A 57,671-nucleotide genomic window follows, 5' to 3' on the forward strand; every position below is an offset into this window, starting at 1 on the left:
ACCGGGCTCCAGCTCCAACTCTTCAGCCGGCTCGCGGCCGACCGGCGGCCCAGCCCGTCGCGTTCGGCTGTCAGCTTCCCGCTGTCGACCAGGCGCCTCACGGTGCCGGCGCTGACGCCGAGCAAGGCGGCAGCGTCCCCGATCCGGTAGGCGTGCATACGCCGAGAATACTGCCGCAGATGCGAGGCAAAAGTCTCCTGTCGCTTCGCATGAGCCGAAGCCTCCTTCCATCGGCTTCGCATATGCGTTTGTACATGACGGAGGTGCGGGTACGGTCATCCGGAAGGTGGTATCCCGCACGACGTGCTCAGGGTGAACCCGGCGCGGGCCGCGCCCCGCCCCGCCTGCCGCCGGAGGCGATGCAGACCGCCTCGTCGGCGGCGACGGTCAGGGTTGTGCGGTGGGCCGCGAGCGCGGACTCGGGGCGGCCTGTCGTGGCGGTGGGAGCGGGTGCCCACGCGTGCCGTGGGGCGGTGATGTGGAGGGGCTGTGTGAGGCGGACGACGCCTGATCTCCGTGTACAGACTGCGTGTTAGCCTGCCCGCGATCGTGATCGAATGCATAGGGGGAGGCACGGTGGGCTCGGACGGTTACCAGGTCAAGGCAGGTATGACCGGCCAGGCCCGGCAACTCGACGACGCCGGCACGGACATGGACACCATCAGCTCGGCCGTCAAGTCCCGCACGAGTTACTCGTACGGTGACGTCGGCGGCCATGACGCCGCGTCGGCGCTGAACGCGTTCGTCAAGGCCTGGGAAGCGGAGGCCAAGACACTGGCGTCGGCGTTGCACGAGCTGGGTGGCAAGGTGGAGTTGGCCAAGAAGACCTACCACCGCACCGACGGCCTGGTGAAGACGCACGCGGACAGCGTCCCCGTCGGCGGCACCAGCGGCCTCACCGACACGTCGACGCAGGGCGGCCGCACCTCAGCCCTGTCGAGCTACTGAGGAACGGGCCGGTGTCCTTCTTCTCCTCCCCCCTCGATTCCCCTTCCTTCCGGCTCACCTGGCTCGCCGGGCTGTCCAAGGAGATGCTCGCCGCCGGGAGCAAGAACGAGCTGCTCGATCTGATCGACAATGCCCTCTCGGTGCCCGAACCGGGCGGTGACCAGGGCCTGCTGGAGGGACTGGCACAGCTCTACCGCGGCCGGCTCGACCAGGTCGGCAGCGTCTTCGACCAGGTCGACCGGGTGGGCCGCAAGGGACTTACGCAGGTGTGGGTCGGCGACACGAGCGTCCTCGCCTCGGACGTGGTGAACGCCGCCGGGCGGTCCGTGACCCAGATGGGCGAGGCGTTCCGGGAGTGCGCGTCGGTACTGCTGACGCTGTCCGACGCGATCGGCGCCGCACAGCGCAAGGACGAGCAGGGCCGCGGACAACTGCTGGAGCAGAAGAAGATGCTCGGCGGCAAGGACGGTTTCCTCGACGACCTGCACGAGAACGACGAGGAGGAGTGGGACCGCAAGAACGCCGCCCACTTCGGCTCCTCGGCGGTCGACCTGATGCACGCCGCCGTCTCCGACGCGCAGGAGGCCACCCGCGTCGCGGCCCGGGACCTGAACAAGTGGGCCGCCGAGGCACGGGCCGGGAAGATGGAGACGAGCGAACTCACCGCCGTCGACAAGCTGATGCTCGCCGACACCGGCGTCGCGGGCGCCGACGCCGAGCTGAACGAGATCCTCTCGGCCGGCGAGCTGGCGCGCGCGTCGACGCGCATGGACCTGCTGAGCCTCGACGACGAGACGGCCATGGAGCGGATGCTGGCGAAGTCGGACAGCCCCCAGGAGCGGGCCTACCTGATGAAGGCCCTGGCCGCCGGCCACAGTGTCGCCGAGATCGGGACGTTCCAGAACAAGATCCACGGCAAGGACCCCGCCTGGCTGCGCCGGCACCTCACTCCCGTGGTCACCGCCGAGGACAGCATGAACGACGAGGGCCTGGCACCGAACGGCTCCAACAACAACAAGGATGACGTGACGTTCGACGGCCAGCGCTGGATCCAGGGAGGCGACGGCTCCGAGGGCACCTGTGTGGCCTCGTCCACCGTCACGTCCCGGGCCATGGTCGACCCCGTGTACGCACTCGACCTCACCGGCGGCCCCGACGGACAGCAGGACGACCCCGAGGCCTTCAAACAGCGCCTGGTGGCCGAACAGCACCGGCTGCACACCGAAGGCGACGGCGGCAAGAACTGGGGCGGCATGGGGCCCGAGGGGCAGGAACGGATCAACGACAGCACCGTCGGCAGTGCCACCGGCACCGACTACCAGCGCCAGGACCTGAACAGCGCCGCCGACCGCAGGGCGGTCCTCACCGACGTCGAGAAGTCGGTGGCGCAGGGACGGCCGGTGCCGGTCGACGTCTCGGGCAAGGAGGGCGCCCACGCGATGACCATCATCGCCCAGGAGGGTGACAAGCTCCAGGTGTACAACCCCTGGGGCACGACCACCTGGGTCAGCGAGGACGACTTCATCAACGGCCACATGGGCAAGGCTTCCAAGAGTGATCTCTCCGATGCGTACAGCGTCTACCTTCCGCGGTAGCAGGGGCGGGGCCGCGATCGCGGCGGCCGCGCTCCTCGCTCTCGCCACGGGCTGCGGCCCGGGCACCGACGAACCGGCAGGCGGCTCCACGAACACCGCGAACACCCCCCCGAGCACCGCGAGCCGTCCCACGAGCACCGCGAGCCGCCCGACGAGCCACCCGGTGAAGGACACCAGCATCACGGCCGAGCCGGGGGAGCGTTTCACGCTCACCGTCGACCAGAACGCCTCCACCCGCGAGTACTGGTACCTGGTCGACCCCAAGCCCGACAGCTCGGTACTGGTCAGCCGCGGCCAGGACTACACGTCGGACTCCGGCGACGAACCGGTGGCCGGTGCCGGCGGCCGGCTCACCTTCACATTCCAGGCCGAGGGCAAGGGAACCACCCGGTTCACGCTGCTGCACTGCACTTTCACCACCTGCCCGGACAGCACCTCCACCCTGCCCCCAGGGACGACCGGACCCTCCACCGGTCCGGCCACGGGGGCGGCCACCCCCTCCAAGGCCCCCGAGCGCATCACGTACACCGTCACCGTCCACTGAGCCGCAGCGGACCAGCCGGACAAGACGAAGACGAGACACCCGAGGCCCCGCCATGAACGACGACGCCCCGTACCCGCCGGACCGCACCGACGACGAGCTGGCCCGGCTCGACATCGCCGTCCTGCTGCGCTACGGCCTCACCGCCGAACCCGGACCCCGGCGCACCGCCCTGTTCGGCGACGGCGCCGCGGCCGCGGCCGTCATCCTCGACCGCCTCGGCACCGAGCCGCGCTCGGTCGCCTTCCTCGCCGACACCGTGCGCGCCGGCGGACTCGCCCGCGCCGCGGAGCTGCCCGAGCCCCTGCCCCGCCGGGAGGCGGCCGTCCTGGTGCGGGAGTGGCTGCGGGCCGGCACCGAACTCGTCGGCGGGATCGCAGCCGACGACACCGCGGCCGGCTGGCTGCGCGCCGTCGCGACCATCATCGAACGGAAGCGGCTGGCCCGGGCGCGGGGCCGGGGCGCGTGATCCGAGCAGCCGGTCGTCGAGGCCGCCCGGGCGCCGTCAGTACACGTCGCGGAGGTAGCGCTTCTCCGCGGACAGACGCCTGACGTAGGCGGTGGCCTCGTCGGTGTCCATGTCGCCGTGCGTGGCGATGACCTCCTTGAGTACCCGGTCGACGTCCTTGGCCATGCGTCCCGCGTCGCCGCAGACGTAGAAGTGGGCACCGTCCTGCAGCCACTGCCACAGGCGGGCCCCGCTCTCGCGCATGCGGTCCTGCACGTAGATCTTGTTGCGCTGGTCGCGGGAGAAGGCGAGGTCGAGGCGGTCGAGGTGGCCGGACGCCTGGTACGCCTCGAGGTCCTGCCGGTAGTAGAAGTCGGTGGACCGGCGCTGCTCGCCGAAGAAGAGCCAGTTGCGGCCGGTGTGGCCGCGGGCCCGGCGGTCCTCGAGGAAGCCGAGGAAGGGGGCGATGCCGGTCCCGGGACCGACCATGATCATGGGGGTGGCGGGGTCGGCGGGTGGCCGGAAGTGGGGGGAGCGCTGCACGAAGACCTGGACGGGGCCGTCGTCGGCGCAGTCGGCGAGGTACGTCGAGCACACGCCCTTGCGGTCCCGGCCGAGGTCGTTGGTGTAGCGGACGACGGAGACGGTGAGCCGGACCTCGCCGGGGTGGGCGAGCGGGCTGGAGGATATGGAGTACAGGCGGGGCTGGAGGCGCTTGAGGACGCCCGTCCAGTCCCCGGCGGAGGCGCGGACGGGGAACTCGGCGATCAGGTCGGCGGCCTGGCGGCCCCAGCTCCACCGCGCCAGCGCGTCCTTGTTGTCCGGGCGCAGCAGCCGCTTCAGGTCGTGGCTGCCGGTTCGCTCCGTCACGAACTTGAGCAGGTCGCCGGTGATGCGGGCGATGTCCAGGCGGGTGCGCAGCGCTTCCTTGAGGGGAAGGGGCGCCCCGTCGCCGAGGTCGACGATCTCGTCGGGGTCCGACCCGGTCGAGGCGAGCCATTCGGCGACGAGACCGGCGCTGTTGACCGGCCATACGCCGAGCGCGTCGCCGGCGTCGTAGGCGAGTTCGCCGCCGCGCGTGTCGAAGGAGAACTGACGCACCTCTTTCCCGGAACCGGGCAGGTTCAGCAGCCTGCTGCCGATGAGCAGGGTGGCGAACGGTGACGCCTTGGTGCAACCGGCCGGCGCGGGCGCGGCCGGCGGGCCGGCGGGGGACGGTGTGGTCGCGGGGACGGCTTCTTCCGGGGTGGCGGTCGTGACCGCTCCGGCGGGGACAGGCTGCCGGCCGTCGGCTGCGGCAAGCGCGGTGACCACTTGGCCGAGCCACTGCTCGGCGGTCTCCTCGAAGTCGGGTTCGCAGTCGGCGCGGGGCACGAGACGGGTGGCCCCGAGCGTGTGGAGGCGTTCGTCGAGCCGGCGGCCGTGGCCGCAGAAGTCGTCGTAGTCGGAGTCGCCGAAGGCGAGGACCGCGTAGCGGAGTCCCTCCAGCCGTGGGGCGTCCGGAGCGGACAGTGCCTGCCAGAAGCCGGCGCCGTTGTCGGGTGGGTCGCCGTCGCCGAAGGTGCTGGTGACGAGGAGTACATCGGCTTGCGGACCGAGCCGGGCCGGAGCCGCGTCGGCCATGGGCAGCAGTTCGGGGGTGCGGCCCGCCCGGCCGAGGTGATCGGTGGCCTTGGCGGCGAACTCCTCGGCGTTGCCGGTCTGCGAGGCCCACAGGACGACCAGACGGCGGGTCGGTACGGCCGTGCCGGCGGCCGGCGCTCCGGTCGGTGCGGGCACGGGGGGCGGTGCGGTGGGCGCGGCGGGTGCGGCGGTGCGGGAGAACATGCCGGCGAGGACACCGTCGACCCACAGGGCGTTCCCGGGGGTGAAGGGCGCGTCGGGGGGCAGGACCGGGACGCATCCGTCGGGCGGGGCGGCGGCGAGGCCGGAGAGGTAGCCGGAGAGGTACCGGCGCTCCGGTTCGCCGAGGGGCGCGGGCGCGAGGCCGCTGATGCCGAACAGTGTGGCGAGCGCGCTGACGGGGGAGTCCGCCGGTGTTGTCGCCGCGGTGGCCGGCACGGGCACCGGGGCCGGGGGCGCGGGTGTGGTCTCCGGCCGGGTGCCCGGACGGGCCGCCGGGACGGGTGCGTCGGTCCTGGCGAGGGTGACGGCGCAGAATTTGAACTCGGGCTGGAAGGAGAGCGGGTCGGTGGCGTCGCTGGTGACCGCGTTGATGCTGAGGTACTCGCCGAACAGGTCGTTCCAGTGGAAGGGGGCGAAGCAGGTGCCGGGCCTGACCCGGTCGGTGACCAGGGCGGGCAGTACGGCGCGCCCGCGCCGGGAGGCGACCTCCAGGTGGTCACCCTCGACGACGCCGAGGCGTTCGGCGTCCTCGGGGTGGACCTCCACGAACGCGCCGGGGTTGAGCTTGGCGAGCCTGGCCACCTTGCCGGTCTTGGTCATGGTGTGCCACTGGTGCGGGAGGCGGCCGGTGTTGAGCACGAACGGGTAGTCGTCGTCGGGGAGTTCGGCGGCCGGCAGGTGCGGACGGGCGAAGAACCGGGCCCGTCCGCCGGCGGTGGGGAAGGCCAGGCGGGGGCGGGTGCCGTCCTCGCGTTCCAGGAGGGTCTGGCTGACGCCGTCGTTGAGGTAGCGGATGGGGCTGCGGTCCGGGCTGTCGGCGGTGGGTGCCGGCCACTGGACGGGTGTGGTGCGGAGCCGCTCGTAGGTCACGCCGCGCAGGTCCCAGCCGGTCTTGGGGTTCCACGCCTGCTTGAGTTCTTCGAACACCTCCTCGGCACAGGCGTAGGTGAAGCCGTCGGTGAAGCCCATCGCGCATGCCACGCGGGCGATCAGCTGCCAGTCGGGCAGTGCCTGTCCGGGCGGGTCGACGACGCCCTGTACGAGGGTGAGGTTCCGCTCGGAGTTGACCATGACGCCGTCGGACTCCGCCCACAGCGTCGCGGGCAGGATGACATCGGCGTACGCGTTGGTCTCGGTGTCGGCGAACACGTCCTGCGTGATGACGAGTTCGGCGGCCTCCAGTCCGGCGATGACCGTCTTGCGGTTGGCGACCGAGGCGACCGGGTTGGTGCAGATGATCCAGCACGCCTTGATGGCGCCGGCGGCCATCTGCTCGAACATCTCGACCGTGCCGCGCCCGACCTCGGTGCGCAGGGAGCCCTGCGGGATGTCCCACAGGTTCTCGATGAACGTGCGCTCTGTGCCGACCAGTACGGAGCGCTGGCCGGGCAGGCCGGGGCCCATGTAGCCCATCTCGCGGCCGCCCATGGCGTTGGGCTGGCCGGTCAGCGAGAAGGGGCCGGATCCCGGGCGGCAGATGGCCCCGGTGGCGAGGTGCAGGTTGATCAGGGCGTTGGTGTTCCAGGTGCCGTGCGTGGACTGGTTCAGGCCCATGGTCCAGCAGCTCATCCACGCACCGGCCTCGCCGATCCACTGCGCGGCCTGCCGGATGTCGGCCTCCGGGATGCCGGTGGTCTCCGCGACCTTTTCGGGCGTGTAGTCCGCGAGGAAGGAGGGCATCTCCTCCCAGCCCTCGGTGAACTCGGCGATGAACTCCTCGTCGGTGTGGCCGTCCGCGACCAGCAGGTGCAGGAGGCCGTTCAGCAGGGCGAGGTCCGTGCCGGGCTTGATCTGCAGGAAGAGGTCGGCCTTGTCGGCGGTGGCGTTGCGGCGCGGATCGACGACGATCAGCTTGGCGCCCGCCGACTTGACGCGGTCCCTCATGCGCAGGAAGAGGATGGGGTGGCAGTCGGCCATGTTGGCGCCGATGACGAAGAACGCGTCCGCGTGGTCGAAGTCCTGGTAGGAACCGGGCGGGCCGTCGGCGCCGAGCGACAGCTTGTAGCCGGTGCCGGCGGAGGCCATGCACAGCCGTGAGTTCGACTCGATCTGGTTGGTGCGCACGAAGCCCTTGGCCAGTTTGTTCGCCAGGTACTGAGCTTCCAGGGACATCTGCCCGGAGACGTAGAAGGACAGCGCGTCCGGCCCGTGTTCGTCCAGGATCGCGCTCAGCCTGCCCGCGACCGCCGCCACGGCCTCGTCCACGTCCGTCTCGACCGGCTCGGCGCCCCGCTCGGCACGCACCAGGGCCGTGTGCACACGTCCGGGTGCGGCCATCATGTCCGCGCTGGTCGCTCCCTTGGTGCACAGCCGGCCGGAGTTGCTGGGATGCGCCTTGTCCCCGGATGCCTTCACGGCACGCCGGCGGCCGTCGGCGGGGTCGCGTGCCACGTCCAGCACGATCCCGCAGCCGACTCCGCAGTACGAGCAGACCGTGCGGACGCTGCCGTCCTTCGCGCCAGATGCCACCGAACCCCCGCCTCGCGGTGTGTGCCTTCCCGGGCCGGAACCGTCCTGTCGGCGGCGCAAGCCCCATGACCAGCACCGTAGGAAGATCGAATTTCCAGCCCGTCACACCTCGGGCGCGTGGGGGGTTACGCCCCCCGCACACGCGGCGGCGGAGCTGTGTGAGGCGAGTGGAGACGGGGGGCCAACCGCACGATCGACGGCGTGAGCCTGGCCGCGTTCGCGACGACTGGCCCGCCTGCGGTCGCCCACCGGACTCGTTCGGCGCGCGGACACCGGAGGGGACGGCGTTGTCGATCACAGCGGAGATCGTCGCCGTCATGCGCGGCGCCTCCGGTGTGTCGCTCGGAGGAGCCCACACACCGGTCCACCACCACGGTCCGAGCAGCCCCGCACGAAGGATCGGCGACGTCGCCCAGTACTCTCGTGCCCTCGCGACCCAGGCGTCCGAGTGGCTGGTGGGCCATCAGTCCCTTTGCGCGAGCGAGCAGGTCGGCCCTGGCGTGCAAGCGCAGAGGAACCGTGCGCCAGGCCAGCGCGACACACGAACGAGGAGCGATCACCGTGGGAACCATGGTCTCGGTCAGGGGCTGGCTGGAGTGCGACGACGGCCAGCTGGCCCGGATCAAGGAGATCGTGGAAGCGGACGATCCGGAGCGCACCTACAGCGGGGGCTGGGCCTTCCCCGCCCGGCAGTACAACAACGTCAGGTGGGCCTTCTACGGGGGCGACATCCGCGCGGTGTCCCTCGCCTGGTTCGAGGAGAGGTTGCGTCAGATCGCCCGGATCCCGGCGTCCTGCCAGGACGACGAGTACGACGAGAGGCCCCGCGGGCTGTTCCTCGTCAGCCACGACGTCGACGGCATGAGCGAGTGGAGGGTCTGCGACGGCGGCCTGATGATCGGCGTCCCGGACGGGGATTACCACTACCTCGACGCCTAGCGTCGGTGCCGGCGGTGACGCCGGAGGCCGGCACCGGGTCGGTGTGAGCCCCCGAACACCTGACCCCGCGGGGCGCCTGCGGCCGGTCGGTCCTAGTTCTGGCTCTGGAGCCTGGCGGACGCCCATGGCCGAGGCGCTGTCCACGGCGGCCGGCGACGCGGCTCGGGCCGGCCGCACCGGTTGCCGCCGGGCAGCCCCGCGACGACAACCGGGCCTGCGGGCCGTACCGGCCCGGTGCTGCCCCGCGGCTCATTGCCGAACCGCCGGCGCTACGGGACGTGGTTCGTGCCCGGCCCGCCACCATCCGGGTGCCACATCCTTCGGTGTCCCAACCCGCCGACGACGATTCACCTGCCGTCGATCTCGGAATCGCCCACCAGCCGAGCGCGTCGTCGTCCGCCCGCACGTCCCGGCTCGGCGCGACCGGGCGCGAGCACCGGGCCGGTCTCACCGAGGACTGCTGAGCAGGAAGGGGAACCGCCATTCGGGTGGGCACTCTTCCTGGGGTGCCCGTGACAGAAGCACACGCACTCTCCATGGAGAAAAACTGCCGTGGCGGCAGTAGACATTCCGCCGCTGCAGGGTTAGCGTTGTCTCCGTACCCAGAAGTCGAAGTGGGCACAGCAGGCACGGACTGCTGTGCAGGCAGACGAGAAGGACACGGCCCCGGCGGGGCTGTGAGCAGCACCTGCGGTATCCGCGAAATCGAAAGGTAAGGAGCAGAGCGCCATCAGGATCGCCCGGGCGAGGAAGCAGTCCGCCCGGGTACCGCAAGACCCCGGATTGGAAGGTGGTCCCCGGTCACGCATTCGCGATCCCCGCAACCCCGCCCTCCCAGGCGGCACCTGCGGAAAAACAAGGCCGGCGCAGCGCGCCGGTAGATGGTGTTGAAAGCTCGGGGCCCGGGTGCCGTACAGGCATCCGGGCCCCCCGACGCGTCCCCGAAAGAAGAGGTCTATGCCGCCTGCCGGTTCCCGTCCCGTCGGCCCCCTCGACGATGACGACTACCCCGCCTACACCATGGGCCGGGCCGCCGAGATGCTCGGCACCACCCCTGCCTTCCTCCGTGCCCTGGGTGAACACCGCCTGATCACCCCGCTGCGCTCCGATGGCGGCCATCGCCGCTACTCCCGGTACCAGTTGCGCGTCGCCGCCCGCGCCCGCGAACTCGTCGACCAGGGCACCGCGATAGAGGCCGCCTGCCGCATCGTCATCCTCGAAGACCAGCTCGAAGAGGCGCAGCGCATCAACGAGCAACTACGCGCCGAGGGCGGCAGGCCTCAGCCGAAGACATCAGCCTGAACTGGACCCCCGAACGAGCGAACCGATGCACTGCCGGCGCACGAAGCCGCTGAGGGACCGCCCGCCGTTCCGCAGCTCAGGCGGGGTCACCGCGTCAACCGGACTCCGCCGGAGGAGAAAACCGTGAGCGGGCGTGATGCAGGGAGTGGGTGACGAGGGGGCGAACCCGGGGAAGAAGGAGCGGCAACCGATAGGAGGTTGCCATGAGTGGCGGGGATCTGGAACTGGGGCAGCTTCTGGCCGCCGCTGAGGCGGCACCGCCCGGGGAGTCCGTCGAGGTACTTGCGAACGACCTGAGCAAGCGCTTCGGGGCGGAGCGTGTGTCATTCCTGTTCGTCGACCTCGTGGGTCGGCGGTTGCTGCGCCTGACCACACAGGCCGAGGACGACATGGGGGTCGCTGCCGAACGGATCGACCTGGGGGGCAGCGTCTACGACGCGGTCCTGCGCAGCCAGCGCCAGCTCGTGGAAACGGACGGCCAGGGCGGGCGGCGCGTGATCTCGCCGGTGACCAATCGCGGCGACTGCATCGGTCTGCTGGAGGCTACGCTGCAGAACGCCGACGACACCGTGCTCGAGCAGATCGAGGACGCGGCGCACGCGCTGGCCTACATCATCGTCACGGACCGCCGCTTCACCGACCTGTACCACGCGGGCCGGCGCACCACCCGGACCAGCCTGGCCGCCGAGATCCAGCACCAACTGCTTCCCTCGGCCTCCTGCTGCGAGGCTCCCCAGTTCACCCTCGCGGCAGGGCTGGTGCCGGCCGACGACATCGGCGGCGACACCTACGACTACACGCTCGATCGCGACACACTGCACCTGTCCATCACCGACGCCATGGGCCACGACACCAACTCCGCGCTGCTGGCCACGCTCCTGGTCGGCGCCATGCGCGGCGCCCGCCGCAGCGGCTGTGACGCACTCCAGCAGGCGCAACACGCCCACGACGCCCTGCTGGCCCACAACCGCGGCCTGGCCACTGGCCAATTGCTCTGCATCGGCCTCACAACGGGGACCTGCGAACTGGTCAACGCCGGGCATCCCCGGCCTCTGCGCCTGCGCAAAGGCGCCACCGAAGTCGAAGAGGTCCAGCTCGCAGTCAACCTCCCCTTCGGCGTGGCAGCCCCCACCTCCTACCGTGTCCAGGAACTCCAGCTTCTCCCCGGCGACCGTCTGGTCCTGCTCACCGACGGCATGCAGGAACGCGGCGCCGAAGCCGTCGACCTGGCATCCCTCGTGTGGGGCACCCGCACCTCCCACCCCAGGGAAGCCGTGCGCAGCCTGACCACCGCGGTGCTGGACGCCTGTCGGGGAAACCTGAGGGACGACGCCACTGTCCTCATCCTGGACTGGCACGGGCCCCGGCGCGAAGACGGTCAGGGCCCGGTCCGCTGAGGAGAACCCGTATTCCAACGCCACCCGAGGGAACACCTCGCTCACCCTCTCAGGGACGGTCCGAGCCAGGACCGAACTTCTCGCGGGAGGTCGGCGGGCTACCCCGGGGGTGGAAGGTCCCGAATTCCGTGAGTACTGGGGCCTGCGGGAATTCGGAATTGGGACCGGGTCGAAAGTCGATTGGGCCGATCCCGCTCGGTGCCGTACAGTTCACCGTACCGACGCGGGGTGGAGCAGCTCGGTAGCTCGCTGGGCTCATAACCCAGAGGTCGCAGGTTCAAATCCTGTCCCCGCTACGCAGACGTGAAGGCCCGGTGCCCACCGGGCCTTCACTGCGTGTGGGCCGATTCGGACCTGGCTCTCGCCGAACAGGGCACCGCGGTCGCGGAAGGCGTCAACGCACTGTGCCGACGCAACGCTGTCGGAGCTGACGGATCTGCCGGACGAAGGGGAGTCCCGTCCTGCCGCCGTCGCCGGAGCCGTCACCCACCCCGGTGCGCAGGCCCTGATCCGTTTCCTTCGGCAGCCAGAGTCGCCCGCATCCGCTGCTCCTCGCGAGCAGAGCCGACGTCCCGTTCCAGGGGTGTGCGGCTCACGGCTGTGGCGAGATCTTCCAAGGCCCGTTTTTGCAGTTCCGCTTCGCGCCGCACGGCCGGGCTCCCCTTGCCGGCGGTGTCCTCCCACGCGTGGAGGGCTTCCTCCACGCGCCCCCAGTCCGGGTTCCTGTGCTCGCGCACGGCGACCGCTGCCTTCGAGGTGTCCGTCTCCAGGGCCTCGGCGTATCGCTCCGCCTCGGGGACGAAACGGCTGTCGGCCCGCGGGACGTGGCCCTCCATGAGCATCGCCGCCCGGCCGAACCCCTTGAGCGCCTCCTGCGCCTCCTGCGCCTCGCGCGACGTCAGCCCCCTGGGGCGGACCGGTTCCCGCCGTGCCCGGTCGTATGCCTCCTGCCAGGCGGCACGTGCCTCCCTGCTCTCCAGCAGTGCCCGGCGCATGTCGGCGTGATGCTCCCGGGTCGGTTCGGCGTGGTTGCGGAGCACCGCGGCCGCGTAGCGGCCGTTGGCGGCGAGCCAGTCCGCGAGCCGGCCCGGCAGCCGGGGGGTCTCCCAGGCGGGGAACACCACGTACGCCAGCATGGCCAGGGCCCCGCCGAGCAGGGTGAGCGCCACCCGCTCCGGGACTGTCTGCTCCCATGCCTGGCCGCCCATGCCGAGCAGGAAGACGACGTACGCGGCGGTGAAGCACTGGGAGTAGGCGTAGCCGGTACGGTTCAGCGTGTACGACAGGCCCGCCGAGACCACGGCCAGCGCGCCGGACACAGGGGCGTCCGGGCCCAGGGCCTGCACCGTGCCGGTGGCGAGCGCGACCCCAGCCAGGGTCCCGGCGAGACGGCCCACCGCACGCGCGTACGTCCGGTGGAAGTCCGGCCGCATCACCATCACCGAGGCGATGGGCGCCCAATAGCCGTGGCCCAGGGGCAGCCGGGCGGCGATCAGATAGCCGAGCGTGGCCACCGCCGCCAGGCGGGCGGCGTGCCGGAACACGGGCGAGTCCCGGCGGAACTCACGGCGGACCGCCCGGACGACGACCGGGACCAGCCGGAGCATGGTCGGGCGCATCAGGAACTCGGCGCGGGCGGGGCCGGGCAGCGTGGGCGTCCTCCCGGGGGCGCAGCCGCTCCCGGCGATCTCCAGTGCCTCGCCGAGCAGTTCCACGAGCCGCTCGGCGGCTTGCCGCGCGGGGCCGTCCAGCACCTCGTGCTCCTCGTCGACGCGCAGGACGTCCGTGGTTTCGGGCCGCACCTCGGCGGGAGTGCCGCGTCGGATCGAACGGGCGGCCGCATCCAGGACGTCGGCGGCCGCGTCGAGCAACTCTCGCGCGCGGTCCCGCCCGGGACCCTCCGCCGGGGCGCCCACGTCCGGGTCGGCGAGCGCCGCGACCACCGGCCGAATGCGCTCGGCGAGTCCCCGGGGGCCGTGCAGAACGGGGGGACGGGTGCGGGCCTGTGACGGCGTCACGGCAGCCGCGTCCCGGGCCGTCATCAACGGCTCCGGATCGAACGGGGCGGCCGGGTCGTGCCGCAACCGGCGGGCGTAGTCCGCCACGGCGGCCAGGGCGTCGGCGAGCGCGTCGCGATGCGCTCCCCAACGCCGGATCGGGAACAGCAAGATGAGCACGGCCTGCGTCACGCCCCCGAGTGCGATGACCCCGGCGTGCTCCAGGGCGCCCCCGACGCTCGTGGGCAAGGTGATGGTCACCAGCATGCTGCCCACGGTCGTCGCTGCGACGATCCCAGCGGTCGATCCGACGGCCCACGCCATACCCGCGGCAAAGGCCCACACGGCCAGCAGCGGAAGAAACGTCACGAGTCGCCCCGCCGCCAGGTAGCCCACGAGGGTGCTGAGCGCCAGACCCGCGCCCGCGCCGAGCGCGACCACCTTGCGCGGACGCCAGCTGCGCTGGAAGGTGGCCCCGCCCGCGGAGTAGGCGCCGAGGGCGGCGGACGCGGCATACGCGGGGGAGACCAGCCACAGCGCCGGCCCGATGACGATCGCCACACCAGCGGCCGTGCGCAGCGCGAGCAGGGGCTCCAGCCGCGTCTCCTCGATCGTGAGCCCAGATCGCACGACTTCCCCGAAGGCCCTCAGCCACGTCACGGGTGTCCGCCTGGCCGGAATGCCCCGCCGCGTTGCGTCGGCCTGGTCGAGGTGCGGCAACCGTCGGGCAAGGAAGCCTCCCACACGGCCCGCTGGCCGGCGGCCGCAGCCGCTGGAGGTGGTGCTGCCACCGTGGACACCGCTGAGCGTCCGCCGTCCTTCCTCCAGGCCGGAGCGCGGGCGATCGTTGTCGGTTCAGGTCCGGCCGCAGCGCGGCGACCTCCTCCCAGCCCCGTCCGGGGGCAGTTCGCCACCCGTCCCCCGGACCGGTCCGGGAGGAAACAAGGGGCACGGCGGCCCCGGGTCTCTTACCGCTTGTGGCCGTTGCCGTGTCCGTCGGGATGCAGGACGACCTTGGTCCAGCCCTCGTCACGGGCGTCGAAGTGCTCGTAGGCGGTGGGGGCCTCGTCCAGGCTGAGTTCGTGCGAGACGACGAAACTCGGCTCCGCCTTCCCGCCGGCGATCAGATCCCGCAGCGCCCGGTTGTACTTCTTCACCGGCGCCTGCCCGGTGCCCATGCGCTGGCCCTTGAACCACATCATGCCGAAGTCGATCGGGACCTTGCCCTGGGCCTCCAGCTCGCCCTGGGCCTCCTGGCCGCCGGGGTCCTGGGGCAGGAACACGCCCACCACGCCGATGTCGCCGGTGAACCTCACCGAGTCGATCAGGCCGTTGAGCGTGAGACTGGCGTCCTCGTGTCCCTGGGGGTCGTGTGCCTGGTAGCCGACGCACTCGCAGCCGTTGTCGGCGCCCAGACCGAGGGTGGCCTCCTTGACGACCTCCGCCGGGTTCTGCTCGGCGGTGTTGATCGGGATGGCCCCGATCTCCTCCGCCTTGCGCAGCCGGTCGGGCTGGTGGTCGGCCGTCCAGACGCGGCCTGCGCCCTTGAGGAGGGCGGAGTAGGTCGCCATCAGCCCGACAGGGCCGGCCCCGAAGACGATGGTCTGGTCGCCCGGTTTGACGTGGGCCATCTCGGTGGCGTGATAGCCGGTGGGGAAGATGTCGGCGAGCATCACGTAGTCGGTCTGCCGCTCGGCGGCGTCCTCGCCCAGACGCAGCGCGTTGAAGTCGCCGTAGGGCACGCGCAGCAGTTCCGCCTGGCCGCCCTGGTAGGGGCCCATGTCGGCGAACCCGTAGGCGGCTCCCGCAAGAGCCGGTTCCGGCTGCATGGTCAGGCAGTAGTTGGTCAGGCCCTGCTCGCACTGCTTGCAGAATCCGCAGGCGATGTTGAACGGCAGGACCACGTACTCGCCGACCTGGACCTTGCGGACGGCCGAGCCGACCTCCACCACCTGGCCCATGTTCTCGTGTCCCAGGGTGCGGCCGGACTCGAACGAGGTGCGGCCCTCGTACATGTGCAGGTCCGAACCGCAGATGTTGGTAGTGGTGATCTTGACGATGATGTCGCAGGGGTGTTCGATCTTCGCGTCCGGTACGTCCTTCACGGTGACCGTCCGCGGTCCTTCGTATACCGCTGCCTTCATGGTGACTTCCCCTGACGTCGCGGCGTGGCGGTGATGGAGAGGCGCGAAGAGCCTGACTCTAAGTGCTACGACGGGGTCCACGTGCTACGACGGGGTCCACGGCTCCGGCACGCCTCCGCGGGCCGTTCCACCTGGATCGGGTGGAGCGGTCGTCGTGCCGCCGGCCCGCGAGGCGGAGCTTCGGCGCTCCGGCGGCGTTGCGTCCGGGTCCCCGTCGGTCCCCGAGACGAAACAACCCCGCACTGACCGATCAGCGGAATCTCCGAACCCGGCCGACCACCGACCGACGGCACATCTCCGGCTGAGGCATCCGCTAGTCGCCGTGGTCGTCCTGTAGCGCGATGCGACGTTCCTGTTCGCGCTTGGAGTAGGCGGCTGCCCGGATCGCCTCGTCGCTCTCCAGGCCCGATCCCAGCGCGCCGCCCACCGTGGCGACCGAAGCGACGAACCAGGACAGCGTCCAGTACTCCGTGGCGTGCAGCGGGGCCCGTGTCGTGGAAGCGAACACCCGGTCGTTGAGGATGAACAGCGCCCACACCAGGTTGATGACCACCAAACCCACGTAGCAGACGATCACCCCGATACCCACGGTCACGACCGTCGAGGCGTTGTAGAGAGCCGCTCTCTTCCTCGCCTCCGGCGACACATCATCCGTTCGATGCCACAGGTTCGCGTCCACGATCAGCCAGCCGATCATGAGAGCGACAGACCCGACCATGGCGATCACCAGGCGTGGCGTGCTCAGGGAGGTGGCCAGGTTCCAGATGGTGGAGTTCACGGTGGCGACCGCTCCCGTGGCGAGTGCGGCCGCCAGGGCTTTCGACAAGCCCGGCACCAAGCGCCACGGCCGGTTGGCGCGGACCATCCCGAGGAGCACCCTCAAGTAACCGCGCGGCCCACTGACGACGTACCGCAGATCGGCGATCTCCTCGTCACCGACCTGGCCCGGACGGATGGGCGCGAGACGGCCGGTGAAGGGCCCCCGCAGCGGCTGACTTCCCGGAGCCCCCTCAGGCCCGGTGACCTGCGGGCCCGCCAAGCTGAGCACGGCTTCTTCCACGGCCTGTCGGGCCCTTGTCTGCAGCCGGAAGCCCCCCAGCGTGGGAAGGGACAGCAGCGCCACGCCGTGTTCGTGACTCAGATCCACCACGAGCTTGCGCCCATGTGAGTGCAGCGGAAGGTCGGTGAGGGCCACGACGATGTCCCAGTTCCCCTTGGTCCCGCGGTCCATGATCCGGTGCATCAAGGTGGGCGGGTCCTCGGCACCTGCGGTGAAGGGCTCACTGACCACCTCGACGTCGAACCGTCGTCCCTGGCCTGACCTGTCGGCGAGCCGATCAGGAAGAACCCCGGCCATGCGCTGCGCGATCTCCGTCGGAGTATCCGGATCCGCCAGCAGAGCCACGACCGTAACGTCCTGTGACGACACCCGGATGACTCCTTCTCGTCGGCTGCCCCCGCGCTCGCACGTGGCCACAGGATGCCCCCCGTGGTGACGCCGACGTCGCGTGACACGCTGGCCCTGCCGTCAGGCGCAGGCGGTACGGTCAGAACTCCGCGTGCTCCCCCGCGCAGGGCCTTCCCCACCACCGGGCCACACGGTTGCGTGCGCCACCACGAACACCGGCTCCGCGCCCCCGTCGGCACCCCACGCCGCGCTACCGCGGTGAAGCACTCCCGGATGTGCCCGGGGAGCGGGGCCCGGTGACGGCGCCTGTCGCGCGGTTCGCGGCGCGATCAGGTAGTCAGGAACGGTGAACAAGGACGCGACCGACCCCTTCGTGCATGTCCGGGGCGCCGGTGAGAACAACCTGCGGAACATCGATGTCGACGTTCCGCGGGGCGCGTTCGTCGCCTTCACCGGTGTCTCCGGTTCGGGCAAGTCCTCGCTCGCGTTCGGCACGCTCTACGCGGAGGCCCAGCGGCGCTACTTCGAGTCCGTGGCACCGTACGCCCGAAGGCTGCTGCAACAGGTCGGCGCACCGCACGTGCAGGAGATCACCGGACTGCCACCGGCGGTGGCCCTGCAGCAGCGACGCGGGTCGCCCAGCTCGCGCTCGACGGTCGGCACCCTCACCACGCTGTCCAATCTGCTGCGCATGCTGTACTCCCGCGCCGGCACCTGTCCGCCCCGGGCCGCACGGCTGGAAGCCGAGTCGTTCTCACCCAACACCGCGGCCGGCGCCTGCCCGCAGTGCCACGGACTGGGCGTCGTGCACGACGTCGCCGAGGACCTGCTCGTCCCGGACCCCTCGCTGAGCATCCGCGAGGGGGCGATCGCCGCCTGGCCGGGTGCCTGGCAGGGCGCCAACCTGCGCAGTGTCGTGAGCGGCCTGGGGGTCGACATCGACCGGCCGTGGCGCAGGCTCAGGAAGAAGGACCGGGACTGGCTGCTGTACACGGACGAGCAGCCCTCCGTGTACATCGAGCCGGAGGAGGGCCGCGTCGACTACGGCTACCAGGGCAAGTTCTGGAGCGCCCGCAAGCACGTCATGCACGTCCTCGCCGACTCCAAGAGCGAGAAGATGCGCGAACGGGCGCTCCGGTTCGTCAGGAGTGTGCCCTGCCCCGCCTGTCACGGCAGCGGTCTGCGGCCCGAAGCGCTCGCCGTGACCTTCGCCGGACGTTCCATCGCCGAGATCAACGCGATGCCGCTCACCGAGGTCGTGGCACTGCTGCGGCCCGTCGCGGGGCGGTCCGAGGCCGACGCCACCACGCCGACCGCCCGATCCGGGGAGACGACCGAGGTCGCGGTCCGGATCTGCGGCGATCTGGTCGCGCGGATCGACGTACTGCTTGGCCTGGGCCTCGGCTATCTCAGCCTCGGGCGCCGCTCGACGACCCTGTCGCCCGGCGAGGCGCAGCGCCTGCGGATCGCCACCCAGCTGCGCTCGGGGCTGTTCGGCGTCGTCTACGTCCTCGACGAACCCTCCGCGGGCCTGCACCCGGCCGACACGGAACCGCTGCTGGACGTGCTGGAGCGCCTCAAGGCGGCGGGCAACTCGCTGTTCGTCGTGGAGCACGACATGGACGTCGTACGGCGGGCCGACTGGGTGGTCGACATCGGCCCCGGCGCGGGCGAGGGCGGCGGACGCGTGCTGTACAGCGGCCCGGTCGCCGGTCTCGAGCGGGTCGGGGAGTCGGCCACGGGCCAGTACCTGTTCGGGCGCGCCCAGCCGCTCGATCACCCCCCGCGTACACCGCACGGCTGGCTGCACCTGCGCGGCGTCTCCCGCCACAATCTGCACGACGTGTCCGTCGACGTACCGCTCTGCGTACTGACGGCGGTGACGGGCGTGTCCGGTTCCGGAAAGTCGACGCTGGTGACGCAGGTGCTCGCCGAGGTCGTCCGCGGCCACCTCGGACTCGTACCCGATGAGCCCGACGAGGCGCGGCTGGAGGTCGACGTCCAGGACGCGTCGGGGGCCGAGTCGTTCGACCGGCTGGTCCTGGTCGACCAACGGCCCATCGGCCGGACTCCCCGGTCCAACCTGGCCACCTACACCGGGATGTTCGACGCGGTGCGCAAGCTGTACGCGGCGACGGACGAAGCCAGGGCGCGCGGCTACTCGGCCGGGCGGTTCTCCTTCAACGTGCCCGAAGGGCGGTGCGACACCTGCCAGGGCGAAGGCTTCGTCGCGGTGGAACTGCTGTTCCTGCCGGGCACTTACGCGCCGTGCCCGACCTGCGAAGGCGCCCGGTACAACGCCGAAACGCTGGAAGTCACCTACCGCGGCAAGAACATCGCGGAAGTACTGGCGCTGTCCGTCGACGCCGCCGCGAAGTTCCTGTCCGCCGTCCCGGCCGCCTCCCGCAGTCTGGAGACGCTGCGCGAGGTGGGACTGGGGTACCTGCGGCTGGGCCAGCCCGCGACGGAACTCAGCGGCGGTGAGGCGCAACGCATCAAACTGGCGACCGAACTGCAGCGAGCCCGCCACGGGCACGCGCTCTACCTGCTCGACGAGCCGACTGCGGGGCTGCACCCCTCGGACATCGCGCTACTGCTGCGACAGCTGCACCGGCTCGTCGACGCCGGCAACACGGTCGTCCTCGTCGAGCACGACCTGGACACGATCGCCACCGCCGACTGGGTCATCGACCTCGGTCCGGGCGGCGGCGACGCGGGCGGCCGGGTGGTCGCGGCGGGCCCGCCGGCCAAGGTGGCGAGGGCCCGCCGCAGCGCCACCGCGCCCTATCTCGCGGCCCGGCTCGCGTGCTCCTGACGACAGCGCGAGGGACTGAGCACCGGTCGGCCGGCTTCGGGACGCGGGGTCGCGCGCGTCGCCAGGCACTGCGTTCCAGCTTGGGGCGGAGGTTGCCATGGCCGCCGGGTCAGCCGGGCACGGGAGGGCAGCGCACCGCGCGGCTGGTCGAGTTCCACGCGCTCGACGCCGTCGGTGGCCGGAATCCCCACCCGCATCCCCCGGAGTTCCTGTGTCATGGCACGGCTCCCTTCACGAGTCGCTGCTTCTGGGACGCGAGCGGTTGGGACACCCGGCAGGGCCCTGTCCGCATCCCTACTCCAAACCGGACTGCAAGGCCCGAGGGGCCGGGGCGGCTTCGGCCTTCCCGGTCTGAGACGAGTCCGGCGCCACGCACCGGGGCGCGAGTGCTACAGCAACAGCAGCCCGGAGCCGGCTCCTGACAGGGGCACGGCGATCGCCGATCATGGCGGTGGCGGTGATGAACCGGGGCCCCGTCGTCTGGCGCGATGCGACCCGGCTGGACCGATCCGAGGAAGGGCCACCCACACCCCGGCAGCGCTGTAGCAGGGCAGCCCGCCCGACGGTCAGCCGGGTCGGCCCAGCACGATCTTCCACACTCGGGTCGCCACCTGCAGGTTCAGCCGGTCCTCGACGTTCGCGAGGTCGTGGCCGCTGATGTCGTGGATGCGCTGGAGCCGATAGCGCAGGGTGCTGCGGTGGATCGCGAGGGAGTCGGCGGTCTCGTCGTAGTTGCCGCCGCAGTCGAAGTACCGGGACAGGGTCCCCACCAGGGCCGCGTGGTGCCGGGAGTCGTAGTCGATGAGCTGCCCGAGCCACTCGTGGACGAACGTCTCCAGTTCCCGGTAATCGTTGCCGGGTCCCAGGATGCGATACAGGCCGAGTTCGTCGAAGAACGTCGTGCCGTAGTGCTCGCGGGAGTGGCGGCGCACGTCCAGGGCGCGCTGCGCCTCCTGGTAGTGGTGGGGGATGTCGTCCACGGAGTCGCAAGGGGCGCTCACCCCGATCGTCCCGGACCGTGTTCCGGTCTCCCGCGCGAGCGCCTCGTACAACGCGCGGGCGTGCGGTCCGTCGCCAGTGATGAGGACGACCTGGTCGGAGCGTCGGGTCAGCAGCGAGCGCATGCCCACCCCAGCGGCCGCCCGACTCACGGTCTGCGCGAAGGAATCGTCGGCGGTCCGGTTCGACCACTGCACCACGACGATGTAGTGGCTGCCGTGCAGGTCGTGTCCGACTGCCTCGGACCGGGCGTAGGCGCTCGGCTCGTCCGTCCCCGCCAGGAGGTCGTCGGCCAGCTCGCGGTGCAGCCTCAGCTCAACCTCGGCCAGATTGCGCAGGTGCGTCAGCTCCAGGGCGAGCGACGTGGCGGCGAGTCCGAGCGCGAGTACGGTGTGCTCGTCGGCCTCGTCCCGGGCATCGACCAGCGCCAGCACACCCAGGATCTCGCCGTGCGGGCGGATCAGGGTGATCAGCCGGTCCCTTATCCGTACCGGCCCGGTCTCTCTGGCGACGGCGTGCAGCATGTCTTCCTGGCGCACGGGGTCGGGTTCGGGATAGGGGACGGGGCGGCCGGGGCCGGTCCACGACCTCAGCCGACCGAAGCGGTCCTCGACCAGCGCGGGAAGTCCAGTGAGCCCGTGCAGTGCGCGGGTGACGGCTTCCTCGCCGCTACCCGAAGCAGCGACGTCGGCCATGAGAGCGTGAACGGCTCGCTCGTAGCCCAGCTCAGCCACCACCGAGATCAGCTGCCGCTGGAGGGCTGTGCGCTCCTCCCTCAGGCGGTGCAGCTCCAGCGCGTCCTCGCGCTGGCGGCGGTGTGCGAAGGCGACTGACAGTGCAGCAGCGGTGTGCCGCACGAGCATGGCGAGCAGGGATCGCTCGGCCTTGGTGGGCCGGGAGCGGCACGTGACCACGAGGTAGCCGTGGAGTACCCCAGGTCCGCGTAGGCCCAGGGCCCGGCCCCAGGGCCTGCCGGCTATGGTCACCTTGCCGTCCTGCCCGGCCAGCTCCCGCACCCTCCGGCCCACGGCCGAGGCATGCGTCTGCCGGTTCCTCGGGCTGGGGACCAGTTCGCCGCCCACCTCGAGGTATCCGGCCTCGGCGCTGTACGGCCCCGCGGCGACTATGTGATCCATGGCCAGGCGCAGGATCTCGCCTTCGTCCGGAGCGTCGAACTGGGCGCGGGAGAGCGCGACCAGTTCGTGCAGGGCAGGGGCGGCTGGGATGCGAGCGGGCAGGCGGGGCCGTCCGGGCGCGGCCGTGGGGTGCCGCCGGGCGCTGCCCCGCGGAAGGCTGCCCTTCCGGTCGGAGTAGCGGTGGTACAGGCTGTACGCCCGACTGCCGACCATGGGATCACTCCGTCCTTCGGAGGTGAGCGGCTTTCGCGTACCCGGTCCCGGGCCGACTACCCGAGACGTGCGGGTTCTTTCTCTCGTACTCGTGGGACGACCGGACCCCTGCATTCCTGACTCGCCAGGCGCAGGCGCGGAGCCACCCGGTTCGTCACCCTGGGGAGTGCTCGAGACCCTCCGTGCGCACCGGTGGGAAACCGGCGGAGGTCCCACCTCTACCCGAACGAACGTGATCCGGAGAGCCGACGCAGGCGCCGCACCGGGAGGAGTTCCTCATGGCCAAGGCAGTGGGCATCGACCTGGGCACCACCAACTCGGTGATCGCCGTGTGGGAGGGCGGCGAGCCGTCCGTCGTGCCCAACAGCGAGGGCAACCGCACGACACCGTCCGTGGTGGCCTTCACCGACACCGGCGAGCGCCTGGTGGGCCAGCTGGCCCGGCGCCAGGCGATCCTCAACCCCAAGGGCACCATCTACTCGGCCAAGCGGTTCATCGGCCGGCACTTCGACGAGATCTCCGACGAGGCCAGAGCGGTGGCGTACGACGTCGTCGAGGGCGACGGCGGGGCGGCCCGCTTCAAGGTGCGCGACAAGCTGTACGCGCCTGAGGAGATCAGCGCACAGGTGCTGCGCAAACTCGCCGACGACGCGTCCAAGCAGCTGGGGGAGCGGGTCACGGAGGCGGTCATCACCGTGCCCGCCTACTTCAACGACGCTCAGCGCACCGCCACCAAGGACGCCGGGCGCGTCGCCGGACTGGAGGTGCTGCGGATCATCAACGAGCCGACGGCGGCCGCCCTCGCGTACGGCATGGACAAGAAGGAGCACGAGACCGTCCTCGTCTTCGACCTGGGCGGCGGCACCTTCGACGTCAGCATCCTCGACGTCGGCGACGGGGTGGTGGAGGTGCGCTCCACCGCCGGTGACAGCCACCTGGGCGGCGACGACTTCGACCGGCGTCTGGTGGACTACCTCGCGGACGACTTCCAGAAGGAGAACGGCATCGACCTGCGCAAGGACCCGCAGGCGCTGCAACGACTGTTCGAGGCGGCGGAGAAGGCCAAGACCGAACTCAGTTCTGTGACGCAGACGCAGGTCAGCCTGCCGTTCATCACCGCCGACGCCTCGGGCCCCAAGCACCTCACCGACTCGATCATGCGGTCCACTTTCGAGCAGATCACCGGCGACCTGGTGGAGCGTTGCCTGGGACCGGTGCAGCAGGCGATGGCCGACGCGAAGGTCGGCGACAGCGACATCGACGAGGTCATCCTCGTCGGCGGTTCCACCCGCATCCCCGCCGTCCAGACCCTGGTCCGCCGGCTGACCGGCGGCAAGGAACCCAATATGAGCGTCAACCCCGACGAGGTCGTGGCCCTGGGTGCCGCGATCCAGGCCGGGGTGCTCAAGGGTGAGGTGAAGGACGTCCTGCTGCTCGACGTCACACCCTTGTCGCTGGGCGTGGAGACGCGCGGCGGAGTGATGACGAAGATCATCGAGCGGAACACCACCATCCCCGTGCGCCGCAGCGAGACCTTCTCCACCGCCGAGGACAACCAGCCGGCCGTCGACGTGGTGGTCCTCCAGGGCGAGCGCGAGCGGGCCGCCGACAACCGGGTGCTGGGCCGGTTCCAGCTCACCGACATCCGGCCGGCGCCGCGGGGCGAACCACAGATCGAGGTCACCTTCGACATCGACGCCAACGGCATCCTCAACGTCAAGGCCCGCGACCGGGACACCGGCAAGGAACAGGGCATCACCATCAGCGAGAGCTCCAACCTGGACCGCAGTGAGGTCGAACGCATGGTCCAGGAGGCCGAGCGCAACCGGGGCCAGGACGAGGCACTCCGCGAGGCCGTCGACGCCCGCAACGAGCTCGACGCCGTCGCCTACCAGGTCGAGAAGCGCCTCGCCGAGCTGGGCGACGCGGCGCCCGCGCACGAGAAGGCACGCGCCGAGATGCTCGTGTCCGACGCCCGGGCGGCGGTCAAGGAAGAGGCGGGCGTGGAGCGCGTACGGCCTCTGACCTCCGAACTCCAGCAAGTGCTCGCCGGGCTGGCGGCCCATCAGGACGCCTCCGCCACGGGCGCCGGTCCCGATCAGGACGCCGCCACCGGCGGTCCCACGGGTGGCGGTGGCGGTGACGATGATGTCATCGACGCCGAGTTCGACAAGAGCTGAGGCGCGCCATGCCCACCCACCCCCAGGAACCCGACCCGGCCGCGTCGGACCCGGGCGCACGGGGCCCGGAAGGCGCAGGACCCGCTCCTCGCGGGGATCTGCCCCAACCGGGCCCGCCGGGGCCCGAAGCGGCGAACGGCGAACCGGGCCCCGATGCCGCCGGCTCCGCGACCGCCGAGGACGAGTACACGACCGCGATCCGGGAACTGGAGGACCGCTGGCGGCGCGCACTCGCCGACCTCGACAACCTGCGCAAGCGCCACGCCAGGGAACTGGAGCGCGAACGGGCGGTCGAGCGGTCCCGCACGGCGGCCGCCTTCCTGCCCGTCCTCGACAACCTAGAACTCGCCCTGACCCACGCCGGCGCCGACCCGGGCGCGATCGTGCAGGGCGTCCGAGCCGTACGCGACCAGGCGGTGAACGTCCTGGAACTGCTCGGCTACCCGCGGCACGCGGAGACCGGCGTCCCCTTCGACCCGGCCCGGCACGAGGTGGTCGGTGTCGTCCAGGACTCCGACGCCCCACCGGGCACCGTCGTCGAGGTGCTGCGCCCCGGTTACGGGGACGGCGAACGCCAGCTCAGGCCCGCCGCCGTGACGGTCGCGAAGCGGGAGTGACCGGCCATGGCACGGGACTTCTACGAGGTGCTGGGCGTGTCGCGGACCGCGAGCCAGGACGAGATCCAGCAGGCATATCGCAAACTCGCCCGTAAATACCACCCCGACGTCAACAAGGACCCCGGGGCGGAGGAGCGCTTCAAGGACCTCAACGAGGCGTACAGCGTCCTGTCCGATCCCGGGACCCGGGCCCGCTACGACCGCTTCGGCGAGGACTTCCGCAAGGTCCCCGAGGACTTCGACGAACGGGTCGCGGCCGGAGCGGGCGGCGGCTTCCGCGGTCGGAGGACCGCAGGCGCCGGCGGCCCACGCGTCCGGTACACCGCCGGCTTCGGCGACGACTTCGGCGCGGAGGGCATCGACATCGAGGACCTGCTCGGCTCCATGTTCGGAGCCGGCGCCACCCGGGGCGGCGTCCCCGGAGCGGACCAGGAGGCCGAACTGCCGCTCACCGTCGAGGAGGCGTACCGGGGCGGCCGTCGCACCGTCACACTCGCCGGCCCCACCGGGCAGCCGCGGCGGTACGAGGTCGACGTGCCGCCGGGCGTCACCGACGGGCAGCGCATCCGGCTGGCGGGTGAGGGTGGCCAGGGCAGTGGTGACGCAGCCGCCGGCGACCTGTACCTGCGGGTGCGTGTCCAGCCCCACCCCCGGTTCCGGCTGGACGGCCGTGACGTGCACGTCCAGGTCCCGGTCGCCCCGTGGGAGGCGGCCCTGGGGGCGACCGTGCCGGTGCCCACACCCGGCGGCGGCACGGCGAAGGTCACGGTGCCCGCGGGCTCGTCCAGCGGCCGGCGGCTGCGGCTGCGCGGCGAGGGCATGCCGAACCCGCGGGGCGCGAACGGCGACCTGTACGCCGAACTCCGCGTCGTGGTGCCTCCCGCCCTCGGCGACCGGGAGCGCGAACTGTTCGAGGAGCTGGCCGCCACTTCCTCGTTCGACCCCAGGAGGACGCGATGAACGACCGACCCGCGGGAGCAGGGGGCATCGGCCGGGCCGGCGTGGGCGCCCGTCCGGCACGAACGGGCGCCGACACCACCGCCTCGACGGCTGTCCGGTACGCGCTCGTGCCCGTCCCCAGGCTCTCCCTGGCCGCCGTGGCCCTTCGCTCGGGCCTCCACCCCGATCTGATCCGCCGGTTCGTCGCCCTCGGCCTGGTCGACGCCGAACGCGACTCCGCGGGGCGACTGGTGTTCGACCCCACGGCCCCGGCGGTTCTCGCCCGTATCCAGCGGCTGCGCACCGGACTCTGCCTCAACTACGCATCCATCGGCCTGGTGCTCGACCTGCTGGACCGCATCAGCCTGCTCGAAGCCGCCCTGCGCGGTCGCGGCACGAGGAGTGAAACACCCCCATGGACATGAACCGTCTCACCCAGAAGTCCCAGGAAGCCCTCCAGGAGGCCCAGAGCGCGGCCGTCGGCATGGGGCAGACCGAGGTCGACGGGGAACACCTGCTGCTCGCGCTTCTCGACCAGGAGGACGGTCTGATCCCACGGTTGCTGCAACAGGCCGGCACCGAGCCGAAGGAGCTGCGCGCGGCCGTGCGCGAGGAACTCTCCCGCCGCCCGAGGGTCACCGGTCCCGGCGCGGCACCCGGCCAGGTCTTCGTCACCCAGCGCCTGTCCCGCCTGCTCGACGCCGCCGAGCGGGAGGCCAAACGCCTCAAGGACGAGTACGTGTCCGTGGAGCACCTCCTGCTCGCCCTGGCCGAGGAGGGCTCGGCGACCGCCGCCGGACGCCTGCTCAAGGAGCACGGCGTGACCCGGGATTCGTTCCTGAGCGCCCTCACCCAGGTCCGCGGCAACCAGCGCGTCACCTCCGCCAGCCCCGAGGTGGCCTATGAGGCTCTGGAGAAGTACGGCCGCGACCTGGTCCTCGAGGCCCGGTCCGGGCGGCTGGACCCGGTCATCGGCCGTGATGCGGAGATCCGCCGCGTCACCCAGATCCTCAGCCGCAAGACCAAGAACAACCCCGTCCTCATCGGCGATCCCGGCGTCGGCAAGACCGCCATCGTCGAGGGCCTGGCCCAGCGCATCGTTCGCGGTGACGTCCCCGAGGGCCTGCGCGACAAGACGGTGTTCGCCCTCGACATGGGCTCCCTGGTCGCCGGCGCCAAGTACCGCGGCGAGTTCGAGGAACGCCTCAAGGCCGTGCTGGCCGAGGTGAAGGCCGCCCAGGGGCGCATCCTGCTCTTCGTCGACGAACTGCACACCGTGGTCGGCGCGGGCGCAGCCGAAGGGGCCATGGACGCGGGCAACATGCTCAAGCCGATGCTCGCCCGCGGTGAACTCCACATGATCGGCGCCACCACCCTCGACGAGTACCGCAAGCACATCGAGAAGGACGCCGCTCTCGAACGCCGTTTCCAGCAGGTGCTGGTCGACGAGCCGAGCGTGGAGGACACCATCTCCATCCTGCGCGGACTGCGCGAACGCCTGGAGGTCTTCCACGGCGTGAAGATCCAGGACACCGCACTGGTCTCCGCGGCCACCCTCAGCCACCGCTACATCACCGACCGGTTCCTGCCCGACAAGGCCATCGACCTCGTCGACGAGGCGTGCGCCCGGCTGCGTACCGAGATCGACTCGATGCCCGCCGAACTCGACGAGATCACCCGCCGCGTCACCCGCCTGGAGATCGAGGAGGCGGCCCTGTCCAAGGAGACCGACGCCGCCAGCAAGGCCCGCCTGGAGGAACTGCGCAGGGAACTGGCCGACCTGCGCGGCGAGGCGGACGCCAAACACGCCCAGTGGGAGGCCGAACGGCAGGCCATCCGCCGTGTGCAGGAGCTGCGCCAGGAACTGGAGCAGGTCCGCCACGAGGCGGAGGAGGCCGAACGCGCCTACGACCTCAACCGAGCCGCCGAACTGCGCTACGGCCGCCTTCAGGACCTGGAGCGCCGGCTCGCCGCAGAGGAGGAGCAACTGGCCGCCAAACAGGGGCAGAACCGGCTGCTGCGCGAGGTCGTCACCGAGGAGGAGATCGCCGAGATCGTCGCCGCCTGGACCGGCATCCCCGTCGCCCGTCTCCAGGAGGGCGAACGCGAGAAGCTGCTGCGCCTCGACGACATCCTGCGCGAGCGCGTCATCGGCCAGGACGAGGCCGTCAGACTCGTCGCCGACGCCATCATCCGCGCCCGCTCCGGCATCCGCGACCCGCGCCGTCCCATCGGCTCGTTCATCTTCCTCGGCCCCACCGGCGTCGGGAAGACCGAGCTGGCCAAGACCCTCGCGGCGGCCCTGTTCGACTCCGAGGAGAACATGGTCCGCCTCGACATGAGCGAGTACCAGGAGCGTCACACCGTCAGCCGGCTCATGGGTGCACCGCCCGGATACGTCGGCTACGAGGAAGGCGGCCAGCTCACCGAGGCCGTACGCCGCAAGCCGTACTCGGTCGTGCTGTTCGACGAGATCGAGAAGGCGCACACCGATGTCTTCAACACCCTGCTGCAGGTCCTCGACGACGGCCGCATCACCGACTCCCAGGGCCGCACCGTCGACTTCCGCAACACCGTGATCATCATGACGTCCAACATCGGCTCCGAGCACCTCCTCGACGGCGCCACCGCCGAGGGCGAGATCAAGCCGGACGCCCGCGCTCTGGTGATGGGCGAGCTGCGCGGGCACTTCCGCCCGGAGTTCCTCAACCGCGTCGACGACATCGTGCTGTTCAAACCGCTCGGCGAGCGGCAGATCGAGCGGATCGTGGAGCTGCAGTTCGACGAACTGCGCCGCCGCCTCGCCGAACGCCGCATCACCGTCGAACTCACCGAGGCGGCCAGGGAGGTGATCGCCCACCAGGGCTACGACCCCGTGTACGGGGCCCGGCCGCTGCGGCGTTACATCTCCCACGAGGTCGAGACGATGGTCGGGCGCGCCCTGCTGCGCGGTGACGTCCAGGACGGCGCGACGGTCCGCGTCGACGCCGAACACGGAGAGCTGGTGGTCACCTACGACCGGCCCGAGGACGTGAAGGGAGCGCGGGCGGCATGAGCACGAGGCAGGCGACGACCGTCAGTTGTCCCCACTGCGGGCGCACCAACCGGGTGCCCGTGGCCGCGGAGGGCCGCCCCAAGTGCGGCCACTGCAAGCAGCCCCTACCGTGGGTGGTGGATGCGGGCGACGACGACTTCACCGAGGTCGCCGAGCGGGCCGGCGTCCCCGTCGTGGTCGACCTGTGGGCCACCTGGTGCGGCCCCTGCCGCATGGTGAGCCCCGCACTGGAGAAGGTCGCCACCGATCTCGCCGGCCGAATCAAACTCGTCAAGGTCGACGTCGACAAGAACCCGCGACTGTCGCGGCGTTTCGAGGTCCAGGCCGTACCGACACTGCTGATCCTCGACCGTGGCGAGACGGTCGGCCGGCAGGCGGGGGCGGCGCCCGCCCCCGCTCTGCGCCAGTGGGTGGAACAGTCGCTCACCGCCCGGAAAGGGTGATCCGGATGACCCTGCACGCAGACCCCCACCTCGCGCTCGTCCGGCCGGTCCGGCCGCTGACCCCAGAAGGGTGTCAGGAGTGTCTGATGCTCGGCTCCCCGTGGGTCCACCTGAGGCTCTGCCTGACCTGCGGGCACGTCGGCTGCTGCGACTCCTCGCCGAACAAGCACGCGCGCAAGCACGCGGCTGCCGACGCCCATCCGATCGTGCGGTCGTTCCAGCCCGGCGAGGAATGGCGCTGGTGCTACGTTCACGAGGCGTTCGTCTGATGTCCGGCGACCGGTCGCTGCCGGGCGAAGAACCGGTGCCGGAGAAAGCGGACGAGGCCGCCTTCCGGGAGACCCCGGACGTCCACGGCGCGTATCCGCGCCTCACGGAGGACCAGACAGCACGTCTGGCGGAGCACGGGCAACGCCGGACCATGGCTCCAGACGACGTGCTGATCCGGGAGGGGGAGCGCTGCGAGACGTTCTTCGTCGTCCTCAGCGGTACCGTCGCCGTGGTCGAGGACTACGGCACTCCCGAGGAGCACGTGCTGCGCGTGCACGGCCCAGGTCGCTTCATCGGCGAACTCGGCCTGCTCTACGGACAAGTGGCCTTCTACACCGCTGTCGCCAGGGAGCCCGGCGAGGTCCTCGTCGTCCCCTTGGACCGGTTGCGCCACCTGGTGTCCCAGGACTCCACCATCGGGGACATCGTGCTGCGCGCCTGTCTGTGCCGTCGCGCGCTGCTCGTCGGACAGGGCGCCGGCTTCCGCATCATCGGCTCGCGCTACTCGCCCGACACCAGACGGCTGCGCGAGTTCGCCGTCCGCAACCGGCTGCCGCACCGCTGGATCGACCTGGAGACCGACGAGGAGGCCGAGGAGCTGCTGCGCCGCTTCGGCGTCGGCCCGGAGGAGACACCACTCGTCATCTGGCGGGACACCACCCTGTTGCGCAACCCCAGCAACGCGGAACTGGCCCGGCTCATCGGCCTGCCGTCACTGCCCGCCGGAGACCGTCACGGCGACGTCCTCATCGTAGGCTCCGGACCCGCCGGCCTCGCTGCCGCGGTGTACGCCGCCTCCGAGGGCCTGAGCACCACGGTGGTGGAGGCGATGGCCACCGGAGGCCAGGCCGGCACGTCGTCCCGCATCGAGAATCTGCTCGGCTTCCCGTCCGGCATCTCCGGCGCCGAACTCACCGAACGCGCCGTGCTGCAGGCCGACAAGTTCGGCGCGAGCATCAGCCTTCCGCTGGAGGCGACCGGTCTCCATCCCAAGGACGAGGACCACTACGTCGTGGCGTTCGCCGACGGCAGCGAGATCGCCGCCCGCGCCGTCGTCCTGGCCATGGGTGCCCGCTACCGCCGGCTCCAGGTGCCCGGCATCGAACGCCTGGAGGGCACGAGCGTGCACTACTCGGCGACCGTCTACGAGGCCCAGCAGTGCCGCACCGACCCGGTGGCCGTCGTCGGCGGAGGCAACTCCGCGGGGCAGGCGGTGCTGTTCCTCGCCGAGTACGCGTCGAAGGTGCACCTGCTGGTCCGAGGAGCCGGCCTTGAGGCCAACATGTCCCGCTACCTGATCGACCAGGTCGAGCGCCATCCGCGGGTGGAGATCATGCTGCACACCGAGGTCACCGAGGTCATCGGCCAGGAGGTGCTGGAGGAGCTGGACGTGGTCGACAACCGCACGGGCGGGCACCGCCGGCTCGCGGTACGGAGCCTGTTCGTCTTCACCGGCGCCGAACCTCACACCGAGTGGCTCGCCGGCACCGTCGCCCTCGACTCCCGCGGCTTCGTCCTCACCGGGCCGGAGGCCCAGGAAGCCTGCGCCTACCCCGAGGTGTGGCACGGCCGCGGGCGCTCGTGCATGACCCTGGAGGCCAGTCTGCCCGGGGTCTTCGCGGTAGGGGACGTCCGTAGCGGCTCGGTGAAGCGGGTGGCCTCCGCGGCCGGTGAGGGCGCGATGGCCATCCACTTCGTGCACCGGCACCTGGGGCACTCGGCCGTACCCGGCACCACGGGCACGTCAGCTGTCGCGGGTCACTCTGACGTCTCCCCACGCATACGTCACAAGGAGTCCGCATGGCTCGCATGACGCATGGCGGACGATGAGATCACGAGGAGGAAGGAGGAGGCGATTGCGATGGCCATGCCTGTCCGGCGCCACCGCGGTGGCGGCATGCAGGAAAGGCCCGTCCGGGCACCCACCCCGCTCAATCCCCTGGTCGAGTTCGACGAACAGCCCAACCGGATGAGGGGCCTGCTGGAGTCGACGGCGGGCACGGCACCCGCGGGCGCGGGAGCGCAAGGGTGTCCTGCGCCGCAGCACACGCCGTGCCGGAGCTTTCGAGCACCGTTTGCGGCTGTCCGGAGAACCGGACACCCACAAGATCATGGCTGAGATGCAGGGCGGAGTGCTCGGGCACCCATCCGGCATGCGGCCGGGCCGGCGAAGCTCGACACCCCTCACGACGGCGGTGACACGCTACGTGTCTCCCCACCGTTGGTGGTTCTTCCTGCTGGTCTCGCTGACCTTCTTCGTGGCGTACGCGGGGCGAACTCGGCCTGTCTGACGGTGAGCGAGGTCCTGAAAATCGCCGACCGCACCGCCCCCCGCCGGCGGACGGACCCGGCCGGCTCGACGGCGCACCGGGCGACCCCCATGACCAGCGGTGACCGAGGCAGAAGGAAGTCAGCTGTGAAATACGACGGATTCCTCGCCCGTGTGCGCGAGCGAGGCGACTACAACGACCAGGACGAAGCCGCGGACGTCACCAACGCCGTGCTGGAAGTGCTGGCCCAACGGATCAGCCCGGGAGAGGTCAAGGACCTCGCATCACAACTGCCCGGCCCGCTGGGACAAGTCCTGGACCATGCCGCGCCGCAGCAGGCGCGAAGCTTTGGGATCGAAGAGTTCTACCGCCTGGTCGCCGAGCGCACCCATGCCCGGCCGCGTACGGCGCAGTGGGACGCCAGCGCGGTCCTGACCACCGTCGCCGACGCTGTCACCGGCGGAGAGCTGAATCAGATCATCAGCCAGCTCCCCTCCAGTTACGCGGTCCTGTTCGGCAAGGCCGACCTCGCGGACTGATTCCGTGAGGCGCGGTGGTTGCTGAGCGTGATGTCTCGCATCTGACCGGCGTTGTTCACACCCAGATCCAGGTCGGCTGGTTCCTGGCACCCCTGTCGCTCGGCCGACCGCGCGGCGAACGTCTTCAAGGAGCGGGTCTCCAGCCGGGGGCCGGGCTAGGCCGGGCCGTCGCCCTCTTTCGCCCGGGCCGCTGGTGAGCGCGGGCTCCAGCAGGTACGTCAGCAGGTAGTGGGCGAGGAAGTTGACCTGGAAGGCGACTTCATTGCCATCGGCGGTCACCGTGTGGCGTTCGGGGGCGGCCAGCCGGCGTTGTCGACGAGGACGTCGAGGTGCGGGTGAGCGGTGACGACTGCCGGCGGCCGGCAGTCAGCGAGAGGCCCGTACGGTAGTTCCCGGGAAGCTCCTTGATGCGCGCCTTGTACGCCCGCCGGCGCTTCTTGGGTCCGATCAGCTTCACGAGTAAGCCGCTTCTTCCGACATCGGACGTGGTTACTCGCCCCCTTCGCGGAGCTGTTCCAGTCGTTCCGTGAGGAAGCCCCAGGTACTCCAGAACTCTTCGAGGTACTCCCGTCCGTCCCTGAGCGTTGAGGGAATGCACCTAGCGCGGCGGCCCCTTCTCGGAGGGGACCTTCTCCACGTCGACGCAGGCGGCGTCATCATGCTCGACGAGCCGACGGCGTCTAGGCGTCCGTCAGCCGGGCCTCTTCCAGGTCCAAGGCGCGCTGCAGCCTGCGGCGGGTGACGTCGCTGATGGTGTGGGTGTCGTAGAGGCGCTGGAGTTCGCCGGTCTCGACCGTGATGAGATCGCGGCGCAGCTGGCGGTACACCCGGTCGGCGGACTCGGTGGCCGTGCCGTCGGCGCCCTTGCTGTCGGCGAGGCGGTCGCGCGCGTCTTCGAGCCGGGCGGCCAGGCCCCGGCGGAGCCGGTCGAGGACGACGTCCGGCACCACCTCCAGCTCCGCGAGTTCCTCCAGGCGGGCCAGGCCGGCGTGGGCGAGGTGGGAGCGGGCCTCGGCCTCTTCGCGCGCGGTGTGGTGGGGCTCCAGCGCGATGCCGGAGCGCCGGACGAGCGGGGCGAGGGTGAAGCCCTGGACGACGAGAGTGACGACCACGACCGAGGTGGTCAGGACCAGGACCAGCGACCGGTCGGTGAGCGGGGCGCCGTTCTCCATGACCTCCGGGATGGACAGCGCCGCGGCCAGCGGCATCACTCCGCGGGTGCCCGCCCAGGTGAGCACCATCGGCACCCGCCAGTTCACCCCTGCGACGCCGCCCTTGCGCTGCACGACGGCCGAGAGCGGTGCCAGCCACAGCAGGCGCACGGCGACGAGCGTGGCGGCCACGGCGAGGGCGTACAGCGGCCAGGCCCGGCCCCCGTCGGCCAGCGCCCGCACCTGGGAGGGGAGGGCCAGCCCGATGAGGCTGAAGACCACGCTCTCCAGGAGGAAGACGACCGTGCCGTACACGGCGTGGAGCTGGAGCCTTATCCGGGCGTTGGTGAGCCGGTCGCCGTGTCCGCCCAGGACCACCCCGGCGACCACACAGGACGTGACTCCGGAGGTGTGCGCGATCTCCGCCAGCAGGTAGGCGGCATAAGGGGTGACCAGGGCGATCACCGTTTCCAGCACCGGATCCTCGGTGCGGCGCCGGACCAGTGTGATCACTCCGGCCACTGCCGCGCCGATCACCGTGCCGCCGCCCGCGAGCAGCAGGAACTCGCCCCCGGCCGAACCCCAGTCGGCGGCGGCCGAGGCCACGGCGATGCCCGCGGCCACCCGGACCAGCACCAGGGAGGTCGCGTCGTTGAACAGGCTCTCGGCCTGGACGAGGACCTGGACCCGGGGAGGCAGGGCGAGCCTGCGGCCGAGCGCCGTGACCGCCACCGGATCCGTGCTGGCCAGCACCGCGCCGAGGACGAACGCCATCTGCCAGGACAGTGGAGTGAGCACGGCGGCCACCGCCGCGACAGCTGCCGCGGACGCGAGGACCAGGCCGATGGCGAGAACGCCCACCGGCTTCCACACGGCCCGCAGCTCCCGCCAGGGCATGTCCTCCGCGCTCGCGTACAGCAGCGGCGGCAGAACGACCAGGCCGATGATCTCAGGGCTGATCTGGATCTCCGGCGTGCCCGGCAGCAGCGCCACCGCGAGACCGGCGACCACGAGCAAGGAGGGAGCCGGGATACGCCATCGGCGCGCGAACGTGGCGACCACCGTGGCGAGAACCACGAGGGCGAGAACCGTACCGACGCTGCGCATGCCGTTCCCCTGGGGCCTACGGAAGCCACCCTGGCCTCCGGCCGACCAGACTTCCCGGCACACCTGTCCTCAGCCTATCGGGCCAGGTCACATCAAGACAGTGTCAAGGTCTCGGGGAGCGCCGCCAAGGAAGTGCTAACGACCACGTCGATCGCCCGGCGAAGCGGCTTCCTTGGAGGAGGAACCTTTCCGCGCGGGGAAGCCGGATCAGGGAGCGGAGCGCGTCGACGGCGATGAGTGACGTACGGCCCGGACGACTGAAGGTCGACATCGAGACCCTCCTCGACGCCGGCATCGACGTGATCACCGCGCTGAACATCCAGCACCTGGAGTCCGTCAACGACGTGGTCGAGAAGATCACCGGAGTGCCCCAGCACGAGACCGTGCCGGACGAGGTCGTACGTGTGCTACCCGGACCCCGAGGACAGGGCCCAGATACATGCCTTCGAGCGGTCCTGGGCGGCGTGACCCGGGCGTGGAACTCGTGCGGCTGTCCTGTGAGCGGCGCAGTCTGGGCCGCCTCATCGCCGCGTACGTCCTGAGGCGGCCGCCGCCGAGCCCGGCACCCGGGTGACGGTGCTGATCCCGGAGGCCGAGCCGGAGCGGCTGTGGCAGCGGCTGCTGCAGAACCGGCGCGGCGCCGTCGTCGCGCACGCCGTACGCCGGGAGACGGACGCGGTGATCTGCCGGCTCCGCTTCCGGCTGCTGTGAACCGGGTCACCGCCGATCAGGGGGCCTACCGGCCAGTACGGATCAAGGGCCGTAAGGGCCCCGTCAAAGGTGACGGGGCGGCCGTAAGGGGGCCGTCAAGGGGCGACCAGATCAAGCCAGAGACGCGCTTTCCTCGTAGACGTCCGATGCAACCGAACCTCACTCCAGGAGTTCGCGATGGCCGATCTGGCCTTCGTCGTCACCGTGCTCGCGGGTTTCGCGCTGGTGGCCCTTGTCGCCAAGGGGGTGACCAAGCTGTGACCGCCGAGAACATCGTCGGCCTCGTCGTGGCCGTCGCCCTGCTGGGCTATCTCGTCCTCGCCCTGATCTTCCCGGAGAGGTTCTGAGACACGACATGAGTCCCGTACTTGCAGGCGTGCTCCAACTGCTCGCCCTGACGGGCGCGCTGGCGCTCGTCTATGCCCCCGTCGGTAACTACATGGCCAAGGTCTACTCCTCCCCGAGGCATCTTCGGGTGGAGAAGTGGGTCTACAAGGCCATCGGGGCCAACCCTGACTCCGAGATGACCTGGCCCGCGTATCTGCGCGGTGTGCTGGCGTTCTCGGCCGTCAGCGTGCTGTTCCTCTACCTGCTGCAGCGGCTGCAGGGCGTGCTGCCCGGCTCGATGGGCTTCTCGTCGGTGAATCCGGCGCAGTCGTTCAACACGGCCGTGTCCTTCGTGACGAACACCAACTGGCAGTCGTACTACGGCGAGCAGACCATGGGGCACGTCGTGCAGACCGCCGGTCTGGCCGTGCAGAACTTCGTCTCCGCGGCCGTCGGCATGGCGGTGGCCGTGGCGCTCGTCCGGGGGTTCGCCCGCTCGCGCACCGGTGAGCTGGGCAACTTCTGGTCCGACCTGGTCCGTGGCACCTTGCGGATCCTGGTGCCGATGGCCGCCGTCGCCGCGGTGGTCCTGGTGGCCTGCGGGGCGATCCAGAACTTCTCCGGCATCCACGAGGTCGGGCAGTTCATGGGCGGCTCGCAGCAGTGGAACGGCGGCGCGGTGGCCTCCCAGGAGGCCATCAAGGAGCTGGGCACCAACGGCGGCGGCTACTTCAACGCCAACTCCGCCCACCCCTTCGAGAACCCGACCCCGTTCACCAACCTCTTCGAGACCTTCCTGATCCTCGTCATCCCGTTCTCCCTGACCCGGACCTTCGGCGTGATGGTGGGCTCGGTGCGGCAGGGATACGCGATCCTCGCCACGATGTTCACGATCTGGCTGGGCTTCGTCGCGCTGATGATGTGGGCCGAGTTCGCGCACCACGGCCCGGCGCTGCAGGCCGCGGGCGGCGCGATGGAGGGCAAGGAGGTCCGCTTCGGCATCGGCGGCTCGTCGATCTTCGCGGTCACCACGACCTTGACGTCGACGGGTGCGGTGGACTCCTTCCACTCCTCCTTCACCGGCCTGGGCGGCGGCATCACGATGCTGAGCATGATGCTGGGAGAGATCGCGCCCGGCGGCACCGGCTCCGGTCTCTACGGCATCCTGATCATGGCCGTGATCGCGGTGTTCATCGCCGGCCTGATGGTCGGCCGTACGCCCGAGTACCTGGGCAAGAAGATCGGCGCGCGGGAGATGAAACTCGCCGCCTGCTACATCCTGATCACCCCCGCCCTGGTGCTCGTGTTCACGGCCGCCTCGATGGCGCTGCCGACACCGCCGCACTCCATGCTCAACTCCGGCGCGCACGGGTTCTCCGAGGTGCTGTACGCCTTCACCTCCGCCGCCAACAACAACGGCTCCGCCTTCGCCGGCCTGAACGCGAACACCGACTGGTTCAACACCATGACCGGGCTCGCGATGCTGCTCGGCCGCCTCCTGCCCATGGTCTTCGTGCTGGCGCTGGCCGGCTCCCTGGCCGGGCAGAAGCCGGTCCCGGTCACCGCGGGCACCTTGCGCACCGAGAAGCCGCTGTTCACCGGCCTGCTGGTCGGCGCGATCCTGATCATCACCGGTCTGACGTACTTCCCGGCCCTCGCCCTGGGCCCGCTCGCCGAAGGACTGGCGTCATGACCACCCGAACGGAAAACCACGAGGACTCCATGTCCACTCCCACCCTTGCGCCCCATCAGGACGCGCCGACCGGGCACAAGCCCGCCGAGGGCCGTGCCGGAGCGGGCCTCTTCGACCCCAAGGCGCTGGTCAAGTCCCTGCCCGACGCGTTCCGCAAGCTCGACCCGCGGGTGATGGTCAAGTCGCCCGTGATGTTCGTGGTGTGGATCGGCTCGGTCCTGACCACGGTGTTCTCCTTCAAGGACCCGGGGGACTGGTTCGGCTGGACGATCAGTGCCTGGCTGTGGCTGACGGTGATCTTCGCCAACCTGGCTGAAGCGGTCGCCGAGGGCCGTGGCAAGGCCCAGGCGGACACCCTGCGCAAGGCCAAGACCGACACCGTCGCGCGCCGGCTGCTCGAGGACGGTTCCGAGGAGCAGGTGCCGGGCACGGCGCTGACCATCGGTGACCTGGTGGTCTGCGAGGCGGGCGACGTCATCCCCGGCGACGGCGACGTCGTCGAGGGCGTGGCTTTTGTGGACGAGTCGGCGATCACCGGCGAGTCGGCACCGGTCATCCGAGAGTCCGGCGGCGACCGGTCGGCGGTGACCGGCGGCACCAAGGTGCTGTCCGACCGGATCGTCATCAAGATCACGACGAGGCCCGGCGAGACCTTCATCGACCGGATGATCAACCTGGTCGAGGGCGCGGCCCGGCAGAAGACGCCCAACGAGATCGCGCTGAACATCCTGCTCGCCTCGCTGACGATCGTCTTCCTGCTGGCGTGTGCCACCCTGCCGCCGTTCGCCACCTACGCGGGCACCCACCTGACGATGGTCGTGCTGGTGGCCCTGCTGGTCTGTCTGATCCCGACCACCATCGGCGCGCTGCTCTCCGCGATCGGCATCGCGGGCATGGACCGTCTGGTGCAGCGCAATGTGCTGGCGATGTCGGGCCGTGCGGTGGAGGCCGCCGGTGACGTCTCCACGCTGCTGCTGGACAAGACCGGCACCATCACCCTCGGCAACCGGCAGGCCGCCGACTTCCTGCCGGTGCACGGCACCACCGAGGCCGAGGTCGCCGACGCCGCCCAGCTCTCCTCGCTGGCCGACGAGACGCCCGAGGGCCGTTCCGTCGTCGTCCTGGCGAAGGAGAAGTACGGGCTGCGCGAACGCCACCAGGGCGAACTGGCGCACGCCGAGTGGATCGAGTTCACCGCCCAGACCCGTATGTCGGGTGCGGACGTCGACGGTAGGAAGATCCGCAAGGGCGCCACCGCCTCCGTCATAGCCTGGGTCGAGGCGCAGGGCGGCGAAGTCGCAGCGGACGCCCAGGCGTTGACCGACCGCATCTCTGAGGCCGGCGGCACCCCGCTGCTCGTCGCGATCGAGGACGCCGACGGCGCCCGGGTGCTCGGTGTCATCCACCTCAAGGACGTCGTCAAGGACGGCATGCGGGAGCGGTTCGAGGAACTGCGGCGCATGGGCATCAAGACCGTCATGATCACGGGTGACAACCCGCTGACCGCCAAGGCGATCGCCCAGGAGGCGGGCGTCGACGACTTCCTCGCGGAGGCCACCCCCGAGGACAAGATGGCCCTCATCAAGCGGGAACAGGCGGGCGGCAAGCTGGTCGCGATGACCGGTGACGGCACCAACGACGCGCCCGCGCTTGCGCAGGCGGACGTCGGCGTGGCGATGAACACCGGTACGTCGGCCGCCAAGGAGGCCGGCAACATGGTCGACCTCGACTCCAACCCGACCAAGCTCATCGAGATCGTCGAGATCGGCAAACAGCTGCTGATCACGCGCGGGGCCCTGACCACGTTCTCCATCGCCAACGACGTCGCGAAGTACTTCGCGATCATCCCGGCGCTGTTCGCGGCGGTCTACCCGGGCCTGGACAAGCTGAACGTCATGCAGCTGTCCTCGCCCGACTCCGCGATCCTGTCGGCCGTCGTCTTCAACGCGCTGATCATCATCGCGCTGGTGCCGCTGTCCCTGAAGGGCGTGCGGTACCGGCCGATGAGCGCCGACAAGATGCTGCGGCGCAACCTCGGGATCTACGGCGTCGGCGGCCTGATCGCCCCGTTCATCGGCATCAAGATCATCGACCTGCTCATCTCCCTCATCCCAGGAATCGGCTGATCGCCATGAACAACTCCGTAACGAACACCGTCCGGTTGCTCGGGGCGGGCCTCAGGGCCCTCCTCGTGCTGACCCTGGTGACGGGCGTCATCTACCCTCTGGTCGTCACCGGCATCGCCCAGGGGCTGTTCAGCGACAAGGCGAACGGCTCCGAGATCAAGGCGGACGGCAAGGTCGTCGGCTCGTCCCTGATCGGGCAGTCGTACAACCTGCCGCTGAAGAGGGGGCAGGACACCCCGGAGCCGGACCTGAAGTGGTTCCAGGGCCGCCCGGCCAACGGACTCGGCAGCAACAGCGTCAACACGCGGTACCAGCTGATCCTGTCCGGCGCCACCAACCTGTCCGCCGACAGTGGCGCAGTGAACGGCAAGTGCCCCGACAAGCCCGACGACGGCACGCTCTGCGCCCAGGTGCTCGCCGCCAAGGCCGCCGTCGTGAAGGACAACTCCGTCCCCGGCTACACCGTGAAGCCGTCGGACGTCCCCGCGGACGCGGTGACCTCCTCCGGCTCCGGCCTGGACCCGGCGATCTCCCCGGAGTACGCCGAACTCCAGGTGCACCGGATCGCCGCGAAGAACGGCCTGTCCGTCGCCCAGGTCGAGAAGCTCGTCAAGGACCACACCACCGGCCGTGCCCTCGGCTTCATCGGCGAGCCGCAGGTGAACGTCCTTCAACTCAACATCGCGCTCAAGGCCCTCGCAGGAAAGCAGTGACGGCCTTACGCGACCCACACGGGGGCCGGCGGCCCGGGAGACATCCCGGGCCGCCGGCCCCCGCCGCCACGAAGCCGGCCGCCCCACCGCGGACGCGCATGGCCCGACGTACGACAGGAGAGGCACACACCCATGACCAGGGTGCTCGTGGTGGAGGACGACCCGCAGCTCGTACGGGCCCTCGTCATCAACCTGCAGGCACGTCACTTCGGCGTGGACCCCGCCCCGGACGGTGCCACGGCCCTCCGGCTCGCCGCCGCCCGTCAGCCCGATGTGGTCCTGCTGGACCTCGGCCTGCCCGACATGGACGGCGTCGACGTCATCAAGGCGCTGCGAGGCTGGGGCCGGGTGCCGATCCTGGTCCTGTCCGCGCGGCAGGCGTCCGACGAGAAGGTGGCCGCACTCGACGCCGGCGCCGACGACTACGTCACCAAGCCGTTCAGCATGGACGAGCTGCTGGCCCGGCTGCGGGCCGCCGTCCGCCGTACCGAGGACACCCCGCTCGTCCCCGAGACGACGCTGGTCGAGACGGAGCACTTCAGGGTCGACCTGCTCGCCAAGAAGGTGGTCAGACAGGGGCGAGACGTGCGGCTGACCCCGACCGAATGGCACCTGCTGGAGATCCTCGTGACCAGTCCGGGCAGGCTGATCACCCAGAAACAGCTCCTCCAGGAGGTCTGGGGTATCTCGCAGAGCAACAAGACCAACTACCTGCGCGTCTACATGGCCCAGCTCCGCCGCAAACTGGAGACGGACCCCTCCCACCCCCGCCACCTGATCACCGAGCCCGGCATGGGCTACCGCTTCGAGGGATGACATGGCACGCGGCAAGCTCCGGATCTACCTCGGCGCGGCACCCGGCGTCGGCAAGACCTACGCGATGCTCTCCGAGGCTCGCCCCCGGTCAGCAAAAGGTCAGCGTGCGTCGCGGCAGTGGCTCTGCTTGGGCCGGGCGAGACCGGCCACGTACGCGCGCCAGCTGCCGTACGGCGTGATGTCACGGGCACTTTCGACGGCCTGTGGTTCGCAGAGGAAACCGGTCACGAAACTTCCGTCCGCGAGTTCCACGCTGCCGAGCGCCATCGGGCGGGGCAGCGCGGCGAGGAGTGCGCCCAGTCCCTCGGCGGGAAGTTGCCACACCTCCGCCTCGATCGTGTTCCCGCCTTCGCCGACCCGGACCAGCCCCGGCTTCGGCGGGAGGGTGTCCAGCGCGAACAGCCGGTAGGCGGGCGCGGTCGTGGTCGTACGTACCAGCCGTCCTCCCACAGCGAGCAACTGCCCGTTCAGGGGCTGCCCCGACAGGTGCGCACCGATCACCGCGAGCCGCAGCGGCGGGGAGGTGAGCAGCCCGGCGATGCGGGCGAGCCGCTCGTCCGTGAAGGCCGGGCCGATCAGCATGACACCGAACGGCAGCCCGTTCACGTTGCCGGCGGGAACCGCCACCGCCGCCAGGTCGAAGAGGTTGGTGGAGTTGGTGAAGCGGCCGAGCCGGGCGTTGACGCCCAGCGGGTCGGCTTCGACCTCGGTGATGGTGGGGTGGCCCGGTGCGGTCGGCAGGAGCAGTGCGTCGGAGTCGCCGAGGGAGGCCAGGGCGCGGGTGCGGAGGTCTGCCAGCTTCCGCTGGTCGGCGTACAGCTGGTGGGCCGGGATGTCCCTGGCCCGCGAGATGATTCCGGCAACGGTCGGGTCGAGGTCGGGCGAGCCTTCGTGCGCGTCGACGAAGGCGCCTACGGCGGTGTAGCGCTCGGCGACGAACGCGCCCTCGTACAGCATCACGGCCGCCTCGGTGAACGGTGCCAGGTCGACGGGCAGGATCTCGGCGCCCGCGTCGGCGAGCCGCCGCGCCGCGGCGTCGAACGCCTCGGTCCAGCCACTGTCCAGCCGGCCCAGTTGGCCGGGTTCCGGGACGGCGATCCGCCACGGCCCGGGACGGCGGGCGGCCGGAGCCGACGGTGCGCGCCCGGGCGGCGCCGTCATGAGGGACAGCGCCCTCTCGGCCTCCGGCAGTGTACGCGCGAAGACCGTGACACAGTCGAGCGAGGCGCAGGCGGGGACGACGCCCTCGGTCGGGACCAGCCCGATGGTCGGCTTGAGACCGACGATGCCGTTGAAGGCCGCCGGTACCCGGCCCGAGCCCGCGGTGTCCGTGCCGAGCGCGATGTCGGCGATGCCGAGCGCGACAGCGACCGCGGAACCGGACGAGGAACCGCCGGACACGCGCTCCGGGTCGACGGCGCCCCGGACCGCTCCGTACGGGCTGCGGGTGCCGACCAGACCGGTCGCGAACTGGTCGAGGTTCGTGGTGCCGAGGACCACGGCGCCCGCCGCCTTCAGGCGGGCCACCGCCGGGGCGTCGGCGTCCGGCTTGTAGGCGTAGGCGGGACAGCCGGCGGTGGTCGGCAGTCCGGCCACGTCGATGTTGCCCTTGACGGCGACCACCGTCCCGGCCAGCGGCAGCCGCTCACCGGCGGCCGTCCTCGCGTCGACCGCGGCGGCGTCCGCCTCGGTCTCGGCCTGCGGGCGCAGGCCGATCCACACCTCCGGCCGGCTCACCTGTGCGATGCGCGCGTAGGCGGCCCGGACCCGTTCCACCGCCGTGATCATGCGGCTGCCTCCATGTTCTCGACGGGAGCGAGGACGACGAGCGCGGCACCGGCCTCGACCTGACTGCCCGGCCTGGCCAGGATCCGCGCGACGATGCCGTCGGCGGGGGCCGGGACCCGGGACTCCATTTTCATCGCTTCGAGCGCGAGCAGCGGCTGTCCGGCCGACACGCGGTCGCCTACGGCGACTTCCACCTTCCAGACGGATGCGGTGAACTCGGCCTCGACCAGGTGGCCGCCGACGGGGACCTCGATGTCGGTGGCCGGCGGGGCGACCTCGGCGGCCGCGTCGGCGCGGGCGAACTCGCCCGCCGCCTCCCAGGCGTCGCGTTCCGCACGGAACGCGACGCCCTGCCGGGCGCGGAACTCGGCGATCGACTCGGCATGGTCGGCGAGAAACCGCTGGTACGCGGCGAGCGAGAAGGAACCCTCCTCGATCCTCGGCACGAACCGGCCGGACGTGATGTCCGCGCGCAGCTCCAGGAGTTCGTCCGCGTCGACCGGGTACCACCTGATCCGGTCGAAGAAGCGCAGCAGCCAGGGACTGCCCGGTTCGAAGGCGCCGCGCTGCTGCCAGCCCGACCACACCTGTGTGGTGCGGCCGACGAACTGGTAGCCGCCGGGGCCCTCCATGCCGTAGACGCACAGGTACGCGCCGCCGATGCCGACCGAGTTCTCCGCGGTCCAGGTGCGGGCCGGGTTGTACTTGGTCGTGACCAGCCGGTGCCGCGGGTCCAGCGGCGTGGCGACCGGCGCGCCCAGGTACACGTCTCCCAGACCCATGACCAGGTATTCGGCGTCGAAGACGGTGCGGTACACGTCGTCGACGCTCTCCATGCCGTTGACGCGGCGGATGAACTCGATGTTCCAGGGGCACCACGGGGCGTCGTCGCGTACGCCCGCCATGTAGCGGGCGATGGCCTCGCGGGTCGCCGGGTCGTCCCAGGACAGCGGCAGGTGGACGATCCGGCTGGGCACCACCAGCGCGTCGGGGGCGGGGAGTTCCTCCTCCGTACGCCGGGCGATCTCGAGGAGCTTCTCCTGCGGCAGGACGTCGGGGTCCGTCCGCACCTGGAGGGAGCGGATGCCCGGGGTCAGGTCGACGACGCCGTCGAGCCGCTGCCCGGCCAGTGCCTCCGCGAGCGCGTGGATCCGCATGCGCAGCGCCAGGTCCAGTTGCATCGGTCCGTACTCGATGAGGAGGTTGTCGTCGCCGCTGCGCCGGTACGTGACCGACGGGCGGTCCCCGGTCCGGTCCAGGCGGGCGAGGACGCCGCCGTCGACGACGGCCTCCCGGTCGGTGCGCGGGGCCGCGACCGGGTCCCGCCGCAGGCGGGCGGCGGCCTCGGTGGTCACCGGGACGAAGCGGACCGTGTCGCCGGGGTGGAGCTGGCCGAGTTTCCAGCGCTGCCCGGTCACGATCGTCGCGGGGCAGACGAAGCCGCCCAGTGAAGGCCCGTCGGGGCCGAGCAGGACGGGCATGTCGCCGGTGTAGTCGACGGCGCCGACGGAGTAGGGCGTGTCGTGGATGTTGGACGGGTGCAGGCCCGCCTCGCCGCCGTCCGTACGCGCCCATCGCGGTCTGGGGCCGACGAGGCGTACACCGGTGCGCGCCGAGTTGAAGTGCACTTTCCAGTCCGCGGTGTAGAAGTCGCGGATGTCGTCGTCGGTGAAGAACTCGGGGGCGGCGTGCGGGCCTTCGACCACGCCGATACGCCACTCGCCACCGAAGGACGGCCGTCGGCCGAGGGGCACGACCGAGGTTTCCCGGCGCTGCTCGCCGCCGTGCAGGACGTCGCCCGCGCGCAGGGCGCGGCCGCCGTGCCCGCCGAACCGGCCGAGGGTGAAGGTGGCCGCGCTGCCCAGGAACTCCGGTACGTCCAGGCCGCCGGCGAACAGCACGTAGGTGCGCAGGCCGGGTCCGTCGGGCGCGCCGACGGCCAGGGTCTGTCCGGCCTCGACGGTGACCGGCTCCCACTGGGGTACGGCGATGCCGTCGACCGTCACGCGTGCGGGGGCACCGGTCACGCAGACCGTGGTCGGGTGGGTGAAGCGGACTGCGGGGCCCTCAAGGGTGCACTCCAGGCCGGGCGTGCCCTCGGCGTTGCCGAGCGCGGTGTTGCCGAGCCGGAAGGAGAGATCGTCCATCGGTCCGCACGGGGGGACGCCGACCTGCCAGTGGCCGGTGCGTCCGGGCCAGTCCTGCACGGTGGTCAGGGTCCCCGGCGTGACGATCTCGATGCGCGGCGTCGGGTCGCTGATCGTGGCGAGCGAGGCGGTGGAGTGGGCCGCCTGACGTACGCCGGCGTCCCGGAGCGCGGCGCGCACCAGGCCGAGGTTGGTCTCGATGCCGTCGAGCCGGGTCGTGGCGAGCGCGGCGTCCAGCTTGTCGAGCGCCTCGGCGCGGTCGCTGCCGTGCGCGACGACCTTGGCGAGCATCGGGTCGTAGGAGGTGGTGACCTCGGTGCCGGTCTCCACCCAGGTGTCGACGCGGACGCCCTCGGGGAAGGCGACGCGGGTCAGCAGGCCCGCGCTCGGCCGGTGGTCGCGGGAAGGGTCCTCGGCGTAGATACGGGCCTCGACGGCGTGGCCCTTCGGCGTCTCAGGCACGGTGACGACCGTCGTGTCGCCCTGCGCGAGGCGCAGCATCCACTCCACGAGGTCGACTCCGTAGATCTCCTCGGTGACGGGGTGTTCGACCTGGAGGCGGGTGTTGACCTCGAGGAAGTAGGCCTTCTCGCGGTCGGCGTCGTACACGAACTCGACCGTGCCGGCGGAGCGGTAGTTCACGGACGCGCACAGGTCCCGGGCCGAGGCGGCCAGTTGCTCACGTACCGCGTCCGGGAGGTCCGGGGCCGGGGCCTCCTCCAGGACCTTCTGGTTGCGGCGCTGGAGCGAGCAGTCGCGGTCGCCGAGGGTGACGACGCGGCCCTCGCCGTCGCCGAAGACCTGCACCTCGACGTGGCGGGCACGCTCGACGAGCCGTTCCAGGAAGACGCCGGCGGAGGAGAAGGAGGCGGCGGCCACGCGCTGCACCCGCTCCCAGGCGTCTTCGAGGGCGTCGGCGCTGTGGCACGCCTGCATGCCGATACCGCCGCCCCCGCCGGTCGCCTTGAGCATCACCGGGTAGCCGATCTCCCCGGCCGCCGCGAGGGCCGCCTCCACGGAGGGCAGCAGACCGGTGCCGGGCGCGAGCGGGACGCCCGCCGCCTGCGCGGCGGCGCGCGCCGTGTGCTTGGCACCGAACAGCTCCAGTTGCCCGGGGGTGGGGCCGACGAAGACCAGTCCCTCTTCGGCGCAGCGGCGGGCGAAGCCGGCGTCCTCGGACAGGAAGCCGTAGCCGGGGTGGACGGCACCGGCTCCGGTGTCCTTGGCGGCCTTCAGGATCAAGGAGGCGTCGAGGTAGGAGTCCTTGGCAGGGGCCGGGCCGAGCCGTACGGCCTCGTCGGCCAGCCGGACGTGCTCGGTCCCGCGGTCCGGGTCGGAGTAGACCGCGACGGTGCGCAGGCCGAGCCTGCGGGCGGTGCGGATGATGCGCGACGCGATCTCACCACGGTTGGCGACCAGCAGAGTGTCGAACGTCATGGGCTTCAGCTCTCCTCCGGCTCGGTGATCGTCACCTGCAGGGCGCTCGGGTCGAATCCGTTGCAGGGGTTGTTGATCTGCGGGCAGTTGGACAGCAGCGCGATGACGTCCGTCTCGGCGCGCAGCACGACCTTCAGGCCCGGCGCCGAGATGCCGTCGACGATGCCGAGGGTGCCGTCGCTCTCGACGGGTACGTTCATGTACCAGTTGATGTTGGACACCAGGTCGCGCTTGCCGAGACCGTGCTTGCTGCCCTCGCTGAGGAAGTTGTCCACACAGGCGTGCTGCGACCAGGTGTGGTGCCCGTAGCGGAGCGTGTTGGACTCCTTGGAGCAGGCGCCGCCGACGGTGTCGTGCCGCCCGCAGGTGTCCTCGACGACGGTCATCAGCGGGGTGTGCTCGTTGGACAGCAGTACCGAGCCGGTGGTCAGGAAGATGTTGCCCTGGGCCTGGACGGTGTCGGGGGCGCTGTAGCGCACGGAGGTGTCGTGAGCGTCGTAGACGAGGAAGTCCGCGGCCTGGTTGCCGTGCAGGTCCGTGATGGTCAGCAGTCGGCCCTTGCGGAGGACGGCGGACCATGCGGCGCGGGCGGGGACGGTCTGGCCCAGGACGACGTGGTGTGTGCGAGCGGATGCGGCGGTCATGCGATCCCCCTGGCGTCGAGGTGGTCGGCGGTGTTGAGGAAGGCGCGACGGCCTTCGGGGGTGGCGTCCCACAGGACGTCGCCGGGTGCCGTCGGCCTGGCCCGGTACGCGACGACCTCAAGGTGTCCGCAGACGTAGGCGGGCCGCGGGTCCAGCGGGTGCGGGACGTTGGCGATCAGCACCGTCAGCGGTTGCTCGGCGCGCAGCGTGACGGACGTGCCGGCGCCTGCGGAGCCGGTGAACACGGTGGTGCCGTCCTCGGCGATCCGTACGCCCTGGAAGAGGGAGACGGACGGCGGGATGTCCCGCGGGCTCAGGCCGTTCTTGAGGGCGGCGAGCTTGAACAGTTCACGCCCGGCCGGGGAGGCCGAATGCGGGGCCCCGTCCCCGTACCGCTCGGTGTTGCGGGCGAGGGTGGAGGTGCCGGTGAGGGCGTCGTGCCGGCCGGAGGTGTCCTTCGTGACGGAGGCGAGCACCCGGCCCTGGTCCGACAGGAGGAGGTGTCCTTCGCCGAGGTACGCGTTCCAGAACACCTTGACCGTGTCGGCCGTGTTGAGCCGCTCCCACGGGCGGTCGGCGCTGTACAGCAGGACGTGTGCGCACGCGTCGCCCGTGAGGTCGGTCAGGCGCAGCTCGGTGCCGCGGGCGAGGACCTTGTGGGTGTAGTTGCCGCCCGCCACGGTCTCCGCCCACACGAGGTCGCCGGCGGCGATGCCCTCGGGGGGCGCCGGCCAGCCGCTGGCGGGGAGTACGGGCATGGTGCCGCATGTCGTGCCCTCCTGGGCGCGAGCATGGTCGCGGGCACCACGGGCCGACGCTGTCGCTGAAGCTGTCGCCACGGCTGAACCTCCGACTCGACGCTATTTCTGTCGTACGACAGAAATTAGGGGCCGGGCGAGTCGCAGCCATTGCCCGCGTGTTTCGGTGTGGTGGCCGGAACCTCACTCCAGCAGCTCGGCCCCGGGGAGCCCACCGGCCTGTGCGAGGATCACGGGGTGAGTCCACCCGTCGGCAGAAAAGTCGGCCGCCCGCGCGCCCAGGAGCGTCCCGCCAGCGGACTGGAGCCGCGCGAAGAGGTTCTGGCCGCCGCGGCCGAGCTGTTCACCACACACGGCTACACCGCGACGTCCACCCGGGCGGTCGCCGAACGGGCCGGACTGCGGCAGGCGTCCCTCTACCACTACTTCGACGGCAAACAGGCGATCCTCGCGGCACTGCTCGAAGGGACCGTCCGCCCCTCGCTGGAGGTCGCGCGGGAACTGGTGGCCTGCTCCGGGGCAGCCGCCGAGGCACGCCTGTGGGCGCTGTGTCACTCCGACGTCAAGCTGCTGTGCCGTGGCCCGCACAACCTCGGGGCCCTGTACCTCCTGCCCGAGGTGCAGACGGAACACTTCGCCGTCTTCCATCAGGTCCGGGCCGAATTGAAGGCGGCCTACGGGGAGCTGCTGGTGGGTACGGAGCGGGGCGCGGCACTCGGCCCCCAGGAGCGCGCACTGCGTACGGACCTCCTGCTCGGCCTCACCGAAAGCGTGATCCTCATCCGGCGTGCCGACCCCGCCCGCGACCCGGCGGCCCTTGCGGTGGCGACGGCCGACGCGGCACTGCGGATCGCGGGCGTGCCGGAGCGTTCCCTCGCACCGCTGCGCCGCGAGGGGCAGCAGCTCCTCGCGGCGCAGCGGTGACGACGCGCCCGGGACGCGTACCCGCTCAGATGCGCACGGCCTCGGCCGGTTCCCTGCGGCCCGGCTTTCGCGCCGCGGAGGCGGCCCCTCCGAGGCGGATGTAGACCGCACCGGCGGCGACCGTGGCGCCGACGAACAGGACCGTGAACCACTGGAAGTACCAGTGGCCTCCCGCGGGGTCGTACACCCCGGGGCGCGGCCAGGAGAGATTGACCGTCATGAACAGCCCGTAGACGACGGCGAGCGTGTTGACGGGGAGGCCCCAGCGGCCGAGCGAGAACAGTGGTCTGCCCAGCTCGTCACGGTCGCCGCCGTCCGTCGCCGGCCACTGCCCCCTCAGCCGCCGGACCAGCATCGGCGCGGTCACCCCGGCGTACGCGAGATACAGCATGGCGATGCACGTGGTGCCGATGGCCAGGAACGCCTCCGGGGAGGCGAGGTTGAGGAGCGTGAGCGCCGCGGCCAGGACGCCCACCACCAGGGCCGGGACGAAGGGCATGCCCGTGCGCGGCGAGACCTTCGCCAGCCGTGCGGAGAAGGGCAGCATCCCGTCACGCGCCATCGAGAACAGCATCCGGCTTCCGGCGGTCTGGATGGCGAGTGTGGCCACGGCGACGGCCACCGCCACGTCCGCGAGGAGAACCTTGCCCACGCCGTCGCCCAGGCTGCTGGTGAGGACGTAGCTCAGTCCCTCGGTGGCGAGGCGGCCGTCGGAGAGACTGGGTGCGGCGAGAAGGCCGGCGAGCAGCAGCAGGCCGCCCAGGATGCCCGCCGCGGCGAGGGCGCTGAGAATGGTGCGCGGAGCGGTGCGCCGCGGGTTGCGGGTCTCCTCGCTCATCTCGCCCGCGCTGTCGAAGCCGATGAGGACGTAGGCCGCGGTGAACGAGCCCACCAGCAGCGCCGTAACCGTACCGCCCTGGCCGCCGGTCCTCAGCGTCACGCCGGCACCGTGCTCCACGTGGGTGAACAGCAGCACGATGATGAGGACCGCGCCGATGATCTCGGCCGTGACGCCGATCCGGTTGACGGCCGACATGACGCGGTTGTCGAGTACGTTCACGACCGTGGTCAGCACCAGCAGGACGAGAGCCAGAAGGGCGGCGTTGGCCGCCCCGGTCGCCGTGGTGGGCGCCGGGTCGCCGCCGGCGAGCTGGAAACCGGACCAGACCGGGGGCAGCACGACCTGCAGTGCGAGCGCCGCGGCGGCGACCACGACCACCTGGCCGATCACCATGATCCACCCCGTGAACCAGCCGAAAACCGGGCTGCTCAGACGGGTCGACCACTGATAGATCGCCCCGGAGATGGGGTAGCGGGCGGCGAGTTCGGCGAAGCAGGCGGCGACGAGTAGCTGGCCGGCGAACACGGCGGGCCAGGTCCACAGGAACGGCGGCCCGCCGAAGGAGTAGCCGAAGGCGAAGAACTGGAAGACCGTGGTCAGGACGGAGATGAAGGAGAACCCGGCGGCGAAGGACGCGTAGCGCCCCATCTGCCGCCGCAGCTCCTGGCGGTACCCGAAGGTGGCCAGCGTGCCGTCGTCCGTGTCGTCGGCGGATGGAGGGGGCGGCGGTGCGGGATCGGTGGTCACGGTCATGACGGTCCCCTGTCGCGGAGGCGTGTTCCTGTGGAGTTCCTGTCGTGCGACAGAAATTAGGAACGCCCCGTTTCTGCCCGATGTCCCGGCCGTGTCTGCCCCGTTAGCGACTCCTCTCCCCGGCGGCGCACTCGTCGGACGTGACGGGGGCCGTCCGGCTTCGCCGGCCGCCTGATGATCGCCCGCTGCCGGCCGGCCTCACCGGCACGGCAGAACGGGCGGGCATCGCCGGCGGGGTGAGTGCGTCGAGCGGAGCGAAGAGCGCGGAGCGGTTCTCCTTGACGGGGAAGAGCCCGAACGTGCCGCGTCGGTGCGGGTGGCGGGAGTGGTCGGCGACGGTGTGCAGGGCGTCGGCGATGACGGTCGCGCTGTTGATGTCGTGGATCAGGTCCAGGGCGGCGGTGAAGTGCAGGGTCTCGTGCGGTTCGTGGCGCATCTCGCGCTGGGCGGGCATCAAGCCGGGATCGACCTGGTGAACGCCGAGCAGGTGCGACTGCAGACCGTCGACGTCCGGGCGCCGCGCACGGTCTTGCCGTCCGCGGCGAGCTGGAGCAGGGGCGGGGTGCCCGCGATCCCGGGTGGCGGGTCGGCCGTGTGGGTCTGCACGAACGTGCCGACAGTCGCATCGAGTGTGTCGGTGTCGAGGCGGGCGACGGTCGCTGCGTGACTCGACAGCTCGTCCGGGGCACGGGTCCTGAGCGAGTGGGCTGCGTTCGGGGCCGAAGCGGCGTGCCTTATGGATGCCGCCTGCCCCCTCCGGCCGCTATCGCGACCTCGTCCGCCCCGGTGTCCTTCTCGTCCACTGCGCCAGCGCCATGGGCTTCGGCTTCGGCACCGTCGTCATTGCCGACACGGTGCCCTCCGCGTGGCCTGCTGCGTCGTGATCACTCGCCCGCGAGCGGGGCCGGTCCCGGGTCGGCAGGGCAGCCGGTTGCCGCGCCACCTGGGGGCTGCACGGGCAGGCCATGATGCGCTATGCGCCCGCTGGGTGAGATGTCCGAGGGAAGGGCGCGGGCGGCGCCCGACCCGTACGTACGACAGGGGAGCCCCGTATCCGCCATGCCGCCGCCTCCCAGCGGCGATACTGGATGCATGGACCCGACGATCACCGCTCCCCGCGCCGAGGTGCTGCGGGACCGCTACCGCAGTCGACTGCCCGAGCGTTTGCAGGAGCTGGCCGGTCCCGTCGAGGGCAACGTGGACCTGCCGCTCCACATCGTCTGGTCCGGGCGGACGAGCTACAGCCTGGACCGTCCGAAGTCCCGCATGACGCTCTACCGGACCGTCCTCGCCGAAGGACTGAGTGAGAACCTGGTGGCCCTGCTGCACCACCGGCTGCTCACCGAGCAGTGGCCCGTGCTGCGGCGTTTGATCAGTCCCTACATCCGCGAGGTCTGGGAGGACGCCTTCCCTGAGCTGCTCCGCACCCCTCCGGCCGACACGACGGCCGCGTGAAGCTCACTCCGCTCCACGAGCGTCTCCTCGCCGACATCCTCGACCTCGGCTCCCCCTACCCTCTGGTCCTCACCGGCGGATACGCCGTGCAGGCCCACGGCCTGGTCGAACGCTTCAGCCGCGACCTCGACGTCGCCACCGAGAACCCCGCTCCGATATCGTCGCCTCACTCACAGCAGGTCTCAGCGCGCGCGGATGGCGGACCACGCACGTCCAGACCGATCCCCTCAGCGGCCGTTTCCTCGTCACCGATCCGGACAGCGGCGAGGAGTGCGAGGTCGACGTCCTCAAGGAGGCGTTCTGGGCCCCTCCCGCTCAGACCCCCTACGGCCCTGTTCTTTCCCTCGATGACGTGATCGGCACCAAGGTCCGTGCCCTCGCCGACCGCGGCACCGTTCGCGACCTCATCGACGTCCAGGCTGCCTCCCGCCACCGCTCCACCGCCGACCTCGAATCCCTGGGCCGCCGTCGTGCCCACGACGAGTTCAGCCTTGAAGACCTCAGGGACCGGCTTATCGGCGCGGACTGGTACGAGGATGAGGACTACACCGCGTACGGGCTCACCTCCCGGCAGATCGAAGAACTCAAGGCGTGGGCGCTGGAGTGGGCGGAGGATCTGGGTGCGCGGATCCATGACGAGAACGCCTGAGAGGCGGTCATCGTGTCCATGCCCTACCGCCGTTGCAGCGAGAGCATGCGGTGTAGCCAGTAGGTTCCAACCGGGAGCCCACCACGGTGGGTGGCTGCCCTGCACGGCGGATGTGCAGGGCAGCCGAGCGATGCCCCGCAGTGGGCTCACGGTGAAACCGGGCTGCGGTATGGCACACCCCGGGCAGCGGCCGTACGCGGGAGTCAGAGCCTCGGGTTCCGCCGAACCCCGGAGAGAAGCCGGGACGCTTCGAGCCCGCCGGTATCTAGGGTGAGGAGCGCGGTCTGGCTGTACTCACGCCAGGTGCGCAGGTGGTCACTGTTGCGGGGCTGACGTTCGCCAAACATGCCCAGCACAATCCGCATCTGCAGCTGCTCGAGACGCGGTCGGTCTCCTACCACGCCTCCTGCTCGCGAAGCCGCCGGGTGGGAAGCCGTCGCTCGCGAGTTCCACGCTGCCGAGGGGCCTCGGGCGGGCGGCAACCAGCGAGCCGACTTCCGGAGCGGTCGAGCGTCGACCGGCTGATGGCCAAAGGGGCCGTGTTCCGTGCACCGGAGCGATGTCGGTGCCCGACAGTTTGGTGGTGCGTTAGCAGACGTCGTCCGTGTGCAGAGAGCGTTCCCGCGTATCTGATAGCTCGTCAGGTAAGTCAGCATCCGGTCAGTATGAGTCCCCGCGCGTTCTAGGGCGATCGTCCCCAACAGATGCCTGAGCGAAGGGAAAGCTCAGGTAGGAAGCCGTCTCGCCTGACCGGAGCGATGTTCCTCACAAACATCTCACGGGGGTGTCGGTGTAAGGTCGAGACCGCCCTTGACCTGCACAAAGCAGGCAGGGAGCCGTCAAACAGGAGTCCAAAGTGCTGCGTACTCTGTTCAAGTCCAAGATCCACCGGGCCACCGTCACCCAGGCCGACCTGCACTACGTGGGATCGGTGACCATCGACGCCGACCTGCTCGACGCCGCCGACCTGCTGCCCGGGGAACTGGTGCACATCGTCGACGTCACCAACGGCGCCCGGCTGGAGACGTACGTCATCGAGGGTGAGCGCGGGTCCGGGGTCATCGGGATCAACGGCGCTGCGGCCCATCTCGTCCACCCCGGCGACCTCGTGATCATCATCAGCTACGCTCAGGTCACCGATGCCGAGGCGCGCGAGTTGCGGCCCCGGGTCGTGCACGTGGACGCGGACAACCGGATCGTGTCGCTCGGCGCCGACCCGTCCGAGCCGGTGCCCGGCTCCGACCAGCAGCGCAGCCCGCAGGCCGTGCCGACGGCCTGACCGGCGGACCAGGACCAGGAGCGTGCGTGCCGATGAGCGAGACCGAGATCCGCGACGACCGGACGGCGGGCCGCCTGGAGGCCGTCGGCGACGGTGAAGTCGTCGGCCACATCGAGTACTTCGAGCTGGAGTCGCCCGCGCGCGCCCTGGTCCCCGTGCACACCGTCGTCGAGCCGGCCCACGAGGGGAAGGGCATCGCCGGATCACTCGCCCGCGAGCTGTACGCCCTCGCCGAGCGCGAGGGTGTCCCGGTGGTCCCGCTCTGCCCGTACGTCGCCAAGTGGGCCGAACGCCACCCCGAGACGGCCCCGCCCGCCGGCCCGGAGCTGCTGGAGGCCGCCAAGGCCTGGTTGCGCGCCCACCCGGACCGGTTCTGACCCGGTGGGTGTGGCCGTCGGGTGAGTGGCCGCGCATCCGCCGGGTACGCGGGGGAGTGATCCAGTGGCGACGTCCCGTGACTGCCGGAGGACCCTCATGACGAACCCGCACCCCGACCCGGTCCCGCCCGGCCCGGCACCCGGCCCGGGCCCGACCCCGCCGGATCCGTATCCCAGCCCGGTTCCGCCCCCGCAGCCGGGCCCCGAGCCGACACCGCCGGCGCCGGGCCCCGACCCGACGCCACCCCCGGCTCCGCCCGCCCCGGGCCCACCGGAACCGTCACCGTCCCCGATCCCCCCGGGGCCGGAACCAGTACCCAACCCGGAACCAGGCCCACCCCTCAGCTGAAGACGCCGGGGACCGGACCCCTGAAGGGGAGGGCGCGCAGCGCCCGCTCCCCAGGGGCGCGGGTAACCGCGCGCCAAGCCACGATCCACCCGACCGCGCGCCAAGCCACGATCCACCCGCACCCGGCACCCGCGCCCGCTCCGCACCGACCGAGCCGGAGGGCACCCGGCATCCGGCACCTGCACCCGGCACCCGCCCCCGCTCCGCACCGACCGAGCCGATGGCCGCCCGGCACCCGGCACCCGGCACCCGCGCCTTGTCCGTACCGACCGAGCCGGAGGGCACCCGGCACCCGCACCCGGCACCCGCCCCCGCTCCGCACCGACCGAGCCGATGGCCGCCCGGCACCGGGCACCCGGCACCCGGCATCCGGCGCCCGGCGACCGCCGCCCGCTCCCGAACTACGCCGGGACCTCCGACCGGTCCCCGCCCCACAGCGTGTGGAACGCGCCCTCCCGGTCCACTCGCCGATACGTGTGCGCCCCGAAGAAGTCCCGCTGCCCCTGGGTGAGCGCCGCGGGCAGCCGCTCGGCGCGCAGGGCGTCGTAGTACGCCAGCGCCGCCGAGAAGCCGGGCACCGCCACGCCCTGCCGGGTCGCCGCGATGATCACCTCGCGCCAGTCGTCCTGCGCCTGCGCGATCTCCTGTGCGAACGTCTCGTCCGACAGCAGGCTCGGCAGGTCGGGTCGGGCGTCGTACGCCGAGCGGATGCGGTCCAGGAAGGCCGCGCGGATGATGCAGCCGCCGCGCCAGATCGAGGACACCGCACCGAGGTCGATGTCCCAGTCGTACTCCTCGCTGCCCGCGGCGATCTCGTGGAATCCCTGGGTGTAGGAAACGATCTTGGACGCGTACAGCGCCTGCTCCACCCGGTCCGCGAAGGCCCCGGCCTCCGACTCGCTCAGCGCGGCCGGCTTGGGCCCGGCCAGCCCCCGCGAGGCGTCCCGCAGGGCCGCGTGCCCGGACAGGGAGCGCGCGAAGACGGCCTCGGCGATGCCCGACACCGGCACGCCGAGGTCCAGGGCGATCTGGACCGTCCAGCGGCCGGTGCCCTTCTGCTCGGCCTGGTCGACCACGACGTCCACGAACGGCTTGCCGGTCGCCGAGTCCACGTGGGACAGCACCTCGGCGGTGATCTCGATCAGGTACGAGTCCAGCCGGCCGGTGTTCCAGGTGCGGAAGATGTCCGCGATCTGGGCGGGGGAGTACCCGGCGACGTCGCGCAGCAACTGGTACGCCTCGCCGATCAGCTGCATGTCGGCGTACTCGATGCCGTTGTGCACCATCTTCACGAAGTGGCCGGCGCCGTCCGGACCCACGTGCGTCACGCACGGCGCGCCGTCCTTGGCCTTCGCCGAGATCTTCTCCAGCATCGGGCCCAGCGACTCGTACGACTCCTTCGAACCGCCCGGCATGATGCTCGGCCCGTGCAGCGCGCCCTCCTCGCCGCCGGAGATGCCGGTGCCGACGAAGTGGATGCCCCGCTCGCGCAGCTCCCGCTCCCGGCGCCGGGTGTCCGCGAAGTGCGCGTTGCCGCCGTCGATGATCATGTCCCCGGGCTCCAGGAGCGGCGCGAACTCCTGGATCACCGCGTCCGTGGGATCACCGGCCTTGACCATGATCACCAGGCGGCGCGGGCGCTCGAGGGCCGCGACGAATTCCTTGGCGGTCTCTGCCAGGATGAAGTCACCCTCGTCCCCGAACTCCTCCACCAGCGCCTGCGCCCGCGACACCGTACGGTTGTGCACGGCGACCGTGTAGCCGTTGCGCGCGAAGTTCCGGGCGAGATTGCGGCCCATGACCGCGAGCCCGGTGACGCCGATCTGCGCTGAAGTGCTCATACCGCCTGCTCCCTAGCTGCCTCGTGACTACGGCTCCGTCAGTACGGGCCCTCGCCCATCCTGACGTGCCGCTACGGCGAGCGCACATCCGACCCGCCACGCATGTGTACGCAGTGCGGGCGCCTTCTGCCTCACTCACCGGCCCCGCGGCCCAAGAAAGGTCCCTTCCCGGCCACTTGGTCCCACCGGGAGGCCGAATCGTTGTCTTGTCATGGCCTGTTCGCTGCGCTTACTTTTGCCCCTCCTGACGCATGCCGAGGGGATTTCGCACATGGCCGTACGCGGCCGGCACCGCCGGTACCAGCCGAACAGGATCAATCGCGCCTCACTCACCGTCACGGCGGGCGGCGCCGGCCTGGCGATCCCGCTGGTCGCCGCCGGCACCGCGAACGCAGCCGACGCGGCCACCTGGAACAAGGTCGCCGCCTGCGAGTCCAGCGGCAACTGGAGCATCAACACGGGCAACGGCTACTACGGCGGGCTGCAGTTCACGCAGTCCACCTGGGAGGCGTACGGCGGCGCCCGGTACGCACCGCGCGCCGATCTGGCCACCCGGGACCAGCAGATGGCGGTCGCCGAGAAGGTCCTGGACGGGCAGGGGCCGGGCGCCTGGCCGGTGTGCTCGGTGCGGGCCGGACTGACCCGGGGCGGCGGGGGCCCCGGCGTGCACCCGGATTCCGGGTCGACGCGTCCGGCGCGGACCACCGCCGGGAACGCCGGCACCGCGAAGTCCGGTTCCGCCAAGGACGTGCAGCCGCAGATCACCCCGCAGTCCCGCGCGGGCCGGGCCGAGATGTACACGGTGGTGCACGGTGACACCCTGTCCGGGATCGCCGGCGAGCAGCACGTGGCGGGCGGCTGGCGCGCGCTCTACGCGGGCAACCGCGCCACCATAGGCAGCGACCCCGATCTGATCGTGCCGGGACAGCGGCTCAGCCTCGGCGGCACCGGCACCAAGAGCGCGCCGCCCAAGTCCCCGAAGAAGAAGACACCTTCGGAGCACCCGACCACCCACCACACCACGCCGTCGGCGCATCAGCTCGTCGCCCCGGTGACGGCGTCCGTCGGCACCGGCTACCACGTGGCGGGCTCTCACTGGTCGAAGGGCTACCACACCGGCGTCGACTTCCTCGTACCGACCGGCACCTCCGTGAAGGCGGCGGCGGCCGGCCAGGTGGTGGCCGCCGGCTGGGGCGGCTCGTACGGCTACCAGGTGGTCCTCCGGCACGCCGACGGCCGCTACACCCAGTACGCGCACCTGTCGGCCATCTCGGTG

General features: G+C 71.1%; 43 protein-coding genes, 1 tRNA gene and 6 pseudogenes (1 of these 50 running past the window's edge). 34 read left to right on the forward strand and 16 right to left on the reverse strand.

Annotation, left to right across the window (positions count from 1 at the left end):
* Nucleotides 1-158: excisionase family DNA-binding protein (locus JK359_RS29430; protein ID WP_201842064.1), on the reverse strand; the 158-nt coding region annotated here is incomplete at its 3' end.
* A 391-nt stretch (nucleotides 159-549) separates the two neighbouring features.
* On the opposite strand from JK359_RS29430, the gene JK359_RS29435 reads away from it, so the two are divergent.
* From JK359_RS29435 to JK359_RS29450, 4 genes are read left to right on the forward strand one after another with little or no spacing between them, the layout of a single operon-like run.
* Nucleotides 550-948, forward strand: a complete 399-nt coding sequence (locus JK359_RS29435; protein WP_307788322.1) for a DUF6317 family protein — start codon at nucleotides 550-552, stop codon at nucleotides 946-948.
* A gap of 11 nt (nucleotides 949-959) precedes the next feature.
* Nucleotides 960-2,543: a peptidoglycan-binding protein gene (locus JK359_RS29440; protein ID WP_201842066.1), complete on the forward strand. Its 1,584-nt coding sequence runs from the start codon at nucleotides 960-962 to the stop codon at nucleotides 2,541-2,543.
* On the forward strand, nucleotides 2,515-3,087 hold the full coding sequence (locus tag JK359_RS29445; protein ID WP_201842068.1) for a protease inhibitor I42 family protein: 573 nt from the start codon (nucleotides 2,515-2,517) through the stop codon (nucleotides 3,085-3,087). The genes JK359_RS29440 and JK359_RS29445 overlap by 29 nt, the downstream gene beginning before the upstream one ends.
* 52 nt (nucleotides 3,088-3,139) lie before the next feature.
* Nucleotides 3,140-3,553, forward strand: coding sequence for a hypothetical protein (locus tag JK359_RS29450; RefSeq protein ID WP_201842070.1), 414 nt, complete (start codon nucleotides 3,140-3,142; stop codon nucleotides 3,551-3,553).
* 36 nt (nucleotides 3,554-3,589) lie between these two features.
* Here JK359_RS29450 and JK359_RS29455 read toward each other — a convergent pair whose 3' ends face one another.
* Nucleotides 3,590-7,846: a bifunctional nitrate reductase/sulfite reductase flavoprotein subunit alpha gene (locus tag JK359_RS29455; protein ID WP_201842072.1), complete on the reverse strand. Its 4,257-nt coding sequence runs from the start codon at nucleotides 7,844-7,846 to the stop codon at nucleotides 3,590-3,592.
* Nucleotides 7,847-8,072: 226 nt separating this feature from the next.
* Between JK359_RS29455 and JK359_RS29460 the strand changes: the two are divergent.
* The 6 genes and pseudogenes from JK359_RS29460 to JK359_RS29485 all read left to right on the forward strand — a co-directional run.
* Nucleotides 8,073-8,259 (forward strand): annotated as a pseudogene (locus JK359_RS29460) (XdhC/CoxI family protein); the annotation flags it as partial.
* A gap of 157 nt (nucleotides 8,260-8,416) precedes the next feature.
* On the forward strand, nucleotides 8,417-8,785 hold the full coding sequence (locus JK359_RS29465) for a hypothetical protein (protein WP_236678651.1): 369 nt from the start codon (nucleotides 8,417-8,419) through the stop codon (nucleotides 8,783-8,785).
* Between the two features lie 323 nt (nucleotides 8,786-9,108).
* A complete protein-coding gene (locus JK359_RS29470) occupies nucleotides 9,109-9,249 on the forward strand; it encodes a hypothetical protein (protein WP_201842076.1) in 141 nt (46 codons plus the stop codon).
* Nucleotides 9,250-9,742: 493 nt separating this feature from the next.
* Nucleotides 9,743-10,087 (forward strand): MerR family transcriptional regulator, encoded by a 345-nt coding sequence (locus JK359_RS29475; RefSeq protein ID WP_201842078.1) that lies wholly within the window; start codon nucleotides 9,743-9,745, stop codon nucleotides 10,085-10,087.
* A 203-nt stretch (nucleotides 10,088-10,290) separates the two neighbouring features.
* Entirely contained in the window at nucleotides 10,291-11,484 is a 1,194-nt protein-coding gene (locus tag JK359_RS29480) for a PP2C family protein-serine/threonine phosphatase (RefSeq protein WP_201842080.1), read from the forward strand.
* A gap of 222 nt (nucleotides 11,485-11,706) precedes the next feature.
* Nucleotides 11,707-11,780 (forward strand) — tRNA-Met (locus JK359_RS29485).
* Nucleotides 11,781-11,966: 186 nt separating this feature from the next.
* Here JK359_RS29485 and JK359_RS29490 read toward each other — a convergent pair.
* The 3 genes from JK359_RS29490 to JK359_RS29500 form a co-directional block, all read right to left on the reverse strand.
* A complete protein-coding gene (locus JK359_RS29490; protein WP_201842082.1) occupies nucleotides 11,967-14,141 on the reverse strand; it encodes an FUSC family protein in 2,175 nt (724 codons plus the stop codon).
* Nucleotides 14,142-14,449: 308 nt separating this feature from the next.
* Nucleotides 14,450-15,625 carry a glutathione-independent formaldehyde dehydrogenase gene (locus JK359_RS29495; RefSeq protein WP_201842084.1) on the reverse strand — a complete coding sequence of 392 codons (1,176 nt, stop codon included), beginning with the start codon at nucleotides 15,623-15,625 and terminating at the stop codon, nucleotides 14,450-14,452.
* A 313-nt stretch (nucleotides 15,626-15,938) separates the two neighbouring features.
* Nucleotides 15,939-17,030 carry a hypothetical protein gene (locus JK359_RS29500; RefSeq protein WP_201842086.1) on the reverse strand — a complete coding sequence of 364 codons (1,092 nt, stop codon included), beginning with the start codon at nucleotides 17,028-17,030 and terminating at the stop codon, nucleotides 15,939-15,941.
* Between the two features lie 349 nt (nucleotides 17,031-17,379).
* Here JK359_RS29500 and uvrA point away from each other — a divergent pair, with 349 nt between their 5' ends.
* Complete coding sequence (gene uvrA, locus JK359_RS29505; RefSeq protein WP_201842088.1) at nucleotides 17,380-19,848, forward strand: excinuclease ABC subunit UvrA; 2,469 nt, start codon at nucleotides 17,380-17,382, stop codon at nucleotides 19,846-19,848.
* 566 nt (nucleotides 19,849-20,414) lie between these two features.
* Here the strand turns inward: uvrA and JK359_RS29510 are convergent.
* Nucleotides 20,415-22,196: a helix-turn-helix domain-containing protein gene (locus JK359_RS29510; protein ID WP_201842090.1), complete on the reverse strand. Its 1,782-nt coding sequence runs from the start codon at nucleotides 22,194-22,196 to the stop codon at nucleotides 20,415-20,417.
* Nucleotides 22,197-22,474: 278 nt separating this feature from the next.
* On the opposite strand from JK359_RS29510, the gene dnaK reads away from it, so the two are divergent.
* From dnaK to JK359_RS29555, 9 genes are all read left to right on the forward strand, one after another.
* Nucleotides 22,475-24,376 (forward strand): molecular chaperone DnaK, encoded by a 1,902-nt coding sequence (gene dnaK / locus JK359_RS29515; RefSeq protein WP_201842092.1) that lies wholly within the window; start codon nucleotides 22,475-22,477, stop codon nucleotides 24,374-24,376.
* A gap of 8 nt (nucleotides 24,377-24,384) precedes the next feature.
* Nucleotides 24,385-24,993 carry a nucleotide exchange factor GrpE gene (locus JK359_RS29520; protein WP_201842094.1) on the forward strand — a complete coding sequence of 203 codons (609 nt, stop codon included), beginning with the start codon at nucleotides 24,385-24,387 and terminating at the stop codon, nucleotides 24,991-24,993.
* Nucleotides 24,994-24,999: 6 nt separating this feature from the next.
* A complete protein-coding gene (locus JK359_RS29525; protein ID WP_201842096.1) occupies nucleotides 25,000-25,953 on the forward strand; it encodes a DnaJ C-terminal domain-containing protein in 954 nt (317 codons plus the stop codon).
* On the forward strand, nucleotides 25,950-26,357 hold the full coding sequence (locus tag JK359_RS29530; protein WP_201842098.1) for a chaperone modulator CbpM: 408 nt from the start codon (nucleotides 25,950-25,952) through the stop codon (nucleotides 26,355-26,357). The genes JK359_RS29525 and JK359_RS29530 overlap by 4 nt, the downstream gene beginning before the upstream one ends.
* Nucleotides 26,348-28,987, forward strand: coding sequence for an ATP-dependent chaperone ClpB (gene clpB / locus JK359_RS29535; protein WP_201842100.1), 2,640 nt, complete (start codon nucleotides 26,348-26,350; stop codon nucleotides 28,985-28,987). The genes JK359_RS29530 and clpB overlap by 10 nt, the downstream gene beginning before the upstream one ends.
* Complete coding sequence (gene trxA, locus JK359_RS29540) at nucleotides 28,984-29,430, forward strand: thioredoxin (RefSeq protein ID WP_201842102.1); 447 nt, start codon at nucleotides 28,984-28,986, stop codon at nucleotides 29,428-29,430. Before clpB ends, trxA begins: the two co-directional genes overlap by 4 nt.
* A gap of 5 nt (nucleotides 29,431-29,435) precedes the next feature.
* Nucleotides 29,436-29,699, forward strand: coding sequence for a UBP-type zinc finger domain-containing protein (locus JK359_RS29545; RefSeq protein ID WP_201842104.1), 264 nt, complete (start codon nucleotides 29,436-29,438; stop codon nucleotides 29,697-29,699).
* Entirely contained in the window at nucleotides 29,699-31,513 is a 1,815-nt protein-coding gene (locus tag JK359_RS29550; protein ID WP_201842106.1) for an FAD-dependent oxidoreductase, read from the forward strand. The genes JK359_RS29545 and JK359_RS29550 overlap by 1 nt, the downstream gene beginning before the upstream one ends.
* Nucleotides 31,514-32,116: 603 nt before the next feature.
* Nucleotides 32,117-32,509 carry a DUF2267 domain-containing protein gene (locus JK359_RS29555; protein WP_201842108.1) on the forward strand — a complete coding sequence of 131 codons (393 nt, stop codon included), beginning with the start codon at nucleotides 32,117-32,119 and terminating at the stop codon, nucleotides 32,507-32,509.
* Nucleotides 32,510-32,683: 174 nt separating this feature from the next.
* Here the strand turns inward: JK359_RS29555 and JK359_RS39395 are convergent.
* Nucleotides 32,684-32,859: pseudogene (locus JK359_RS39395) on the reverse strand (SDR family NAD(P)-dependent oxidoreductase); the annotation flags it as partial.
* A gap of 330 nt (nucleotides 32,860-33,189) precedes the next feature.
* A complete protein-coding gene (locus JK359_RS29560; protein ID WP_201842110.1) occupies nucleotides 33,190-34,767 on the reverse strand; it encodes a Na+/H+ antiporter in 1,578 nt (525 codons plus the stop codon).
* A gap of 266 nt (nucleotides 34,768-35,033) precedes the next feature.
* On the opposite strand from JK359_RS29560, the pseudogene JK359_RS29565 reads away from it, so the two are divergent.
* The 8 genes and pseudogenes from JK359_RS29565 to JK359_RS40460 form a co-directional block, all read left to right on the forward strand.
* A pseudogene (locus tag JK359_RS29565) lies at nucleotides 35,034-35,171 on the forward strand (sensor histidine kinase KdpD); the annotation flags it as partial.
* Nucleotides 35,170-35,478, forward strand: a pseudogene (locus JK359_RS29570) (amino acid permease); the annotation flags it as partial. The pseudogenes JK359_RS29565 and JK359_RS29570, both read left to right, overlap by 2 nt.
* 257 nt (nucleotides 35,479-35,735) lie before the next feature.
* Nucleotides 35,736-35,825 carry a K(+)-transporting ATPase subunit F gene (gene kdpF / locus JK359_RS29575; protein ID WP_016434100.1) on the forward strand — a complete coding sequence of 30 codons (90 nt, stop codon included), beginning with the start codon at nucleotides 35,736-35,738 and terminating at the stop codon, nucleotides 35,823-35,825.
* An 8-nt stretch (nucleotides 35,826-35,833) separates the two neighbouring features.
* Nucleotides 35,834-37,498 carry a potassium-transporting ATPase subunit KdpA gene (gene kdpA, locus JK359_RS29580; RefSeq protein ID WP_201842112.1) on the forward strand — a complete coding sequence of 555 codons (1,665 nt, stop codon included), beginning with the start codon at nucleotides 35,834-35,836 and terminating at the stop codon, nucleotides 37,496-37,498.
* Nucleotides 37,495-39,624: a potassium-transporting ATPase subunit KdpB gene (gene kdpB, locus JK359_RS29585; protein ID WP_201842114.1), complete on the forward strand. Its 2,130-nt coding sequence runs from the start codon at nucleotides 37,495-37,497 to the stop codon at nucleotides 39,622-39,624. The genes kdpA and kdpB overlap by 4 nt, the downstream gene beginning before the upstream one ends.
* Nucleotides 39,625-39,629: 5 nt before the next feature.
* The gene (locus JK359_RS29590; protein ID WP_201842116.1) at nucleotides 39,630-40,337 is read left to right on the forward strand and encodes a potassium-transporting ATPase subunit C; all 708 of its coding nucleotides are present in this window, start codon (nucleotides 39,630-39,632) and stop codon (nucleotides 40,335-40,337) included.
* A 132-nt stretch (nucleotides 40,338-40,469) separates the two neighbouring features.
* Nucleotides 40,470-41,153: a response regulator gene (locus JK359_RS29595; RefSeq protein ID WP_201842118.1), complete on the forward strand. Its 684-nt coding sequence runs from the start codon at nucleotides 40,470-40,472 to the stop codon at nucleotides 41,151-41,153.
* Between the two features lies 1 nt (nucleotide 41,154).
* Nucleotides 41,155-41,253, forward strand: a pseudogene (locus tag JK359_RS40460) (hypothetical protein); the annotation flags it as partial.
* Here JK359_RS40460 and atzF read toward each other — a convergent pair.
* The 4 genes from atzF to JK359_RS29620 are packed head-to-tail and all read right to left on the reverse strand — an operon-like array spanning nucleotide 41,253 to nucleotide 47,927.
* Nucleotides 41,253-42,941: an allophanate hydrolase gene (gene atzF / locus JK359_RS29605; RefSeq protein WP_201842120.1), complete on the reverse strand. Its 1,689-nt coding sequence runs from the start codon at nucleotides 42,939-42,941 to the stop codon at nucleotides 41,253-41,255. The pseudogene JK359_RS40460 and the gene atzF overlap by 1 nt on opposite strands.
* The gene (gene uca, locus JK359_RS29610; protein WP_201842122.1) at nucleotides 42,938-46,525 is read right to left on the reverse strand and encodes an urea carboxylase; all 3,588 of its coding nucleotides are present in this window, start codon (nucleotides 46,523-46,525) and stop codon (nucleotides 42,938-42,940) included. The genes atzF and uca overlap by 4 nt, the downstream gene beginning before the upstream one ends.
* 5 nt (nucleotides 46,526-46,530) lie before the next feature.
* Nucleotides 46,531-47,169, reverse strand: coding sequence for an urea amidolyase associated protein UAAP2 (locus JK359_RS29615; RefSeq protein ID WP_201842124.1), 639 nt, complete (start codon nucleotides 47,167-47,169; stop codon nucleotides 46,531-46,533).
* A complete protein-coding gene (locus tag JK359_RS29620) occupies nucleotides 47,166-47,927 on the reverse strand; it encodes an urea amidolyase associated protein UAAP1 (protein WP_236678641.1) in 762 nt (253 codons plus the stop codon). Before JK359_RS29620 ends, JK359_RS29615 begins: the two co-directional genes overlap by 4 nt.
* A 237-nt stretch (nucleotides 47,928-48,164) precedes the next feature.
* Between JK359_RS29620 and JK359_RS29625 the strand changes: the two genes are divergently transcribed.
* Entirely contained in the window at nucleotides 48,165-48,851 is a 687-nt protein-coding gene (locus tag JK359_RS29625) for a TetR/AcrR family transcriptional regulator (RefSeq protein WP_201842128.1), read from the forward strand.
* A gap of 25 nt (nucleotides 48,852-48,876) precedes the next feature.
* Here the strand turns inward: JK359_RS29625 and JK359_RS29630 are convergent, their stop codons facing one another.
* From JK359_RS29630 to JK359_RS29640, 3 genes are all read right to left on the reverse strand, one after another.
* Nucleotides 48,877-50,445 carry an amino acid permease gene (locus JK359_RS29630; protein ID WP_201842130.1) on the reverse strand — a complete coding sequence of 523 codons (1,569 nt, stop codon included), beginning with the start codon at nucleotides 50,443-50,445 and terminating at the stop codon, nucleotides 48,877-48,879.
* 103 nt (nucleotides 50,446-50,548) lie between these two features.
* On the reverse strand, nucleotides 50,549-50,899 hold the full coding sequence (locus tag JK359_RS29635; protein WP_201842131.1) for a hypothetical protein: 351 nt from the start codon (nucleotides 50,897-50,899) through the stop codon (nucleotides 50,549-50,551).
* The gene (locus JK359_RS29640; protein ID WP_201842133.1) at nucleotides 50,899-51,051 is read right to left on the reverse strand and encodes a hypothetical protein; all 153 of its coding nucleotides are present in this window, start codon (nucleotides 51,049-51,051) and stop codon (nucleotides 50,899-50,901) included. The genes JK359_RS29635 and JK359_RS29640 overlap by 1 nt, the downstream gene beginning before the upstream one ends.
* Nucleotides 51,052-51,537: 486 nt before the next feature.
* Between JK359_RS29640 and JK359_RS29645 the strand changes: the two genes are divergently transcribed.
* The 4 genes and pseudogenes from JK359_RS29645 (at nucleotide 51,538) to JK359_RS29660 (ending at nucleotide 54,205) form a co-directional block, all read left to right on the forward strand.
* Complete coding sequence (locus JK359_RS29645) at nucleotides 51,538-51,900, forward strand: hypothetical protein (protein WP_201842135.1); 363 nt, start codon at nucleotides 51,538-51,540, stop codon at nucleotides 51,898-51,900.
* A pseudogene (locus JK359_RS29650) lies at nucleotides 51,897-52,549 on the forward strand (nucleotidyl transferase AbiEii/AbiGii toxin family protein). The gene JK359_RS29645 and the pseudogene JK359_RS29650 overlap by 4 nt, the downstream one beginning before the upstream one ends.
* Before the next feature lie 856 nt (nucleotides 52,550-53,405).
* Nucleotides 53,406-53,828: an aspartate 1-decarboxylase gene (gene panD, locus JK359_RS29655; RefSeq protein WP_201842137.1), complete on the forward strand. Its 423-nt coding sequence runs from the start codon at nucleotides 53,406-53,408 to the stop codon at nucleotides 53,826-53,828.
* Between the two features lie 32 nt (nucleotides 53,829-53,860).
* A complete protein-coding gene (locus JK359_RS29660) occupies nucleotides 53,861-54,205 on the forward strand; it encodes a GNAT family N-acetyltransferase (RefSeq protein ID WP_201842139.1) in 345 nt (114 codons plus the stop codon).
* Between the two features lie 750 nt (nucleotides 54,206-54,955).
* Here JK359_RS29660 and gnd read toward each other — a convergent pair.
* On the reverse strand, nucleotides 54,956-56,395 hold the full coding sequence (gene gnd / locus JK359_RS29665; RefSeq protein ID WP_201842141.1) for an NADP-dependent phosphogluconate dehydrogenase: 1,440 nt from the start codon (nucleotides 56,393-56,395) through the stop codon (nucleotides 54,956-54,958).
* A 271-nt stretch (nucleotides 56,396-56,666) separates the two neighbouring features.
* On the opposite strand from gnd, the gene JK359_RS29670 reads away from it, so the two are divergent.
* A protein-coding gene (locus tag JK359_RS29670) for a transglycosylase family protein (RefSeq protein WP_201842143.1) crosses the window boundary here: on the forward strand, nucleotides 56,667-57,671 show its 5' portion. Its footprint extends 162 nt past the window's final position; 1,005 of the gene's 1,167 nt are visible here — the first part of the coding sequence; its start codon is at nucleotides 56,667-56,669; its stop codon lies beyond the right edge, outside the window.

This window comes from Streptomyces actinomycinicus (assembly GCF_016741775.1).
Classification (GTDB): domain Bacteria; phylum Actinomycetota; class Actinomycetes; order Streptomycetales; family Streptomycetaceae; genus Streptomyces; species Streptomyces actinomycinicus.

What these genes read in the sequence shown, in the direction of transcription:
- trxA (WP_201842102.1), top strand. Translation starts at nt 28,984, where the DNA reads ATGAGCACGAGGCAGGCGACGACCGTCAGTTGTCCCCACTGCGGGCGC.
- JK359_RS29645 (WP_201842135.1), top strand. Translation starts at nt 51,538, where the DNA reads ATGGACCCGACGATCACCGCTCCCCGCGCCGAGGTGCTGCGGGACCGC.
- JK359_RS29615 (WP_201842124.1), bottom strand. Translation starts at nt 47,169, where the DNA reads ATGACCGCCGCATCCGCTCGCACACACCACGTCGTCCTGGGCCAGACC.
- JK359_RS29660 (WP_201842139.1), top strand. Translation starts at nt 53,861, where the DNA reads ATGAGCGAGACCGAGATCCGCGACGACCGGACGGCGGGCCGCCTGGAG.
- JK359_RS29450 (WP_201842070.1), top strand. Translation starts at nt 3,140, where the DNA reads ATGAACGACGACGCCCCGTACCCGCCGGACCGCACCGACGACGAGCTG.
- JK359_RS29550 (WP_201842106.1), top strand. Translation starts at nt 29,699, where the DNA reads ATGTCCGGCGACCGGTCGCTGCCGGGCGAAGAACCGGTGCCGGAGAAA.
- atzF (WP_201842120.1), bottom strand. Translation starts at nt 42,941, where the DNA reads ATGATCACGGCGGTGGAACGGGTCCGGGCCGCCTACGCGCGCATCGCA.
- JK359_RS29445 (WP_201842068.1), top strand. Translation starts at nt 2,515, where the DNA reads ATGCGTACAGCGTCTACCTTCCGCGGTAGCAGGGGCGGGGCCGCGATC.
- kdpB (WP_201842114.1), top strand. Translation starts at nt 37,495, where the DNA reads ATGACCACCCGAACGGAAAACCACGAGGACTCCATGTCCACTCCCACC.
- JK359_RS29635 (WP_201842131.1), bottom strand. Translation starts at nt 50,899, where the DNA reads ATGCCCGCCCAGCGCGAGATGCGCCACGAACCGCACGAGACCCTGCAC.
- JK359_RS29545 (WP_201842104.1), top strand. Translation starts at nt 29,436, where the DNA reads ATGACCCTGCACGCAGACCCCCACCTCGCGCTCGTCCGGCCGGTCCGG.
- dnaK (WP_201842092.1), top strand. Translation starts at nt 22,475, where the DNA reads ATGGCCAAGGCAGTGGGCATCGACCTGGGCACCACCAACTCGGTGATC.
- gnd (WP_201842141.1), bottom strand. Translation starts at nt 56,395, where the DNA reads ATGAGCACTTCAGCGCAGATCGGCGTCACCGGGCTCGCGGTCATGGGC.
- clpB (WP_201842100.1), top strand. Translation starts at nt 26,348, where the DNA reads ATGGACATGAACCGTCTCACCCAGAAGTCCCAGGAAGCCCTCCAGGAG.
- JK359_RS29475 (WP_201842078.1), top strand. Translation starts at nt 9,743, where the DNA reads ATGCCGCCTGCCGGTTCCCGTCCCGTCGGCCCCCTCGACGATGACGAC.
- JK359_RS29595 (WP_201842118.1), top strand. Translation starts at nt 40,470, where the DNA reads ATGACCAGGGTGCTCGTGGTGGAGGACGACCCGCAGCTCGTACGGGCC.
- JK359_RS29510 (WP_201842090.1), bottom strand. Translation starts at nt 22,196, where the DNA reads ATGGTCGGCAGTCGGGCGTACAGCCTGTACCACCGCTACTCCGACCGG.
- kdpA (WP_201842112.1), top strand. Translation starts at nt 35,834, where the DNA reads ATGAGTCCCGTACTTGCAGGCGTGCTCCAACTGCTCGCCCTGACGGGC.
- JK359_RS29480 (WP_201842080.1), top strand. Translation starts at nt 10,291, where the DNA reads ATGAGTGGCGGGGATCTGGAACTGGGGCAGCTTCTGGCCGCCGCTGAG.
- JK359_RS29560 (WP_201842110.1), bottom strand. Translation starts at nt 34,767, where the DNA reads ATGCGCAGCGTCGGTACGGTTCTCGCCCTCGTGGTTCTCGCCACGGTG.
- JK359_RS29525 (WP_201842096.1), top strand. Translation starts at nt 25,000, where the DNA reads ATGGCACGGGACTTCTACGAGGTGCTGGGCGTGTCGCGGACCGCGAGC.
- JK359_RS29620 (WP_236678641.1), bottom strand. Translation starts at nt 47,927, where the DNA reads ATGCCCGTACTCCCCGCCAGCGGCTGGCCGGCGCCCCCCGAGGGCATC.
- JK359_RS29495 (WP_201842084.1), bottom strand. Translation starts at nt 15,625, where the DNA reads ATGAAGGCAGCGGTATACGAAGGACCGCGGACGGTCACCGTGAAGGAC.
- JK359_RS29530 (WP_201842098.1), top strand. Translation starts at nt 25,950, where the DNA reads ATGAACGACCGACCCGCGGGAGCAGGGGGCATCGGCCGGGCCGGCGTG.
- JK359_RS29465 (WP_236678651.1), top strand. Translation starts at nt 8,417, where the DNA reads ATGGTCTCGGTCAGGGGCTGGCTGGAGTGCGACGACGGCCAGCTGGCC.
- JK359_RS29590 (WP_201842116.1), top strand. Translation starts at nt 39,630, where the DNA reads ATGAACAACTCCGTAACGAACACCGTCCGGTTGCTCGGGGCGGGCCTC.
- JK359_RS29630 (WP_201842130.1), bottom strand. Translation starts at nt 50,445, where the DNA reads ATGACCGTGACCACCGATCCCGCACCGCCGCCCCCTCCATCCGCCGAC.
- JK359_RS29520 (WP_201842094.1), top strand. Translation starts at nt 24,385, where the DNA reads ATGCCCACCCACCCCCAGGAACCCGACCCGGCCGCGTCGGACCCGGGC.
- uca (WP_201842122.1), bottom strand. Translation starts at nt 46,525, where the DNA reads ATGACGTTCGACACTCTGCTGGTCGCCAACCGTGGTGAGATCGCGTCG.